Consider the following 55,056-nt stretch of genomic DNA (forward strand, 5'->3'; position numbering starts at 1 on the left):
CAGCCAACGAGCGAACATACGTGCCAAACTCGGACTGAAAAAAAGCGACAATTTAAAAGAAGCATTACAAGAACGCATGAGGCTGTATGAAGAAGAACACCGGCAAGAGGACTTTTCAGCCATGCGTTAGGGATTGCAGAGTAAAGCCCACAGCCTTTAGGCGAGGACTTGCAACGGAAAGCCTGACCGTCCCACAGGAACGCCCAAAAGAAAAAGAATCCCCCGAACATTCATCCGGGGGACATCCAAGCCGTCACATCAATTATAATACAGATTCAGATCATCCGTGCCAATCTCCTTTCCGTCCCGGAAAACAAGGCGTAAATCAATCCTCTCTCTGTTTTCATTGCCACAAAGATAGACATACCGGCCAACATACGCATCATACTTATCAATCAGTTCTAACGGTATGACCGGCATGGGAAAAGGATACACCTATATTGCATATAGCGGAAAATTTGTAAGATTACCCTGTACTTTATAAGGCAACATAGAAAATCTCTCCGCATGCAATTCCGGTCTTTTTCCCAGTAATGCTGTCAACGAATTGGCCCGGACATTCCCTTCGGCCTTCACTTCTATCGGCACCATTTGGGCATTACGTTGAATAACAAAATCCAACTCAAGACGCGAATTGTCTGTGTTATGGTAATAAATCGGTGACACGCCCTTACTTTTCATCTGCTGCAATACATACTGTTCAGTCATTCCTCCCTTGTATTCCTTAAATATGTCGTTTTTAATCAAGACTTGGGCCGGATCTGTCTTGACCATAGCACCCATAAGCCCCAAATCAACCATATAGAGTTTGAAAGCCGACAGGTCTTCATAAATATCAAGCGGAAGCTCCGGTTTGGTACATCGAGGCACTTTATACAACAACCCGGCATTTACAAGCCATTGAATGGCCATCTCAAAATCATTGGCTCTGGCACCTTTTCGCAAAGCTCCGTAAATGAATTTCTTGTTTTCTTTAAATAATTGGGAAGGAATGCTGTTCCATACCATTCGGACACGCGGAACCTGTTCTTTGGGCGCATGTTTTGAGAAGTCAAGATCATAGCCTTGCAAAATCTCCGACTGTATTCTTCTGACTTCCAGCAAGGAATCCGTTTCTACATATTTGAGTACAACTTCCGGCATACCACCTACATAATAATATTGCCGAAGGAGATCCGTATATTTGTCATGCAGGAGGCTTATCGTTTCAAAATCCCCACTCATAAGCAATTTACAAGCTTCTTCTTCTCCCTTGGCGACAAGAAACTCTTCAAAGTTCATAGGAAATATATTGATGACATTTACCTTCCCTACGGGATAAGACACATCCTGATGAAGGGATATCCCCAAAAGTGAACCTGCCACAGCTATATGATACTCCGGAACCTCCTCTTTAAAATACTTCAAAGATTCCAGTGCTTCCGGGATATCTTGTATCTCATCAAGGATAATAAGCGTATCACCCGGAGTAATGTCAACGGAAGTCATCGCACGCAGCCCCCGTAAAATTCTGTCAACATTGAAATCCTGAGAAAAAAGCTGGCGTGCAAGGTTATTCTTACGGCATACCACATAAGCCTCTTTTTTGTATTCAAGTTTGGCAAACTCATGGAGCAGCCATGTTTTCCCAACTTGTCGGGCACCATTTAAAATCAGAGGTTTTCTATCCTCACGGTTTTTCCATTCTATAAGTTGTTGCAAAACAAATCTTTTCATCTACAAACAGCATTTTTATACATGTAAAAACAGCGTATAATACATTTATCCGCACTTATTTAAAGCACAAATATACTAAAATAAGCAGATAATAGAAGCAATCTTATACATTTTTCCGCACTTTAATCAACTCCAATGGAAAGCAGTAGCCAATTTAGGATTGCCTTCTCCACGCTCGATGGCCACCAGCGTATTGATGCCCACGCCCGCCAGTTCGGAGAAGTTCCAGCTGATTGACCTTCAAACTCTTCCTGCACTCTTTAATCATCTTTCCTAGCTCTTTCATATTCACAACACATTGTGATTTTAGTCAGTTTTCATCCTAGTTCAAAGAAAAAAACAGCCGATAAAGCAACTATAATCATTGTATTCATATAGATTAACATCATATATTCAAGTTAATCTATATATTTACATGGATTATTTGTATATTTGCAAAAAAGGAACAACCATGTGGAATGAAATGAGCAATCCAGCTGTGCTGATGAGAATCGGCCAGCGCATCAAAGAGACACGTATCAGGCAGCATATCACGCAGGAAGAACTGGCAACGGCTTCCGGTGTAAGCCCCTTGACCGTTGCGAACATCGAGAAGGGCAAATCGGTATCGCTGCTGTTGTTCATCAGCGTACTCCGCTCGCTCGGCCTGCTGGAGAACCTGGAGCAACTGGTACCGGAAATCCGGGTCAGCCCGATAGAGCTCAAAAAACTGCAAGGAAAGAAACGCTACCGTGTACGCCATTTAAAACAAGATAACCATGAATGATTTGATAGTAGATGTAAAGCTATGGGGAGAAAGCGTAGGCTCTCTCTATTGGGAAAAGGAAAGCAATGCCGCCTTGTTCGACTATGAACGGAAGTTCATCCGCTCCGGTCTTGACATTTCTCCCATCATCATGCCCATCAGCCAGTACAGGAACACCCCCTACCGGTTCCTTGAAAACCGTACCGACTGTTTCAAGGGGTTGCCCGGCCTGTTTGCCGATTCACTGCCGGACACTTTCGGAAACCAGATCATCAATGAATGGTTTGCCAGCAAGGGATTGTCCGGAGAAGAGATTACCCCTTTAGACAGGCTTTGCTATGTAGGCAAACGTGGCATGGGCGCACTGGAGTTTGAGCCGTCCTCGCCAATCAACGGCATGAACGAATCATCAGTGCTCCATATCGAGGAACTGACGGAGCTTGCCAAATCCGTATTCACGGACAGAATGGCTTTTCAGGTCCAACTGCGCCAGGAAGGAAGAAACATTCTGGATATACTGAAAGTGGGAACATCTGCCGGAGGTGCCAAGCCCAAGGCCATCATCGCCTACAACGATATTACCGGAGAGGTACGCTCCGGACAGGTAAAAGCTCCTGAAGGATTCGGATATTGGCTGTTGAAATTTGATGGCGGCAAATACAGCGAACACACGCAGATAACGGACAATCCACAAGGAATAGGAAATATCGAATATGCCTATCACCGGATGGCAAAAGCCTGCGGTATCGATATGATGGAATGCCGGTTACTTCAGGAAAAAGAGTCATATCACTTTATGACACGCCGTTTTGACCGTATGAAAGACGGAGAGAAAATCCATGTACAGACATTGGCCGGGCTTGCCCACTATGACCGTGACCAACGCCATTCATACGAAGAGATATTCCGTATCATGCGGCAGATGAACCTCCCTTATCCAGATCAGGAGGAACTATACCGAAGAATGGTGTTCAACGTCATGAGCCGTAACCATGATGACCATAGCAAGAACTTCTCTTTCCTGATGGATAGACAAGGGAAATGGAAACTGGCCCCGGCATACGACCTCTGCTACTCATACACACCGGGCGGCAAATGGACGAACCGCCACCAACTGTCACTCAACGGCAAACAAGACAATTTCACGATGGAAGATCTGCAAAAGGTAGGTGAGAACATGGGCATCCGGGAACACAAACAGATTATCGAAAAGGTACAGGAAACCGTATCGTATTGGCATGAGACTGCCAAGGATTGCGGGGTCAAGCCGGAACACGCCGATTTTATCGGAAAAAACCTGCTCTTGTTCGGCAAGCAACTGCATACCATCCAAATGCCGGACATTGCCAACGAACAAGAGCAGGCTTTCATGAAGGCTATGCGAAATGATGACTTCAACGCCATCCTGGAACTGAAGATGAGAGGATATCAGCCATCGGAGAACGTACTGAAAAGCCTCCAGCCGGATATATCCGCCACCAACTTCATCGCTGCCGCCAAAATCTTCCAAATGGAAGGGATGCTAAAAAGCCTTCAGGACATAAAGCCTGTGCAAAGCCCGATTATAGGCGGCAATAAGCGTAGCATGGAATTGGGGGATTAACACACAAACGGCATCCTGTACCATTCAATATAATAGTAAATATATTAATTGTTATCTATCATATTTTGATTTAACAGTTAATATATTTACCTTTGCGATATGACAACGAATCACATCACCCAAGCCATGGCCAATCCGGAAATCATAGCGGAACTGGGCAGGCGATTTAAGGAATACAGGCTAACCTATAGGTTCACACGTGTCCACTAAAAATCATTAACACTTCCCTTAACTAATAGTTCTATAGCTATTTGCAGCTATTGCCCCATCTGAGTTTATGAGCCTTTTTTTACGGCACACAACAAGAAGGAAGGAGGGATTGAGAAAAGTTTTGGACGACAAAAAATGTTGGGGACAGTGAAGCCGTCCGGCGTTATTTTTTTCGGTACAAAGGGCGAAGACCGGAACTCTTTCATATCCATCCACCGAAATAAATTTGCCGTTCAAAAACAAAGGGTCTCAGATGGAGCTATGAAAAAGCACACAAGGGGAGGCAGAAAACAAGGAAAAGGGAAGAACGGAAATAAAAAAAAGTAAAATCCAACAGACAGAACAATAAACAAAAGCATAAATATTAGGCAAAATTGTCCCGATAAAAGAATTATAACATGACTATTGAAGATGAAATCCTCCAATACCTGCACTATCATCCTCTATCAAACAGGGTTGAGATAACGCTTGGGATAACCAATCCTCCCAGTGGCAGGATTGTAAAAAGACTACTGGCCGATGCCGTAACCAAAGGAATGATAGAAGTACTCTAACAATAGTAGTGCCACTATATTATAAGCAGCACTGCAATTGTTCCTTACCCCAGCAAATGCACCTCCTGTAACCTCACCAATCCCAAATACATCTTCAAGAACACCTCCTGATACACCTTCAGATCCGGGAAATAGACGAAAGACTTCCGGGAAAAAGAGAGACATGTGAATGGCCGTTCATTTGGAACCTCCATTTCCGGATAGCGTTTCTTCGCCTGGTCAACCGCCATCTTGTTAAGTGAAGCCACGAAGTTGGCCTGGCGTATCGGATTCCATTTCGGGGTTTCAAGAATCATCATCCCATCTTTCCGCTCAGGAATAACCAAATATTCATCCTGCACGTTACGGGCGTAATAGCACACAAAAGACAAGGCCTCATAGACATTATCCCCTACATGAATACCGATAACCCGTTCTTCAGCCGGTGTACCAGCAAAGCATTCCGCAATCTGCTTCATGGCATACCCATGCAACAAGGCAGCATTAGAAGCCAACAGATAAGCCGGTGCGGTACGCTCTCCTCCCCTATCGATGGCAGCAAAGAGAGAAGGACTCCAACAGAGATGGATGATCTTTCCTTTCTCTTTCTCACGAAGGGAAGCGACACATAACCGGTTGTCAAAGACCAAACGGGCTTTTTTCGTTTCCGGATGGAACTGGAACACGTTCCGTACCCTGTCCGGCTTATGGATATCCATCATCAGATAGCCTTGCCACCCGGACACATGTTTTGTCTTTAAAGTTGTTTCGCTTTCCTCCACATCAAAGAGATAAGACAAGAGCTTTTCCCGCTTGCAACATACGGAAAGAGAAAACTCATCCTGTTCTTTCATCTGCTGCATATCCAATGAAAGGAGAAAAGCCAATTGCCAAGGAGTAAGCTCGGAAAAGCCATGTAATTCGATACAAGAGAACGAACCTTTCTCCGGTGAATAAATGGCATACCCTCGGTCATCAATCTCATATTTCAACATGAAATCCCCTTGTTCGACGGGAAGATAATTCTGTAAAACGGTCTGATAATTCATAAAGAAATATATTATATTAAGTTAGTATTCATAAAGAGAAATCGGGGCCACTCTTGCGTTTCCGTTTCTTTTTGGACGGTATGAGATCATCCTCTTGCGACTTCTTCCCGCTGCCGGTAATGTCAAGATCCGGAATGGCCGTAACTCCCCTACCCTGCATATAGAAAGCCTCACGATCCACCCGCTCACGGAACTCCCCTACCCTATTAATATGTGACGAGAGACCGACTGCCACGCCATCGAAAAGCTTCTGTATATTCTGATAAGTGAGCTTACGGGAAAGATCCGCACCTTTAAAGAGATGAGCATTTTCCACGTTTTCCATATAGAGAGAAATCCCATATGCGCCTTTGCCGTTTACATGCTCCGTCACCCGAATCGATTCTTCCGCCAAGTTCTTCTTGAAATCCTCATATCCGGAAGAAGCGTTCAAAGCCTTAAACACGTGGTCATAGAGATAATGCTTCTGTTCATCGGCACTCATGCCATGCCCATCAAAACGGATATTACCGAAGCGATATTTCTGAGGAAGCGAAACGTCCTTCAGGTAAAAGCCTGAATCCTTGATGCCATAGACATAATAGGATTTGTCCTTCTTGGTGACCAGACGCATATACAATCCTTCTTGTTCCAGGTTCCTTCGGAAATCGGATGTACTTTCGGAAAAAGAGTAGATGCGGTCAAGCTGTTGTAACAGTTCATCCTTGAACAAGGGGTTGAAAAAACCTCCTTTTTCCAGCAATGCGAAAAGGTTGTCATAGCTTTCATCCCCCAACAGGACACGCCATTCTTCATTGGCCAGTTTTATTTCTTGCAAGGGTTTATCCAAAGACCAGTATGTATCGGATTGTTCTAGGACAGCCGATACCTTATCCTTGTAATTATAACTACGCATGGCTTTCTTCAAGGCCGCATCGAAATAATAGTTACGGTATTGCGCCTCTCCCAACGTGGTTCTCTTGCCTCCTTCCCTTTCCAAAGGCAACAGACCGTACTTCTGCTCCAGTTCCCTTGAGATCTTTTCGGAACGGCTGTAATTATTCCCGGAAGGAATGCTTTTGCCTTCTTCATCAATCGTGGTCAGCAGCACATGCACATGGCTGTGTGCCTTGTCGGTATTCAGGACAACGGCATAACAGGACTTTCCGTACCCCATCCTCTCGATATATTCCCCGGCAAGAGAAAGCCACTGTTCATCGGAAAGGCTTTCTCCCGGATAGAGGCTCAGAATAAATTCCGCATAAGGTAGTTTCACCCGGTCATTCAACTGGGAGATAAGTTCCATGTAGGCTGGCATGGCGGCCAGTTCGTCACCGGTGGAGGTGCAAAGCACTTTTCCGTTTCCTTCCTTGACCTTGGAAAGCTGGTATTCGATTTTCCGGCTCATGGACAGGTGGGATGAGAAAGAAGGCTGTATCTCGGCTATCATAACAATTTCCGGTTAATGGTTTCTACATCCGAAAGGTATTGGTTAATCCGATCCAATGAATACAATATATTTTCATCGGACGGAAGCGTATTGATATGTTTGGCAAGCTGGTTGATATTGGCTCCTATTTTACGAAGTTCATATATCATTTGCACATCGGTTTTCGACATGCTTCTGCCTTTCAAGGCAGACTCTCTGATAAAGGAAGAAAGGGATTTTCCCTCTTCCTTTGAACGTTGAAGAAGCTGTTCTTTCTCGGCTTCCGTCAAGCGGATCTTTATACTTATATCTCGATTCTCTTTCATATATACAGAGTATGTGAGTGTAACGAACATTGGTCGGCAGCTCGGCTGTCGCAAGGGTTTTTGTACCCACAAAAACATACCTTGCATTAGCAAAGATATACAATAATACTCAGCTGTGAAATAAAACCAAACAAAAGTCTTGATTTCTTAATCCTGATTAACCGCGCACTTTGTTACAAAGCAACTACGCACATTGTAACAAGCAAACGAAAAGCCATTAGTTACAAAATACATAATTACTAATTATATTATTACAAAGTATGAACATACATACTTAACTATAATATTAATTACATACATAATTATATTCATATTTATATGTGTAAATACTTATATAATTAAGTAAATAAGTGTGTAATAAATTAATTATAAAAGTATGCAATTATTTAATTTATTATTTATATATTTGCGCACATACTTAAAAACGTACATTATGGGACAAATATTACCAGGAGTAGTCGTAGCTTTTGAGAATCCCAAGGGCGGGGTAGGAAAGTCCACATTGACAGCTTTGTTTGCAGGTTATATTCATTCGCAGTCAAACGAAGAGGGTGGCTTATCCATTGCCGTGGTGGATATCGACGACATGCAGAACACTATCGGAAAATTACGTGAGGACGAAGCCGAGGACGGAATCATGAAAAAGGAAGAAGAATATGAGGTTATCAATATCTCTTCCTCAGAGTTCATCAACCAACTGGATTTCCTTCAGGACAATTACGACATTATACTTGTCGATTTTCCGGGTAACCTGAAACAAAACGGTGTAGTTGAAACGCTGCACTTCGTTGACGTGATCATCATTCCCTTCGAACCGAACCAGACCGATTTAAGACCTACATTGACCTTTTACTATAACATCTATGAAGGGATTATTGAAAGCCGTCGAAAGATTGGTAAAAAGACTACCATGCGTGGTGTTATGAACCGTGTTCTTCCGAATGTGCTGGAGTTCAAAGAAATTTTGAAAAATAAAAAAAACTTGCCTTTCGAGTTGATGCAAAACTACATCAAGGATTCAAGGGTTGACTATCAACGCAATTTAAGTACGCTGAGTAAAGCGTACCATCATCCCTGTGATGCGTTCTGTGAAGAGGTATTGGAATTAATCTGTAACCATATAGGAGAATAAAGCTATGGCAACCAACAAAGAAAGGACATCATCAGCCGCCATGAGAAAACTCTTGCTGCAAAGCGCCAGTAAGAAAGAGCAGGAAATCCAGCAGATCGGAAGTGTTGCGGAAAGCACCATTCCCCAACCTGCGATTGAGCAGCCCATCCATGAAGAGGTGAAAGAATCGGCTCCGGTCACAGAAACCGTCCAAGAACCTCAGCCGGAACAAATGGAAAAGCCGGAATCCAAACCTTCCGTGCAGTCTTCTCCAAAAACAGAAGAAAGCAAAGTCTGCGGAAAAAAATTCTCGGAATATCTGGAAGAGCGAAAATTAAAGAATACCGAAGTAATCCGGATATCCAGCGAAACCCACAGAAAGCTGAAGCAGATTGCTATGGCCACGGGATTAGGAATGCACAATATCGCCAACAACATTCTTGAAGACGTATTAACCAGCCATAACAAGGAGATTCAAGCGATACTGAAGAAGTATATGAGCATCTGATTCTACTTTCGGAAAAATATATATACGCCTGTTCGACTGCATTTGTCGGGCAGGCGTTATTTTTGCACGCCATTTTAGTGAAGGCCGGCATTGAACCGGGACACTTTTACACAACTGCGGAAAAATCCCTTAGCCTATTATCCTGGACAATATGTTAAAGAATTCAAACTTCTACTTGTTTCCACCTCAAAATTTTTTCCGAAAGTAAGAATACGGTAACAAAATCATTTCTTCGTTTTATTTAGGTTTTTAGGGATTTAAGTATTTGTGGGACACTTTTACACAACTAATAAGGGAGGTTTTCCGTATAATCAACTATATTATTGCAAGTTAGCACTTACTGGCATCTTCTCGTAACCGGGACACTTCTGCACAACTAACCGACTATTCGGGACACTTCTGCACAACTGAACAGGAAAGTCGGGATACTTTTACACAACTAGAATCTGCATTCGGGACACTTTTACACAACTAAATCAGGAATCCGGGACACTTCTGCACAACTAAACCGGCCATTCGGGACACTTTTACACAACTGGGGGATCGGAAACAGCCGTAGTCGGGACACTTTTACACAACTAAATCAAGAAACAGCACGAAAAAAATGCTTTGGAATCTTCATTTATAGGGAGTTAGATTCACTATCTCCGTAAAAAAACGTATCTTTGCATCAGTAAACAACAAGTGTCCGCCTATGAAGGAAAGTAATACACAAAAAGAGTTGAGCAGAGTCCCCAGGACTCTCAGCGAGTCTTCCAACACGAAAGTATTGGAAGTTCTATTTGATGCAGGCGGCACTGTCATGTCTGACATTATCATTTACGTGGCATCTTCACAAATGAAAGATCTGTTCGGCGACTGCTGGTTCTCCATCAACGATTTTTGTGAGGTCATGGGGTATGAACGAACCAAGTTGCAACGAAAACTGACCGAGAAGCAGCTTGATTTCCTGTTCAGCAACCAACGTCCGGTATATATCACCGAACAGAACGGCCAAAAGATAGAGCATCCGATAGAGAACACCTTTGAAGCGGCGTTATACCGTTTAGGGACATCCAACCTCAGTGTAGCATACGCCATGAACGGCAAGACGCAATATAAGTTCATTCAAATACTGGACCGCTTTGAGATAAAGGATAACTTCGGCACGAAAAAGCGCACCAAGCGGAATTACAACGTGCATCTGAGCAAAGATCTGATGAATACTTTGCTTACCGAATACAATCTGCTGGAACTGAAAGACTACCGTAACCTGCCCAACCGCAAAGGCTACCGCAAGTTTTATCTGAACCTGGCGAAAATGATTTACCTGATCAAGTATAAGATTGACCAAGGACAAGCACCTTATTTCACCGTTACGGTTGACCAACTTGCCAAGGAATTTGATGTAACGGTAAAGGACAACCATGACCGGAAGAAGAAGGTGACCAGCATCTTAAACGGTATCAACAAAAAGCTGGAGAGAACCAAATTCCAATACCAGTACATCAAAGGAAAAGGGGAGAAGTGGCCCTACACCGTACAGTTTTTCTTTGACCAGGAAACATTGGAATATTTCGACGAAAAGATAAAGGCGATACTGACCTCGCAATATCACGATGCGCTTAAATCATGCTTCTTGTTAAACAAGAAAGGCATTCCCGTGAGCAGACATTATCAATATAAGGATTTCTTTAAATTGGGAACCGGCGAATATTATCATGAATTTACCGCATGGCTTTATTCTGAAGAGGACAAGGAGATTAAGGAGAACATCTACCGGGATATCTATATAAAGGTAGTAGGCATTCGTCCAGAAGACCTTGCCGTCAACTTAAATCCCTAAAAGTTGGAACAAAAACCATAAAATAGTATCTTTGCAGCGGATTGTCAGAAAATTGGCAGCCCGCTTTTTACATACGTCCGTCTGTCTAACAAAAGAGTGGCATCTATCGTTAAGGAATTAACAACAACAGGCGCATGCCTGTACCAGTATGAAACTGGTACGGGGCGTGCCTTTGTTGTTGGAACGCCACGTCCATGTTAGAGGGTACGTTTCCGTACCCTTATATAAACATAAAACAAATTCAATGGTTCAAACAATTGCCACCCTGATAGATGAGACGCTCATGGTAATGGGCGCCCATCTTCACGTGCGGATGACAGACGAAGAAAAGGCGTATCTTGATGCTCATTTCGAGCTTATCCATATCAAAAAGGGAGAACACCTCGTCACCAGGGGCGAGGAAGTATGCTACCTCTATTATCTGGAATCCGGCATCGTCCGGTTATGGTTTCCGGACAAAGAGAATAGAGAGATTTCAGCACGGTTTATCCAAGCCAAAGAGTTCATCAATTTTTTCCTTTCACATGAAGAACACCATGCCCACTACAATATCAAGGCATTGGAGCCATGCAAGATCTGGAGATTGCCCAAAAAAGATCTTCATCAGCTATATGAGTTATCCATCAATTTCAACAAGCTGGCCAGAATACATTTGGTAAGATCCATCAACCGCAAAATAATAAGGGAAGAGGAGTTTTACACACTGGATGCCGAAGCGCGTTACAAAGCGCTTTTGGCCAATGAAAAATGGCTGTTACGTTCAATACCCTTAAAAGACATAGCAAGTTATATCGGCATCACGCCACAAGCATTGAGCAACATCCGAAAGCGCATATAAACCAAACCCTATAAGCCGGGCAGGACAGTTTTACACAACTAATCCTATCCGGCTTTTTTCTGTAGAATTATTCCACACCTGCCGGTTTACGGCACATGTATTTTTTAATGCACATTAAATAAACACGAAAGGCCCTTTAAAAGCCCTTCATAAAATTTGTCCTCCCGTATATAATCTATATGTTTGGAGCGAAAACAACGCGATAAGCACCTTGATTCGGTTCTGCCGACAGGAATCCGCGTAAATTGGAAACACCGTATGAGACAAATAGAAAAATATATAACATTAATAACCTAAAGAGTAATTCCCATGGAACACATCAGACTGACTGCTATCAGCCTTAGCCTGCTGTTATGCACCGTAAGCGCTTTTGCGCAACGCCATTATGAGAACATCCCGGCACTTGAATTGAACTACGGCACTAACCTGTTCGGCAATGCAGGCAACTATTACAACCTGTCCTTTTCCAGATACATCAACCGGACAAGCTATTGGAAAGCCGGGTTTAGCTATTTTGAGAAACCTTACGAATACACAGCCAACCTACCGCAAGTCTCTACCTTGAACCCGGAAGAAACGATTCCCGAAACGATACATGACAAGGGTAAGGACTTTTTTGTGGACGGCGGTTATTACAGAACCCTGGCCTGCAACCTGAAATCCGTTTACTGGGGCATCGGCCTGGGAGGATTCATCGGTACAGAATACGTCCGCCACCCCGATAAGGAATACAACTTCATCATCGGCCCGAAACTGGAAACGGAACTGGAAGTATTCATCCTGCCCCGAACGGCATTGCTTGCCCGCATACAACAACATTGGAATCCCCTATCCATTGACAAGTGGAACACTGTCTGGAACGTAGGAATAAAGATACTGCTCTACTAACCGACAAATCATATCACCATGCTTATTATCATATTGTTAGCCGATACAAATGTATCCGGCCTGATCTCCTTATACCGTGAAATAGGCGCCATGCTGATAGGGGTAGGCTTTCTATGTGCCGGACTAGCGGTACTTAAAAAGCTGATAAGCAACCACGAGCGCACCAAAGAGGCCATCATCACCTATATCACGGCATTGGTCACTTGGCTCATTATCTGGCAACTCTTATGAACGTAGTGGATTTGATACTGGTTGCCATACTCGCCTGTGTCACGCTTCACTTTTACTTTCGGAAAAAGAAGAAAGCACTTTCTTCCGGAAAGGAGAAAGAGAAGCCGATAAGGGAGGCGGTGCGCAAGGAAGGGCAGGAGAGAGCCTGTCCGGTCATCTGCGTGGTATTTCAGCCTGAGCTGGAAGAAGAGGAATTGGCTGCCGAGATAGCCGATATGTACCTGCATGGAAGAGCCTACTACTACTCAGGCAAACCACTGCCGGAACAGCCGAAAGAAGAGCCCATATCCATCAAGTATAAGGATGTGCAATGGGAGAGACTGAAAACGATTCATGTTTAATTAAAAAATAGGAACAAAATGAAAGCAATCGAAAATGTAAGAGAAAAAGCGAACCAAGTCATTAACCGCTATGGAAAGGTTATCTTCACCTTTCTCATATTCTTCACGCTGTTGGGAACGGCACAAGTGGCGGAGGCACAAAGCGGCCTGAAGATTAACAGCCTATCCGAAGTGACAGACAAAGCCAAAGAGGGTGCGGACACCATTCTGGACGTAGCCAAATACATTTTGGCGGCGGTACTCGGCATCGCCCTGGTCTTTGTCATCTATTCGCTTGCCACGAACAATCCCCATGCCAAGGAATACCTGCTCGGCTGGATCATCGCCGTGGTAGTCATCATGGTGGCCTTCCTGATTATCTAAAAACGAAGAGCCATGAGAACCATGCGTAAAATCAACAAGCCGATCAAGTTCTTCGGTCTGTCATCGGGACAGTTCGCCATCTTCATGCTGCTGACGGCCATCATCATCATCGTGAGCATATTTAAGCAGCTGCACCCGATACTCATCATCGGAATCATTTCCGCCATTCTGTTTCTATCCGGTCTGCTGTTCCAAACCTTGAAAAAGGAACACAAGGCCGGTAACCCGGACTACCTGACCGGCCTCCGGATCAAGAACGCCACCCCCCGGCAGATAACGGACAAACGGCAGATTTTCAAATTCATCCTAAAACAGCAACCATGATAGGAATCATCATACTCATATCACTGCTAATCTGTGCGCTGTGCCTGCTGATTGCTCTGCTGTATATCCGGCAGACAGAGATAGAGGTGAAGGACAAATCCGTGGATCTGGAAAGTGTCTTGCCTATCCAGACCATCACGGAGAACGCCGTCATCAACGGGAACGGTGACATCACCGTCGGCTACCGGCTGCTTCTGCCCGAAGTGTTCACCTTGTCGGAAAGCGAGGCGCAATACATCCACGAGCGGTTGGAGGCTCTTTTGAAGATGCTTCCGGCAGGCACGGTCATCCATCAGCAGAATTTCTACTATACGGGGCGATACCATCATGCAGAATACTCTTCCAATGCCCTGATAGCGGAGAACAACCGTCATTTCAACGGCAAGGAGATACTGAACAGCTACACCAACCTGTATGTGACGTTCACGAACGGCAGCCGAAACGGTAAGATACGCAAAAGCGCATCGGGCACCTCGCTGATGCGAAAGCTGCACTACCCGTTCAAGCAACCTTATAAGGAATATCAGCAACGGCTGACAGAAATGGAAGCCTTTCTGATGAACTTTGAGAACGGTTTGTCGTCCATCCAGCAGTTTGAGATACGCAAGATGGATGATACGGAACTGAACAACGCCATCTACGACTACGTCAACCTCTCTTACGAGACACCGGAAAACGATGCCACGCAGAAGAGCGTCAACCCTATGGCCGTCAGTGAAAGCGGAAGCATGAAAATAGGGCAGCAGCACGTTTCCATCCTTTCGCTGACCAACGAAGGCGAGCATCTTCAGGAACTGGCCGTGCCGCACACCGGCAAGTCGAAGGCATACGGGGGAAACATAGAGATACCGGACAGCATACGGAGCAAATGCTCGATGCTGTACCCCGTAGGACTTGGCCTGCCGTTCAACCACATCGTAAACATCGTGATAGAGATAACCGATCCAGATGCCACCGTAACGGCCATCGGTGCGGAGAAAGACGCGCTGAACTACATCACCAACTTCTACCCTCCGGCGGCAGAGAAGCAACGCGAGCAGGCAGCCTTCTGCGATGAGATTACCCAGTTCGACTACCAGACCGCCTATACCGCCTTCAATGTCGTGCTGAACGATACAGACCGCACCTCGCTCATGCGGAAAACCGCACTGGTACAGCAAGGCTTCAGCTTTATGAACCAAAGTTCGTGCTATGTGGAGAACGCCGAGCTGTGCAACCTGTTCTTCTGCAACATACCCGGCAATGCCAGGGCCAATTACCGGGGCTTCGTCAACACGACCAAGCAGGCCATCTGCTATCTGCAAAAAGAGGGGATGTACCTTTCGGACGAGAAAGGGCATATCTACCATGACCGTTTCGGTACTCCCGCCAAGATAAACCTCTGGGATTATCCGGCGCTGAACAACAAGAACCGCATCGTTATCGGCCCGTCCGGTTCCGGTAAGTCTTTCTGGCTGAACAATTACATCCTGCAAAGCTATGAGCTGGGCCGGGATATGATGATCATCGACATCGGCGGCTCTTACCGCTCGATGATAGCCTTGAACCGGGGCAAATACTTCGACTCTACCGAGCAGAAGAAATTTGCGTTCAACCCCTTCTTGTGTGACCGTGACAAGAACGGCAAATACCTGTACATCGACACCACGGATGCCGAGTCCGCCGATGACCAGATAAAAACCATCGTCGCCATTATCAGCTACATTTGGAAGGTACGTGAACCCATGCTGCCTGCCGAGAACGCCATTCTCAGGAAATCCGTCATCGGATTTTATGACTATGTGAACAACTCTTCAATAGGAGAGAAGCATGAGCGTATCTTCCCGACGCTGATAACTTACCGGGCTTATCTGAAGGAAGTGTTCAGCAAACGGATGACCGAGTTTGAGAAACAGAAATTCGAGATAGAGGAGCTGTTGCTTTTGCTGGAACCCTATACAGACGGAGAGCTGTCATTCCTGCTGAACGCCACCGAGAACGTGGATATCGTGCATGACCGGCTGATAGCCTTCGATATGGAAGATGCCTCTAAGAAAGAGTACTTTCCGCTCGTTGCCATCATCACCCTGCAAATGATCGTGGATAAAATCAAGAAACGCCAGGGATTTGCCAAAGAACTGATCATCGACGAAGCGCTCGACTTCCTGCAAGACGAGAAATTCGGAGACTTCATCGCCTACCTGTACCGTACCTTCCGTAAAAAGGAGGGAAGCATCACGCTGGCCGCACAGAACATCCTGTTTTTGAAAAACATGCCGTCCAGTATCAAGGACTCCATCATCATCAACTGCGCGACCAAGATTATCCTCGACCATTCGGAACACCGGCAGAACCTGCCGGAAGTGAAAGCCGTGCTTTCCATCACGGACGAAGAGGCCTATATGATCGAGTCGTTGCAACGCACGGAACGCTGGAGAGAGTTTTTCATCAAGATGTCGAACGATGCCTTCATCTTCCGCAACGAAGTGTCCGACTTCGCCGCCGTAGCCTTCGATTCGCGCCAGGCGACGGTAGTACGGCTGAAGCAGTTGTTCAACGAAAGCGGCTCGACCTATACGGCCATCAACCGCTATCTGGAGGAAAGGAGGAAAAAGTATGGATGACGCCACCCAAGGGCTGACCGCCCTTCTAAGCTGGTCAACCGACTTCAACGGCAGTGCATACAATCTTGCCGGAAGCATTGCCGCCGCACTTTTGGGCGTTGCGCTCATTTTCGTGGTATGGGCACTCGCCACGAAAAAGGAAAATGCCAAGAGCTATCTGACAGCCTGGCTGGTATGTGCCATATTCACCTTATTATTCATCACCAACAAATAACCGTCATGAAAAGAATCATTCTCATACTCGGACTTGCCGCCTCGATGGGGCTGACGGGAACCGGCAGTGTTCATGCCCAGTTCGTCGTGCATGATCCCGGCCACACCCTGCTGAACTCAACGGAATGGATCGCCAATGTCAAGAAATGGGTTACACAAATCAATGAAATGATCGATGCCCAGGAACTGCGGCTCGGCCTGCAAAAGATCGACCAGTTGAAGGAACTCAAATCACTGAAAGAGCTTGCCGACCTGCTGGACGACGTAGCCTGCCTGAGCAGCGACTACAGCTTTTACCTGAACGTAGGATCGAATTACCACTGCCTGAAATTTCTCAACTTTCAGCGTGTGACCGTCAATCTGAGCCTGAGTACCGACCTGCTGTTCAAGGTGGCCACCGTGACCAGTTACTTCTCAATGAACTCGGAAGGGCGCATGTCCTTTATCGAGCAGGTGAAGGAATCGGTGGAAAAAGCCGCCGAAGAGATGCGTGAGTTTAACGAATCCGTGCGTTCCACGGTCATTTACAAATCCATGAAGGGGCATAACCGGAAGACCTATTACCAGGGACGGTTGGCCGCTTTCACACGACACACCAATTAAACGTTATGAATCAAGATAATTTTCTCTGGGGACTTCAGATCACGGACGGTCTGACGATGGAACTCGTTTCGCAAATGACGGTCATCGCCTTCGGTGTTGGTGTCATCTGCTTTATCTGCAACCTGGCATACAACTATCTCTATCACGGAGCCAGCCAGCTGTTAAGCCCGAATGAGGACAAATTTCCCGACATGATGGAAATCGCCCGTTGCCTGGTACTGTTCTTCTGCCTAAGCATGTACACCCCCATCGCCCAAACCATCGTAGGCACGATGGAAGTAATCAACGAAGCCACCTCGCTGACCTCCGAGCGTGCGCAGGAATTTGCCCAGTTCATGGCACAATCAGCCACCGAACAAGGAGAGATGATTGTCGAATACGACAAACACAGCCTCCAGTCGGAGGTAGCAGCCGGAGAAGACAACACCGGCGCCATGCAGCACGAACTGGATAAAAAGATGGAAGAGGACGAAATGACCGGTGTACGCTCCAGCGTGGAGAAGATTGTGCAGCTGCTCAACCCCGCCAACCTCGCCACCCTTGTACTTCATGGCATTTCCGCCCTATTGGTAGGAATCATACAAGTAGTCATCTTGGGTATCGGCGTGGTCATTGTCAAGCTATTGGTCATTCTCGGCCCGTTTGTCTTTGCCGTAAGCATGCTGCCGGTCTTTCAGAAACAGTTGAGTATCTGGTTCGGTACGCTCTGCTCCGCCTGTATGGTATTCACCGTCATCAATATCCTGAATCAAATCATGTGGCAGACCTTCAAGGCCATCTATACGGAAAGTGCCGACATGGTAGACGCAGCTACGCAGCAGATACAATATTTAGGAATGGATCTCGCCTTAATCGGTGCTTATTGCAGCTGTTTCTGGCTATCCTCCAAAATCGTAGGACACAGCGATGCCGGGAAAATCATTTCGAAAACCGTGTCAATCGTCACCACGGCGGCCACCATCGCCCTGATGGGAGGCGCAGCGGCAGGCGGCAAGCTGACCAACGTAGGCGGTGCCGCCTCTATTGGGGCAAGTTTCATAAACGACAACAATAAAAAATAGAACTATGAATCTGATGAAATTCAAAGGAGCAGATGATGCGGTCAAGCTGACTATCCGGCTTTCAGCCGGGTACTGCATCATCCTGACTATCGCTTTTGCCAGCAGTATCATCTTCCTTATCAACAAAATAGAAAAAGCATACGGCCAGGCTCTCGTCATCGACAGGCAGGGAGAAGTCTATGAGGCAAGCAGCCTGTCTGCCAGCGATATGCGGCAATACGAATACATGAACCATGTAAAGACCTTCGTAACCCACTGGTATGCCTTTGACGAAAGCAGCTACGAGAAGAACATTTCGCTTGCGCTCAACCTCATAGGCAACAAGGGGAAGGAGCTGTTGAACGAGTACAACGATGTGAATATGCTGAACTCACTCATACAAAAGAATATCCGTTACGGGGTACGCATCAAGGATGTAGAGATTAACACCCAAACGATACCCGTTTCCGGAAAGATAATCTTCACGCAGACCGGGTACCGGGCACGGGGAAGCATCTCACGTAATATCGAAGCGGAGTTCACCATCTATGATATGCTGTCCCGCAGCGAGGAAAATGCGCACGGAGCCAAGATAGAAGATTGGATTGTCCGCTATTCCGAACCCGTGGAAAGCAACGGCGCCAACACATCGCAGGCAGCTTCTCCGGGCAAGAATGAAAACCAGTCAGAAACCTCTAAACCAACCGACCATGGAACCGAATAAACTTATCAAAGACAAGAACAAGCTGTTGATGGCCATCCCGGTAATCCTGGGCATCCTCTTCCTTTATGTATTCTTCATCCGTGAGGACGGGAACGTGCCGTCAGGGAGTGACAGACAGACCGCCTCGCAAGCCTTTCTGGAACCACAGTCGGAAATGGCCGACAAGGTGAACGACAAGATGGAAGCCTATAAGCAGGACAAACTGGAAGAGCAGGAGAAGGCACGCATCCTGAAAGAGTCTCAAGTCAAAGGATCTGATTTTTACTTCGAGCTGCAAAACCAGCAGGAACGGTATGACCGTGCCACACTGGAGCGCATCCGCCGTATGCAGAACGATCCGTACAGCGAAGTCATGGCAGAATACGGAGGTGGCCGGAACGGACGCTTCTCTCATCAGCTGGAAAGCCAACTGGACGGACTGGAGGACGAGCAGGCGCTCAACGAGATTATCCGGGAAGCCAAGAAGAACTCACGCATCCGCAAGGAACTGGAAGAATCCGACAAATACCGCAAGCGCATGTATGAACGGATTGTCAATTATGACCAAGAGGGAAAAACGGAGAAAGCCGCTGCCAACCCTTCCGGCCATCCATCCGCCGACAGCCTGATGCAAAAAGGCCCGATCTACCGTGCCGAAAACGGCAAGCGGGTACGCCGCCAACCGACCTCCACACCGGGAAACAGCAACCTCTTCAGGGCTTGCATCCACGGCGACCAGACCGTAGTCACGGGCAGTACGGTACGGATGCGGTTGCTTCAGGACGTAACCCTATCCGGCATGAAGATACCGGCCAACACGCTGTTTTACGGTGTCGCCACTTTGGGAGCCAACCGCCTCGATGTGGTGGTCAGCAACCTGAAGGTAGGAGACAACCTCAATCCCGTATCGGTGGTTGTCTTCGACAATGATGCCATGGAAGGTTTGAACCTGCCCAATAACCTGAAAGCCAGTGCAGCCAAGCGTATGGAACAAGGTCTTGTACAGAACATCGACATGCCGCTCTCTTCCATCGGCACGATGGCCAGCGAAGTGACCAGCGTAGTCAACGCCACCACCCAGGTAGCCAAGCAAATCTTGAACATGAGCCTCTCACAAGTGAAGGTACATCTCAAGTCCAACTACGAAATGTATATCCAGGAAGAGAGTCAGGAATCGAAGTTGCGCAGGCAAGCCGTGCAAGCGGAGTTACAGAAGCTCTATGAGCAAATGGAACAAGAGAAAACGAACAAGAAAAATCATCCCCTTCAAACATTGATAGACAAATTATGATAGACATTCTCAATTACCTGCTTGCGCTGTCAGCGGTCTTTTTCGGCTATCGGATCTACGTATCACGCCGGAACGGACGAGCCTTTAAAGAAATCCGTCCGCTGACCGTTTCTTTCGGCATTACCCTGCTTCTTCTATGGGGCATTACCGTATTCACCGCCTTTTTTTCAAGAACCGTTTAACATATCGACAACATGAAGAAATATATTTATCTACTGTTTTACTGCTTTGTGTGCAGTCTGCCGCTCTTCGCTCAGGAAAACGGCACTCCCCGGCAACAAGCCATCAGCCAAAAAGACATCTTTATCTCTTTCGACTGTGTGAAACACCTGGTATTCCCTGTGCAAGTATCTGATATCGCCATCGGCGAACAGGAGCTTGTCATGGCCAGCCGGGTAGAAGAGGCGCCCCATATCGTCAGGCTCTCGGCGCAAGCGGAAGGATTCACCGAAGAGACCAACCTGACCGTAGTCTGCATCGACGGAAGCGTTTACACCTATCACATCCGCTACCTTCCCGAAAGCGGCACGGATTCGCACCCGAACATTTACGAGGACAACGGGAAATGGCAGCACCATGACTATCAGGCAGAAGTCAGCGACCTCCATCTGGCCGAGTTCTTCTTTCCGGAGGACATCGCTTACGGAACGCCCGGCAACGAGGTGTCCTTCACTCTGGCCGCCTACAACAACCAGTTGAAAGTATCAACCGCCAAAGATGCCGTGGCATATTCCAACCTGTTTGTGGTGGATAAGGCCATGAACACTTACCACATCACCATCAAACGGGGCAATACCTCCGTATTCACCTACAATTTCGATGACCAGCGCAAATATACCGCCCATGTGGATGTGAACAGCGAGGAAATGGAAAGATGCATCCAAGAGCTGCGCACCAAGAAGCGCAACATCTACAGCCTGGGGGTCATCGAGAACAAGTTTGAGTTGTCAATGGCCAATCTGTATGTGCATGAGGACTTCATGTTTTTCATCTTTGACCTGAAAAACAAATCATACATCGACTACGACATCGAGTTTGTCAAATGTTTCCAGCGTGACCAGAAGAAGAGCAAGAACGCCATCCAGCAAGAAACGACCATCGAACCTATTTATCAGAAAGATTTTGATACGAAAATCAAGGGCAAGAGCCGGAACCGGCTGATACTTGGTTTCGACAAATTCACGATACCCGATGATAAGGTATTCGAGATCGAGATTTACGAGCGAAACGGCGGGCGGCACATCAAGCTGGCCGTGTTGAACGAATACATCCTTTCCGCAGAACCCTTATACAAGCCACAGCCATGAAACTGAGAGAAGCATTAGACACCTATATGTTCGACAACGTGGGACAGTTCGGCGGCATCGCCGAATCACTGGGCTATCAGACCGAATACCGGGACGGATATTTCCGGTTCCGCAAAGACGGGGAAGAGCTGAGCATGAGCGTAAGCGAAATCAGGGAAAAAGCCGGAGCAAAGTACGATGAAAGCCTTCGTGACCAATCAAAAGAACGTGTATCCGCCCTTTTTAACAAGGAACGTGCCAATGATCCTAAATATGTCGCCGAGCTGGAGAAGGAGGGCATCAGCATCAAGCGGTGGGAGAACCTGAAGGGACATGACAAGGACGGCTTTACCGTCATCGACCATCGCCTGAAGGTATGCTACACCGGACAGTCGCTCTATGAATACGCCTACAAGCAAGGGAACATCCTCGACGGGAAAGGCACCAAGCTGGAAAAGGGTATCATGTCTGATTTGATGGAGATACACGGCAAACCGGGGAAGCTCCGTTTAAACGATGACGGAATCTCCGTATTCTACCGCAAAGAGGCGTTGGTTATCCCGGACAAGGTGCTGGGAAAGAAGTTGGGCAAGAAAGAGAAAGAACAGCTGCTTGCCGGTGACATCGTACCCATCACCGTAAATAAGAAGGACATCCTGCTGCAAGTTGACCGGGATCTGAACTCCGTCATCCTGCGCACCAACCAGGAAATCAAGATTCCCGATATCATCGGGCAGACCAGCGAATATGGCGGCTACAAGTTAACCAAAGCCGACAAATACCTGCTCGCCAACGGCCATGCACTGGAGAACAAGCTGCTGCACAGTCCGGAAGGCTACTTCATTGCCGACATCCAACTGACGGATGACAGGAAAGGAGTCATGATACAGAACATACAGAGTATCACTCCCGGCAAGGCACAAGAGCTGATCAAGGCCATGACCCCCAAACTGGAAGCCCATGCGGCCAACATAGAGGCTGCAAAAGAGCAAAAACACGAAGAGGGGCGCAATATGGAAGCCGAGTTTAAGGAAGCGGTGGGCAAACATGACTTTGAAAAAATCGGGAAGCTCAAAGAGGAAGGATATAAACCCAGTGAAGAGTTTATCAAAGGAATCGGTAAGGAACACGGTCTGGATGAAAGGCAAACCCATGAAGTCATCCAGCTGTTCGGCACCAAGCCGGAAGAACAGGGCGAACATGAAAGGCAGGCCGCACGTCTGTTGGATGCCGCACAGACCGACAACTTTCATGTCATCCAAGAGATACAGAAAGAAGGGTACCGGCTCACCCAACAAGACCTTACCCGGATGCGTGAAACGGGTGTGCAAGCCAACACGCTGATAGCCGTACAAAAGATTTTCGGGATGGAAGGCAGCACAAAGACACTGGGAGATGTCAAACTGGCCAGCACACCCAAACCCGACAACAGCAAGGAAATGGCCCGTCCGATAGCCAGCACCATCAACCGGGCTTTCAATGACTTATAACCTAAAAAATCAGGAATTATGGATTACGATGAATTAGTACAGAAAAACATTGCAGGAGAAATCTGTGACTTAGAGTTTCTACTTGCACAGGAAGAGCTTGCACAAGCCTATCAAGAAGAGATGGCTGCCAAGCAGCAAGAGATAAACAACCAAACGGCCAGAGAATGGCTGCTTGATTACGAGAACAGAAATCTATACCAATAAATCATGGATACAGCAAGTGACAAAGCATTACAGCGTTTCGCCGAACTGATGATCGAAAAGATAAAGCAGGTGGAAGACAACTGGCAGAAGCCTTGGTTCGGGATAAAGGGTGGGGGACTTCCGCAAAATATCGAGGGAAGAACCTACAACGGAGTAAATTCCTTCATGTTGTTTCTACTTTCGGAAAAAGAGCAGTACAGCCTGCCGGTCTATATGACCTTCATGCAAGCCAAAGACAGCGGCCTTAACATACTGAAAGGAGAAAAGTCATTCCCGGTCATTTACTGGAATTTCTCAGTAAGAGACAAGAACGGAAAGAAAATACCTTTCGACGTATATAAGAACCTGGATAAAAACGAGCAGCAGGAATATAAGGTCACGCCGTTTCTGAAGACATACAATGTGTTCAACGTACAGCAGACCAATCTTCAGGAAACGAAACCGGAGAAATGGGAAGCATTGAAGGAGCAATTCAAGATACCGGCCATCAAGGACGAGCAAGGGATGCTCACCGTGCCTCTGATTGATGCGATGGTACGGGAACAGCAATGGATCTGCCCCATTTATTCCAAGGAAGGAAATAGTGCTTACCATGCAAGGGGAGAAGATAACCATATCGTCGTACCCCTGAAGGGGCAGTTTAAGGACGGAGAGAATTTCTACTCCACACTACTTCATGAGATGGCGCACTCGACTGGGGAGCCTGAGCATCTGAACCGGGAAAAAGGCGTGATTTTCGGAGACAAGCAATATGCCAAAGAGGAACTGGTTGCCGAACTCACCTCCGCTACCGTCGGGCAAAGCCTGGGCATATCCACCTATATCCGGGAAGAGAATGCCATGTATCTAAAGAACTGGCTGGGAGCCTTGAAAGAAGATCCCAAATTCATCTATAACATCCTTGCCGATGTAGGCAAAGCCAGTAATATGATTCAGGAACACGCCTCACGGATGGAACAGTACCTCACACCGGAGGAACGGTTTACGCTGGCCGTCCTGCAAGACAACCGTCCGGTATTGGAGCAGATGAAGAATGAAGGTTTTATTCCTTCATCCCGACAATTGGAAAACCTCGCCGCCAACCATCCCACGGCAAGCAACCTTGAAACACTATACGGCACTTTCGGCATTTCGCTGCCTGTCATGGAAGCGGAACCGGCCATGAAAAATACGAATGAGCCACAGCTCGGATTATAAACTTTTAAAAACCATCATTATGTTTACAGGACAAATTATCGGTTATGTCGGTGCGGATGCCCGGCAGAACAAGAACGGAAAAGGATTCAACTTCCATGTATCCACCAAGTACAAGAACGTGAACAACGAGGAACAGACCCTATGGGTATGCTGCTTCGTAAATTACGAGAGTAAGGTCTTTGAGTATCTGAAAAAAGGGACACAGGTATATGTCTGCGGCGATGTGTATGCCGATGTATTCCAGAAGGATGACGGTAGCCACATCCCATCCGTCAGCCTGACCGTCTCACGCATTGAGCTACTGGGAAAGGCTGAGAAAAAAGAGAACGGTGACGGAACGGCAACCGGACAACCCCAATAATTGCAACGGCCATGGAAAGAGAAAAGAAAGACCTGTCATTCATCCTGATCCTGCTATCCACGCTCATCGGGACAGCCGTACTGTTTCAGTGGGCTATCGTTACGGGATTATACGCTCCACTACGTAATCCGGCCATGTGGGAAAGGCTGATGGAAAAGGATGCCCTATTCCGGTTTCTCTACGTCATCCTGATCGGCGGTCTTGCTTTTCTCTTCCCGGTAGGCAAGGTGAAAGACGAAAACAAGAAATGGGTTTACACCAGTATGACATTGGTTTCGGCATCCATGCTGGTTATCGGATTCAGCCGGTTATCAGCGTGGTATAACCTATTTGTGTTTCCTACTGTGTTTGTGGCGTACACGCTGCTTGTCATCAAGACTCTGCCTTATTTCATCCGGCGCCATGCCCAATCCGATGACAGCATTTTCGGGTTAAGCCGGGAAGAATCAGCTTTCTACTTCCGCTTTGAGACCACCTCCGGGCCGTTGGTCATCCATAAGCCGCAGCAGAATGTCTATATTGACGGCGGTCCGGGAAGCGGTAAATCGGAAAGCTGGATCAAGGGAATCATCTACCAGTGCGCCGAGCGCAACTATGCCGGATTCGTGTACGACTGGGAGGGTGATCCCACCAAGGACAAGTCACCCATCCTCTCACGTATCGCCTACGGAAGCATTGAATACTTCCGGGCTAAAGGAGTGGAGACACCCCGTTTCGCCTATATCAATTTCGTGGATATGTCACGCACGGTCAGGGTAAACGTACTCTCTCCGAAATATATGTCAAAGGGCAACGAATCGCTATTCATCCGTAACATCATCATCACGCTGATGAAAAATCTGGAAGCCAGTTGGAAAGAAAAAACAGACTTTTGGGCCAACAATGCCATTAACTACGTCTATTCAATCGCCTACAAATGTTTCAAGGAGAGGGAGCTTGGCATCTGTACGTTGCCCCATGTGATAGCCCTTGCCCTTTCGGACAGCAACCTGGTATTCCATTGGCTGTCGGAAGATCCTGAAATCGCATTGAACATGTCCTCGATGCTGACTGCCTGGAAGTTGGGCGCACAACAGCAGACAGCCGGAGCCGTATCATCCGCACAGACTCCGCTGGTACTCCTGAACAACAAATACATCTTCTGGGTGTTGTCACCACTTCCCGAAGAAGAGTTCTCTTTGGATATAACCAACAAGGAACACCCAACGCTGTTATGCGTAGGCAATGCGCCCACCATCAAGGAGGCCGTATCTCCCGCCATTTCCTGCATCGGCAGCGTACTGATGTCGCAGATGAACAATCCCGGCAAAGCAACCAGCGTATTCATGGTAGATGAATTTCCGACCATCCTGTTACAAGGCATCGACACCTTCATCGGTACCGCCCGAAAACACAATGTCGCCACCATCCTTGCCGTCCAGGACTTCAACCAAGCGGTCAGGGACTATGGAGAGAAGAGTGCCAACATCCTGAAAGCCTCTTGCGGAACACAAGCCTACGGCATGACCGGAAACGAGAAGACGGCCAAGGACATTGAGAACCTGCTTGGCGAGAAAAAAGAGGCACAGGAATCCTATTCCCACCAGACAAGTGGAAGCGGCAGCGTAACGGAAAGCCTGCAAAAAGAAAAGGTCTTAAAGGCAAGGGACATTGCCGGGCAAGCAGCCGGGCACTTCATCGGCAAGATTGCCGGAGGCAAGCCGCCATTCTTCAACGTGCAGATGGATATGTGCCGTTTTGAAGAGAAGGAGATACCCCGTTTCTCCTTGCCGGTCAGACTAGGCAACGGCAAAGAAGAGATGGAACTGGAAATCCTGGAAGAGATTATCCAGCAGAACTACATTAAAATCATTGAAGATGTCAACGCTATCCTTAAAAAGATAGAGGACAAATTAAAAGAAAAGTCAGCAGTTCCGGCAGCCGGGACACATAAGACAGAACAAAAAATCATCCGATAACATTCAACAAAAGAATCCTACCATGAGAAAAATCCATTCATTATTAGTGGCAGCCTGCTTATTGGCGGCTTCATGCAACAGAGAGGAAATCCAACCGGAAACAGACAAAGCCGGTATGTATCACATCACCGTAGCCGTAACCGGCACCTCACCCAAAGGCAGTGTACATATATATAATCTTGACGGCGTGAAATTCAGGAACGAACGCACCGGCACCTCCGCATTTTCCGTAGATGAGACCTTCACCGATAAAGTGGAATACAGTACGGAAAAGCCGGTCAGCCAAATTACCGTGCAAGGCATCCTCTATTCAAAAGAGAACGCAACCATCACCCTGCAAATAAAGAAAGACGGTGAAAGCGTGTTCAACCAGAGTAAACAGTTAGAGGCCGTTCCCGGTATAGACACTACTGTTGATTTGGTTTACAGTACCATAAAATAAAAAGCAACCATATTCAAAAATCAGGTATTTTCTCTTTTACACTTGAACGGATTTTATTATCTTTGTGAAAGATAATCTTTCTCACTTATAATATAAAACTAACACAGATGAAGTTCAACCAATTTATAGACAGACAGGATTCTTTGAAGAGATTGCGCAATGCTCTTTTAAGAACAACACCCCAGTTTCTTGTCATATACGGCAGAAGACGTATCGGTAAATCCACGCTCATTAAAGAGATCATGCAAGACAAGGATGTATATTTTCTGAGTGACCAAACGAATGAGGCCAACCAACGAGCCTTGTTTGCCAAAGCTATCGCCTACAGCATACCTCGATTTGATAAGGTCGTTTATCCTGATTGGGAAACACTACTATTGGAACTAAACGACAGGCTATCTGAACGTATAACCGTTTGTCTGGACGAATTTCCTTATATGGTTAAAAGTTGTGCTTCATTACCTTCTGTTATCCAGAAGTTGCTTAATGGAAAGACGCTCAAATATGACCTGATTATTTGCGGATCATCGCAACAACTCATGCAAGGATATGTATTGGACAAAAGAGAGCCTCTATACGGATTGGCAGATGAAATTATCAAACTGCCTCCAATTCCTGTGTCCTACATCGGCCAAGCTTTAAATGTAAACACAATTGCCGCAGTAGAAGAATATTCCATCTGGGGTGGCATTCCTCGTTACTGGGAGTTACGTGCAGATTATCCAGATATGGACACTGCCATACGGGAATTGGCTTTAGATACCAAAGGCATATTGGCCGAAGAACCGCAACGACTTCTTCGGGACGATTTACGAGATACAATACAAACCTCCACCATCCTTTCCATCATCGGAAATGGGGTCAACCGCATAACTGAAATTGCATCAAGAGCGGGAAAAGAAGCAACTCAGATATCCGAGCCTCTGAGTAAACTACGAGAATTAGGTTATATAAGACGTGAGATACCTTTCGGCGAAAGTGAGAAAAAGAGTAAAAAAGGTATCTATCGCATCAATGACAATATGTTACAGTTCTATTATCGTTTCATCGCTCCACACCGTTCTATCTTGGAATTAAGGCGTATCGATACCGTCATGCACCTCATTAACGCACAATTTACCCAACATGTAGGTGACTGTTGGGAGCATCTTTGCCGACAATATATAAGTGGCAACGAGATTGACGGTATTGTCTATAATATCGCCTCCAGATGGTGGGGAAAAATATTTCCTGAAGGCAACAAAGAGGGGACAATGATAGAATTGGATGTTGTTGCAGAATCATTCGACAAGAAACATATACTCATTGGAGAATGTAAATGGACGAACAAAGAAGATGCTCAACGATTAGCCCGGACTCTATCAGAAAAAGCTGCCCATCTTCCGTTTATCAAAGACGGTCAAGAAGTACATCTCGTCCTTTTTCTAAAGCAAGAACCAGAACATCAGGAATCAATCCGGTACTTTCTTCCAGAAGATATTATAGAAACCATCTAACCATCAATCGTATGAAAGTCGATTTCAATCAGATAAAAACAACCATTTCTCTGCCCGATTTCCTGCTGGAGCTGGGATGGAAAATCGTGGAAGGCTCTTCCAACTCCTGTCCCAAAATGAGCAACGGAACGCATACCATCGTCATCAAGCGGAACTCGCAGAACCAATATACTTATTGGGACGTGCATAGCGACAGCGTGCGTGGCCGCAGTATCATGGATCTGATGCAGGAACATCTATTTGAAACAACCGGAAAAATGCCGACCTTGCGCGAGGTGGGGGAGATCCTTCAGAACTACATCAACACCAACCGCATCACGACACCCGAAAAAAGCCGATATGAAGTAGGTAACACAAGCATGAGAGCGGACGAACTTCAATTCTACTTGAGCCAGCTACAACCCTACAAGGGCAATTATCTCCAAAAAAGAGGTATCCTGAAAGAAAGCATTGAAAGCCGGTTCTTCAAAGACACTTTATTTATTCGTGAGGTAAAGAACAAAGGGAGTGTTTACCGCAACGTGTGCATCAAGATGTACAATGAAAACGGTGTGCAAGCCATTTCTCAACGAAATGAAACATTCAAAGGGATTATCGGTGGCAAGTTCGACTGTCTGGCAACCAGCAACCATGACAAAAGCCGCCCGATAGACATCCTCTACATCGGGGAGTCATTTATAGACTGTATCTCCCACTATCAATTACGCCATTCCGGGAGCGACCTCAATCTTGTATATGTATCTACGGAAGGGACATTCACGGAAGGACAAATGAGGCTATTACGCCTGATTCTTGACAAGAACCAGGTAAAGGAGCTCCGGAGCATCTTTGACAACGACAAACAAGGGCACAAGTACACCCTATGGCTGCATCGTTACTTTCATGGCGATACGACTGATGTCGAGAGCCTGAGTAACGATGAACTCCGCAACAAGGTACGGGAACTGAAGAACGTCGAACTTTCGGAAAACAAGGATTGGAACGATGATCTGAAAATCTCGTGTGGCATCTGTTCCTCCACGGAGGACGGCCAGTAACCTCATAGATTTGCTCCATCACATAATACGACAACCTATAAAATCAGATCAATATGAATATCAAGCATTTATTTTTTTGTATGCTGCTCATTACCTTTTCCTCATGCAGCAAACCCGGCTATGAGAAGGCCATTGCGGAATGGGTTCAGACAGATTCTCACGGCACCTGGACGGATTTAAAGTTCGAACTACTGGAAGTGTTGGAAACAGAAGACGTCACCGTATCGGACAGCCTGCGCTACCTGAACAACAAAAGCGCACAATTATCCGCTGTCATACAGAAAGCGGAAAGCCCCCGTGCCTTATTCAAACCGTCCTTTTCCGCCTATATGGAAGCCGAAAAAAGCCTGAAAGCAACGGATGCCATGAAAGCCATGTACCTGCACCGTGACAGTACGGAAGTTATCGGCAAGATATTAAAATGCAGGTATGCCATCGTCCAGCCACACTCAGGGGTGCAGCAGAAAAAGACGGCTTCTTTCCTATTGTCTCCCGACATGGAAAAATGTATCGGCAAACTAAAGCCGGCAAGCAAATAATCCGAGCGTAACGATGTGTAGCGACAACGTTTTTTGGGGTTCTTTTTTGGGCGTATTCCAAAAAAGAACTCCCACACATTTAGATGTGTGGGCTATTCATTACACTACCATCCTTTCCCTTATCAATGGTATATTATCCCGTACCAAATTCAGAATCCGGTCATGATAGGCTGATAATTGGTTAGACTTTCCACGACACTGGCACACCTCCATCCTGCTAAGTGAAAACTCCACCGTTTCCATGCGCCTTCCATCCACCGTTGCCGACATTATCAACGAATCTTCTCTCTTATAATAGGCGTTGCTGAATACACAATGATGCAACAACTTTCCCTCTTTGTAAAAGTCCGAAAGGCTTTCCAATACCCGAACCATAATATTTCCATCCGCAAACGAAAGATTAAAGAAACGTGATTTGGCAGCAATATAGTCTTTTTCATCCTTTTCAGAATATTTCTTCTTACATTTCCCCATCACCCAATCATGCGCTTCTTCTACATTCAACGGACACAAATAATGAGGATTTCTCGCATCCAATTTATTTTCTATCAGCATATCCACATAGTCCAGCCACAAGTCCGCATCATGTATCACATAGTCATGTCTTAAACAGATTTTTACATACGTCCAATACTTATCCATACCGTATTTTCTCTCTAAAAATCTCAAGAACAAATTCATTTGCCCTGCCTTATATAATATCTCCATCCGATTATCAGTTAATAATGTCATAAAGAAGGAACTCGGACAAATATCATAAAAGACACCCTTAAATCCATTCCTCGTAAGTTCGGGTATCACTTTCATTCTCGGATAGATAACTGCCGGACAAATATCATAAATACGGTCATGATGCACATTCCGCTTACGCAATTCCAAAGAACTTCCATATATCCATGCATCGTAATAAAATATAGACATGCCCCGCAGCAAAGACAGCGTTTCTGTCTTGCCCTCTTTATTCATCCAACACTGTACCGCCTCAATTATAAAGTAATTAGCCGGAGACCCTTTTTTCAGTCGGCAGTCCACCATAAAAAAACGGATAACTTGATATTGCTTGTATGTAGTAATCACACAAAAATATTCTTTATATATAGCCGTCCTTTTCCTGCTATTCTCCAATTTCAGATTCATACCGCAATGAGGACATTTACAGTTTTTCTTATCTTCCTTATCCCGCCATGTATGCCCACAATCCAAACAAAAGCAATTCCCCTTTGCATCACGCTTGAAATAATGCACAAAGCAATGTTTATAGGCATAACGCTTTTGGGCCTCTGAAACGGGAGCTAACTTCCTGCTCCCATTCACGATTTCCATTTGTAATTTTGTCTTGGGTTTCATATCAAAAAAGAGTTAACTGGGTTTGTACTTCGGTGTTGTTCTCACGTTTGGCTTGTTGACGCTTCTTCAACTTTGCCAATTCTTCCTCCTGCAATTTTTTGATAGCAGCCTCACGAGCCGCTTTCTTTTCTTCCTCTGACAATTCAACATGATGATTTACGACTACATTACATTTCAATGGGCTACCCACCTCAATATTATCTTCCTGATAATAGTGCAACGCCATACCAAAAATTTCATCATCACTAAAACCACAGCAACCGCTTTTCTTCACTTGGTTTAAAATATAGGTAATGCAATTATCTATATTCTTTGTAGGTTTTTGATAGACTGGAGCAAACAGACTATCCACCGCTGCCATATTATCAAGGTATGCCTTGATGGTACTTTTAAATTGTTCTGACACTTTCATAGTATATCATTTTTAGATTTCATTTCACAATAAGCCAATTTCACGAGAAACAAGGAGAATAGGCAAATAAGAGCCAACAACGTAACCGACACAACCTTTATCGGACTTAGCGTTATTACCGCTCCGACAAACATAGCCACTGCACAAAGAGCGATGATGACCGAAAAAACAAATTGAATGATTTGCATATACTTCTGTTAATTAGTTTGTTAAACTTCTAATTTTATGCTTCAGCTAGATTTAAAGACCTTTTTTTAAAACCCCTTTCTGGGATGGCCTTTTCTTTCTGCCGACTTTTTTTTGAGCTTTCATGCCCCATCTGAGTTTATGAGCCTTTTTTTTACGGCACGCATCAATAAGGAAGGAGGGATTTAGAAAAGTTTTGGACGACAAAAAATGTTGGGGACAGCGAAGCCGTCCGGCGTTATTTTTTTCGGTACAAAGGGCGAAGACCGGAACTCTTTCGTATCCATCCACCGAAATAAATTTGCCGTTCAAAAACAAAGGGTCTCAGATGGAGCTATGAAAAATGCACATTAGGGGAGGCAGAAAACAAGGAAAAGGGCAGTACGGAAAGTAAAACAAACCATACGGTTTTGCTTGCAAAATCGTATTCCTATCTCCCTGCCACCTGTGACAGGGGGGAACGGGTTAGCAACGGACTGCCGGGACAAACGGTAAAAGGAAGGGACTGCAATACGGAAGAAGGAGGTTGTTTCGGCAATGCCGAAGCTCCGGATGATGACCATTGCAATCCCGCCCACGTTTGGAACTTCTCTTTTCTGGTTTACCCATAATCAGCCGCATAGCGGATGACTACGGGTAAACCAGAAAAGAGAACAGTCATTCAAATAAAGGGGAGGGTGGGAAAGAATACTGCGTGAACGCAAAAACGCTCTCGGATATATAGCAAAAAAAAGCGGCACAAGGCCGCTTCAATTATTTGCTTGCTTTTTTCTTTTTAGAGACAGCCTTCTGTTTAGGCTGATCCGGTTTTTCTTCTTCTTTTTCCGGAGCCGGATAAAACTTGGTGGCTACCATCACAATGCGGTTACGCTTCTCTCCACTTTTAGAATCCGTCCATTCTTCCGGCTTAAAGTAGCCTTCAACGGTTATCAGCTCACCTTTTTTCAATACATCGAAGGAATCCAGTGCTTCATTCTTTCTCCAGGCTTCAATCCCCATGAAAGCGGAAACATAAGAGGTTTCTTCACCTGTCTTGTCTGCACGGCTGACCGCGATAGAAAAGCGTGCTACGCTTGCTGTTTCAAAACTACGGATTTCTGCATCCTTACCGATAAAACCTGTTACTGCGAATGAATTTTCAATCTTTTTCATATCTCTGATTTTTTAGAAGTTAATTAATCAATTTTACAGTGCAATAACTGATTGTTGGCTTTGGGGGACACCATGAAAAAAGATATAAATACGCTTTTTATGCTAGCCGGAAAAAGGAAGATTTGTAACTTTTTTATTGGTGAAGATGGCAGCAAATAATTCGGGTTAAATACGCTTTTTGTGCAGGGCAAAAAAAGGAAGATTTCAGCCGAATAACAACGTGGTGTTTGTGAATCGCCCCCTTATCCCCGTAACCGGGGTTAGCAACAATCTATATTTGCAACGGAAAATGATTTGACTTCACTAAAAAATGATATGAAAAAGACAAAACTTGAAAATCAGCAACAGGTTTGGAAAGGATGCAAAAAAACAACCGGTCAGACAGAAAGCATGGCACATTCCGAAAATATGGTCTGCCGCCTATCGACACACCGGAAGAAACCTCTGCAATTCCTTTTAAAAAAATGAAGCCGAAGAATGAAGCATACAATATTCCACGTATCGGAAGAAGTGGCTCCTCGATAAAACAAAAACCTACTACGGAAGAACAGACTTACGGATTCTGTGGGGAGAACATAACCATACAGGCACACAGCCACTACAACTGTTTCCGGAAAAAGAAGATTATACTACCGGAAAAACAGAAAGGCATCCACTCGGAGAAAAGCAAACGATTGAAGCGGACTGCCAATCTGGTGGCGAAATATCCGACTACCTATCTACAGCCCTAAAAGGCTAGGGCATATGGGTAAGCAACAGACTGCCGGGCAAATAAAAGGAGAGTGGCATAGCCGCCGGAAAGAAGTTGTTTCGGCGTGGCCGAAACTCCGAAAGCAGACCGGATATGCCTCTCTCCTTTGCCTTCCCCATTTCTGGATTTCACACAATCACATTAAGTAAAATTCATCTATCACTGCTTTTCATATTTATTGTGTCTCTCTCTTTTGCACCGGAAATATTAACACTTACAGCAACCAGACGGTATGACATCGCCACGTTTGATCATACCGCTGGAGAACAGTGATATACAATCTGAATCAAAACAGATTGTGTATCACCAATTTCTTTTTTTGTGCCTTGTTAAACGTATAAGAAGTTCCTCCGGCAGATTTTCCATCCCAATAAGCAATCAGCCTACAGGCGTGTGAAATCATGTAATCATTACGGTGGGCATAGCATTGAGCATAATAATATTCGGATAGAACTACCACCTTGTCGGCTTGGCGCAAAATATCAGCATACCTCTGTTTGTCCTCTTTGTTGAAATACACATCTTGCCCGACATAAGGAACAACCGCCACCAAAACCATATCGGGATATTGTTTCCTTTGTTCAAGTATGGTATGAGCAGCCATCATGTCAAATCCAACCGCACAACCAATATAGAAAAAACGGATTCCATTCTCATAGCAGAAACGTACCTCTTCATTCAACGATACGGACAAAGCATATTTATTTGTTCGTATCGTTCTATGACCGGTAAAAGCAACGGACATCATTTTCATCCATTTATCACGTGCCTTTCTACATATATCCAACGAACCTGCCGAAGTTTCATACACCATTCCATTCACCTCATAACGATAAGTGAACCAAGTAGTATCTCCAAAGATACCCTTCTGCTTCTCTATATAACTCTCTTTTTCTTTCATCTTATAACATACGGACAACTGTTTTACCTAAAAAGAAACCTCCCAAAACCTCACCTCCTATTTTTTCCAACTGACATGCGAAACGAGCATACGAAAACCCTTTCGTTAAAATATCGTCAAATACCAAGATTTTCTTACCCCGAAAAAAGTCCTTGTCAAATTCTATCACTTGTACTTTTTGAAGCGACTTGCTATCAAATTTCTCATGAATAGCCAAACGATCTCCACTGGCACGTATATGTTCATACGCATTGATAGCACCTGAAAACTTACACACAGCCGAAGCAAACCCCTTATAACGAAGTTCATTCTTATCAGCGGAAGAAGCCGGGACACAAGCAAAAACAATATTCTTAACATCATCACCAAAAACTTGATGTAACTTATTCGCTATCATCCAAGCTACATTCAAATAAGATTTTCCATCCTTAAAACTCCATATCATCTTACGAATTTGCCATTCTCTTTCCGTTGCCTGCCGATATTGCATAGGAAGATATTCAAAAAAAGAAAACATCATCTTATGTCATTGTCTGTCTAAACTAGGATATTTACTCTGATGTGCCATAGTCTTTTATCTATTAAAATTAAACTTATGCTTCAGCTAGATTTAAAGACCTTTTTTTAAAACCCCTTTCCGGGATGGCCTTTTCTTTCTGCCGACTTTTTTTTTGAGCTTTCATGCCCCATCTGAGTTTATGAGCCTTTTTTTACGGCACACAACAAGAAGGAAGGAGGGATTGAGAAAAGTTTTGGACGACAAAAAATGTTGGGGACAGCGAAGCCGTCCGGCGTTATTTTTTCAGGACAAAGGGCGAAGACCAGAACTCTTTCGTATCCATCCACCGACATAAATTTGCCGTTCAAAAACAAAGGGTCCCAGATGGAGCTATGAAAAACGCACATTAGGGGAGGCAGAAAACAAGGAAAAGGGCAGTACGGAAAGTAAAACAAACCATACGGTTTTGCCTGCAAAACCGTATTCCTATCTCCCTGTCACAGGTGGCAGGGGGGAACGGGTTAGCAACGGACTGCCGGGACAAACGGTAAAAGGAAGGGACTGCAATACGGAAGAAGGAGGTTGTTTCGGCAATGCCGAAGCTCCGGATGATGACCATTGCAATCCCGCCCACGTTTGGAACTTCTCTTTTCTGGTTTACCCATAATCAGCCGCATAGCGGATGACTACGGGCAAGCCGGGAATGAGGACAGCCATTCCGATGAAGGGGAGGGTGGGAAAAAATCTGCGTGAACGCAAATTAATGGGATTACCAGTAACTCCAAGCGTTTTTTGCTACTTTTTTTGGGGCGCTTGCCAAAAAGTAGCGGACAGCGAAATGCTCTCCCTTCCCTAATCCAAAAGAAGGGAGAATGTATTTCATTGAAGGTATATAGGTTCCGTTCCCTGATTATAACAATACATAGTGTTATTTCTGAAACCATCAAAGCATATATGAAAATCATCGAAATCCTGTTCCGTGGCCAAACGAACCTTATCACTCAACAAAACCATGCATTGTTTATTGACAGATGTGGCCAAAGAGGTAGTACGTCCCGGCTTTATCTCCAATGCCACCACATAAGAAGTCCTTCGTGGATAGATATACCCTATAATTTCCTCATTGAGTACAACCAAACGAATAACATCTTCATTCAAAACGGGAATATTATTAATTTTGCCCATCATTGTTATAATATAAATCAGTTTATAATCATTAAAATACAATATCATCACAAATGATACCTATAATTTTTATAGGTAAACTTTTCCACCGAGACCACCTCATAAAGATAGTCTTCATGGCAAGAAGCCATTATACAGTTCTCACATTCAAGAATAGGATTTATAACTACACGGAATTTAATAGTGCCGTCCACCAGAACAAACTCCACCCGATTAAAGAACCCTTGTAGAGAATGCCCTTCCTTATCTATCAGACGCACTACTTCACCTGTAAAAACAGCCAATTCCTTAGCCTGCCGTTTCGCTTTACGCAAACAACTGTTCGCCGCTTTGACGTTCTCATTCACCTCTTTTGTTCTTATTGCTTTCATACCAAAATCCTTTTTACATATTTATCTTGTCAAAAATCAAAAGTCAGCTGCGTAGCCCTTGCGTTGCTCTGAATCGACCTCTTCAATTCAGAATTATCCTCCATTGCATTTTCAAGTTTCCTAACAAAAGAAGTATCACCTGCTTCCGTTATCTTTAAAATAGGTAACCATACTCCGGCTATCAACTGTAAATCTATATGATAACTTCTCCAATGCTGCATTGTCAATGTATTCATCCATGCGACTTCACCGGGTACGCTATTCATCATCAGATTGACAACAGTCATCTTTACACAAATCAAATCTATGTCCGAGCCATAACAAAAAAGCCTTCCTCCATCATTCTCTTCCGCACATTTTTTTACAGCGGAAAGTAGCATCCTGCCGGAACCACAGCACGAATCACAGACCGACTGTTTAGGTTTCAGCCTATTTTCCCCCATACATGCCATCAAATCAGCAACGTGTATCGGGGTAAAGAACTGTCCGTTATTCCCATGACTGACACACTCCATGAACATATCTCCCAAGACATCGCAAAATCCTTCCGAATATTCAGACACCCTATAAAACATTTGAACAAAAAGTTCCATTTCATATGGCTTATATCTTTTTTCCACTCTACGGTAATCCTCTGCCAACATCCCGACAGACAAATAGTAAAGACAAACATCCAAAAAATCCCGAAAGGCTTCTTCATATCCCCGACTGAAAGCAAGCTTTTCATAAAGTTTCATTATCTCCTTTGGTATCATACTATTCTGATTTCATTATTCACAACATTCTATATTCCTTGTGCCATAGATTTTATCAAAAGCCGCTTTTATCTCCGAGCGATATTTACAGTCCTTCTCAAAACAAAGTTGTTTTGTCCAAAAATCGAAATCAAAACCATCGGTATTATCAATCGTTACAGAAACATAATCAGTCGTACCACTCTGACATACAACCGTATGCCGATTTACACAAAAGCGGTCATTTAAAGCTGTTTCTTTTCGGGTAATGCGTTCTACCATCTTATCTATCCATTTCATACTTATAATATTTTATGTAACTGCCCCATTCCAAGAGGCAGTTACGGTTATACTCATTAAAAATCGTTCTCGTTCAAAAACACCACATCGCCTTTCATCACCATCCAATTAATCTCACTCAGATGATAGCCACAATGCTCACTCAGAAAAATCTCAATCTCTTCAGCGGTCTGTAATCGCCTGTCTGGGCTTATCACAGCAACATTACCGGAATTACAATCCAATACAGCCAGTTTCTCATAAGCCCACTCGCCAAACTGGCAGAACTCGATAAAATTGGCATAAGTTATCCGTATGCTATTGTTCGCATCAAATTCAAGGGGTGACTTTGTTATGAACGAACCTGCATGATTCACCACCACAGAGGGGCAAATCTCTGCCAATGAAGATAAGCTGTCATCCCATCTAATCTCATAAAGGAAAAATCCTTTTGGCAATGAATTGCGGTCTATACGATAACTGGAAAAAAGACCGTCTATCGTTTCATTAATAACCAACTGTTCATAATCTCCTTCTAAATAGTGTACTCGTGACATAACTCGTTTTTTTTAGTTTGTTAAACTTTTAATTTTATGCTTCAGCTAGATTTAAAGACCTTTTTTTAAAACCCCTTTCTGGGATGGCCTTTTCTTTCTGCCGACTTTTTTTTGAGCTTTCATGCCCCATCTGAGTTTATGAGCCTTTTTTTTACGGCACGCATCAATAAGGAAGGAGGGATTTAGAAAAGTTTTGGACGACAAAAAATGTTGGGGACAGCGAAGCCGTCCGGCGTTATTTTTTTCGGTACAAAGGGCGAAGACCGGAACTCTTTCGTATCCATCCACCGAAATAAATTTGCCGTTCAAAAACAAAGGGTCTCAGATGGAGCTATGAAAAATGCACATTAGGGGAGGCAGAAAACAAGGAAAAGGGCAGTACGGAAAGTAAAACAAACCATACGGTTTTGCTTGCAAAATCGTATTCCTATCTCCCTGCCACCTGTGACAGGGGGGAACGGGTTAGCAACGGACTGCCGGGACAAACGGTAAAAGGAAGGGACTGCAATACGGAAGAAGGAGGTTGTTTCGGCAATGCCGAAGCTCCGGATGATGACCATTGCAATCCCGCCCACGTTTGGAACTTCTCTTTTCTGGTTTACCCATAATCAGCCGCATAGCGGATGACTACGGGAAAGCCGGGAATGAGAACAGCCATTCCGATGAAGGGGAGGGTGGGAAAGAATACTGCGTGAACGCAAAAACACAGTATGCCATCTTAAAACAATATCTTTAAAAAGTTTTTCAGAAGAAATGCTTACCAATATCCTAATAATTATTACTTTTGATAACATAATACAACGATATGGAAAAGAAAAAGATTACAATAGAGGTAGAACCAGCTACAGCCGTAGCTACCGTCGGTTTATTGCGTGGGATATTTCCCAGTATCATCGAACAACTGGAAAGGCAAGCCGCAACAAACGGCAGCCCCTTAAAATTCAATAAAGTAGAAAATATGCAAGAAGTATTGGATGAGATTTATGAAAAGTGCATTGCCGAAACGAACCTCCGGGAGTTTGCCCAGGCGCACTTAAATAGTGACGGATTACCTAACTGATACAGAAATACGGAATCTGCCAGCCATCCTTATTCCAAATAACAAATGGTACAGAATTACACACCTGTCATGTGGGATGACAAAGCATTTGCCTTTGTCCCCTACGAAGCATTCGGTGATTTGCCACATTATCCCAAAGAAAAATGTGAGCAAATTTGCAAAGAGCTGAACAGCCTTATAAGACTATGTACTTATAGACCGAAAAAGGAAGATATTTATTTTCATCCGGTAAGTTATGTATGTCGTTCCGGAGGTTTCATAGTTACGGATAATCAGGCATCCTTTGAGGAATGCCCCTATCCTGCTTGCGCAGACCGTCATAGCTGCCAAAAAATATGTGATTTGATGAACCGTATCATTGAAGAGTCTTAATTATATAAGATACCATGGAACATCCAAACTCCAAATGCAGAATAGCGCAAGCTGAATATTTAAGTCGGCTACCTGAAGAAGAACGGGAAAATAAGGCCAGAGATATTAGAATCGGAAACGCCAGCTATATTTATCACCAACAAGCGGTTCCAATCCAAGAAAACAGATTGATAATGTATTATAAAGAGTGGTTGGAAGATCTTCCTCCCAATATTTCACGCCATATGAGAATGCTCGGATTTGAAGCATGTAAGACAATGATTCCGTTTACGAGATATGTGAACGAAAGAAACGATATTGGTATGCGTGACTGGATGCAAGAGCATCTTTCACCGGGTGACTTCAACTATTGGCAGGAACTTTCGAAAAAAGCAGGTTCGCCAACATTTTAATCCCATCCCGTTCAATACGCTGCCTGAAGAATAAAAGGTGCGTATTAAACGAGAATATTTTTTAGCGTTTAGTCATCTCTTCCCGCACCAGTTCCGTTTCTGTTGGGGAGAGTTTCGGCAATTTGACAGTTGCCGGACTTTCTAACTGGTAAGCCTTCACCTCATTGATAAGCAGCTGCCAGTCAAAAAGAAATTCTTCGGAACAACCATGTTTACGATAAATTTCTTTTGCTGCCTCCAAGATCTCAGGAGCGCAAAAATCGTCTCCCTGAAAGACAACTGCCGGACGATCATTATTGATACAGTCTCTCAATAATCGTAACTGATCTTTCATTGTTTACCCATTTTTACCATTGTCAAAAATTCGTCAGACGGTTTAAATGCCGGTATGTTATGAGCCGGAATAATCATAGTAGTATTCTTAGAGATATTCCGGGCTGTCTTTTGCGCTCTCTTCTTCACTATGAAACTACCGAATCCACGAAGATAGACATTTTCCTCCTTGCCCAACGAAGTCTTTACCTCGTTCATGAATCCTTCCACAACAGCAAGCACCGCTTTGCCGTCGATGCCGGTTCTGGCAGATATTTCCTTTACGATTTCCGATTTAGTCATTTCTTTATAATTTGAAAATTAGCGTGCAAAGATAATTAATCCAATGGATTATTTAAAGTCTGGCATCCGCAGCAAGCCCTGCCCTCGCCCAATGGAGTGTTACTTTACATTAAAGTATTCTATAAACATATCCTTTAAAGAGATGATTCGGTTTGCTCCATGGTCAAAATCTCCATGAAGCTGGCACAGATCATCAAAGATATCCTGGTACTCTCCATCACTGTTAGTCAGTTCCTGGCTCCCATGCTTGGCATAGGCTTCGGCACATTTTTTAAGATACTCCGCAAAATCCTTACAAGTAGGTTTATTCTCTTTCTCTTCCATCATTCACAAAACATTTGTCGAAACACTTCTTTCAGTTCCTCTATTTCCCTGTTGTTAAGTTCTCCAATTTTTCGTTTTATACGGCTTTTATCCACCGTGCGAATTTGATCAGTGGCTATCTCTCCTTCACGCCCGGCTACAGAACACAGAACCCGGTAAGGATAGTTCCTTATCGTGGAGGTTATCGGAACAATGACTACTGTTGTAAGGTACATATTCAAATCTGAAGGAGTGACAACAACACATGGCCGTGTCTTTGCCATTTCACCCCCACGGGTAGGGTCTAACTCTACCCAATACACTCCATACTGTTCTACCATGTCCAATCCTCAAACTTTTCATCCTCAAACACATCAGGGATAAGCAACTCATCATCCCCATTCTCATGGGCACGTTTGGCAGCTTCCGCCCATCCCTGCCGTGGTTGTGCCTTTATCACAATATTGTTCCCGTCCAAAGAAACGCTCACAGTCGATTTCAAGGACAAACGCAACTGTTTCAATATTTCGGAAGGAAGTATTATCCCCTTGCTGTTTCCAATCTGAATAATATTCGTTACCATAATGTTATAACTTTATAAGTTGATTATCACGATACAAATATAGATAAAGTTATAACAACACCAAAAGAAAAACTAACTTTTTCCCATTTTCACCGATAACCCGGCCAACGGCTTCACTCGTCGAGAGTGCTGGTGTATCCCCTTGCCGTACGGCGCTCCCCGACATATGATTCTTATCATGTCTTGTGTCCTTTTCTCCGGCTTCTAACAAACAAACGTGCATTAAAATGTTTCCATTTGAATTTTAGTTATTTGATACCCCAACTATGAACAACAAGACAGCAGAATGTTTCTGTTTTATTAAAATAAAAAGGGAACAAATTTTTAAGGTAATACTTACGGAAAAAACAGACTTTATAACGTTTCTTTTTCGTACATTTGCAACAATATAATAAAAGCGAAACATATAATGGAGAAGCAAGGAGAAATCATACTATACCAACCGGATGAAGCTGTAAGGTTGGAAGTACGTTTAGAAGATGAAACCGTTTGGCTCACACAAGCGCAGATAGCAGAACTTTTTCAACGTGACAGAACCGTTATTACCAAACATATAAATAATGTTTTTAAGGAAAAGGAATTGGAAGAGAAAAGCAATGTGCATTTTTTGCACATTGCTAATTCCGATAAGCCTGTCAAGTTCTTTAGTCTAGACGTAATAATTTCAGTTGGATACAGAGTTAAAAGCGTAAGAGGTACGCAATTCAGGCAATGGGCAAATAAAATTTTAAAAGAATATTTATTGAAAGGTTATTCTATAAACCAACGGCTCAATGACATGGAATATAGAATGAACAATAGATTCTTCCAAATAGAGAAAACCATTGCTGAACATGATGCAAAGATAGACTTCTTTGTACGCACCTCATTGCCTCCGGTGGAAGGTATATTCTTTGACGGTCAGATATTCGATGCGTATAAGTTTGCTACAGATTTAATAAAGTCTGCCAAATGCTCACTTGTGCTTATCGACAACTATGTAGATGAATCCGTGTTACTCATGTTGAGCAAACGAAACAGTGGAGTATCAGCTACTATTTATACACAAAATAAACGCACAGCTCCAACTTGATTTAAACAAACACAATGACCAATATCCTCCCATTGAAGCTAGAACCTACAAAAGTAGTCATGACCGCTTCTTAATCATTGATAATACGGAAGTATATCATATTGGGGCATCGCTAAAGGATTTGGGCAAGAAAATGTTTGCTTTCTCCAAACTGGAACTTCCTGCCCATACGATAATTGATGTATTATGAAATAAGCTAATCACCCATGCGAGAAGCGGAAGAGAATATAAAATTCAAGATGGAAATTGACGTATTGGTTCCCATTCCACGTACTGTCACCCGTGATTTCACCAGTTTGAAGCACCTGCGTCAATGGCAGAAACGGAATGACATCGATGGTTCTCTTTACTGTTTTGCACACCGGGAATACCTGCTCAACGAAAAGGGAGAATGGGAACAATTTACCGTTATCGGCAAACAGGTAGTGACTATCGGAGAACTGGAAAGGCTTCTTTTGGCAATGAAGCAAAAGGGGTTCAACCAATACAGCCGTGAGGAATATGAAGAATTAATGTCTTCATATTTGAAAAAGTGAAGAATTAAAACCTTCATTACACATTTAAATACGAAAACAGGATGAAAATAGGATATGCCCGTGTTTCCACCAAGGAACAACATCTGGATATGCAACTGGAAGCGTTGAAGGCTGCCGGATGCGAGAAAATCTTCTCTGAGAAAATGACCGGACGTCAACAAAACCGCCCGGAACTGGATGCCTGCCTGAGCTTTCTCCGGGAAGGCGACACACTTGTCGTATATAAGCTGGACCGGCTTGGCCGTTCGCTGAAGAATATCCTTACGCTATTGGAAGATTTCAAGAATAGGGGCATCCAATTCACCTCACTGCAAGACAACATCAGTACGGAAGGCGCAATCGGCCAACTGATGAACAACATTCTCGGTGCTTTCGCTCAGTTTGAAAGAGACCTTATCTATGAGAGAACCCAAGAAGGCAGAAGAATCGCCAAGGAAAAAGGTGTCAAATTCGGCAGAAAGACACTTATCAACAAAAACAACATCGCCAAGCAGAAAAGCTGCATCCAACTCTATGAATCCGGAACGCCGGTAAGGGAGATACAGAAAATATTAAACATAGGCAGTAGCGGAACAGTATATCGCCTATTAAGAAGGAATGGAATTGCGCTGAAATCCGAGAACAAAAATAACAAATAACGAATAAACCTCTGCCCATCCTTCAAAGATGATTCTCAAAGATCGTCTGCAATTCCACCTCTCAGCAAGATTATAGGAAAGTCCCCTTCACGGGGACTGATTTTTTTTAATTTTAATACAATAACTCCATGCACTCCTGTACCGCTTTTTCCAATGCTTCTTCCAAACAACAAAAAGCGTCCGCATTACTTTCGGAGTCATACAACACATAATCTCCAGCCCTCACAACCACATGCCAGACCGCCACGTTTTGTTCTGTTTGAAACGTATATTCACGAGTCTGTATCATCCATTGGATACATGCTGCCAGTGTCGGGCACTCGCACATATACATCGGGGTATTCCTTCCCTCAATATCGGTGCGTAGCCTATCCTGTTTGTCATACCAATACTCACAAGGCACGTAATAGTATAATTCCTTCATCATAAGAGCTGTGTCGCTATTAACCAATCTCTCTTTGTTGATTTGTGTAATCAAATTTTCCATATTAGCATTATTTAAGTTGAACATCTGATTTATTCTTCAGCTAGATTCAAGACCTTTTCATTTTTTGTATCGGGAAGGTCTTTGGTCAGCCGACCTTTTTTTTGATGTCATTCCCCATCTGAGTTCTGAGCCTTTTTTCGGCATATCAAGGTCTGGATTGCAAGCAATAAGCCAAGTTTCACTTATGGAAAATGTCGGGAAGACACTTCTTCATCGTTATTTTCCATACAGTAAAGGCGCATGGCCGTAACTTGCCATTTGCGGAATCCCGAAACCTTTGCCGAGCAAAAAGCCGGACTCGGATCGGAGGAAAGAAGCCGGGGGAGGCAGCCCACAGAAAGGGCAATCCGATACAATCAAGAAATTAACCTGCTATACCCTTGTGCGAGTGAAATAATCCATCATAGACACTACATACCTAAGTAGTGGTATCAATACACCGATCACATATATCATAGCGTAGCCCAAAAGGACAAAAGGTAATGTTTTACGATAAAGACATGCAACAGCGAGCAATATAAACGAAAAAGAAAAGCCATAAACCCCATATTGAAAACCGGGTATCAACTCATAAACAGGTACGGGTTCCGGATGAAGCATGGCTCCGGCCACAATAGAATAAAGGCTGGTCAATAATATAAGCAGCGTATATAAGCAACTCTTAAGAATCCTGGGATCATTCCTTTTACAATAGAGAATCGTTCGGATATCACTTCTAAGAAACTCAATGCCCAGTAAGAGAGCCACCATAACGCCTGTATCAAAAGTAGAAAATACATTCATTCCGATCACCTTTGGCGCGAAGATATGTATTTATTCTGAAAAGCCACGTCTTTGCGTATTTTACGATGTCGCATCCGATAGTCCGGGAAGCATTTTTTTGGTTCTTTTTTGGGGTGACTGCCAAAAAAGAACCCCGAAGCCGAAATCCCGGGCAGACGGGATTTCTCCCGTCCACCTTACCTATTTTGCAATCTTCCCTCGTCCGCATAGCTATAATAGTTATTGCCTGCCACAATCACATGGTCAACCAAACGGATGTCTAATGTTTCAGCGGCTTTTTTAACTGCTTCCGTCAAGCGGTCATCCGCACTGCTGGGCTTGCGTGCTCCTGATGGGTGGTTATGTACCATGATAAAAGATACGGCGTTATAATACAATGCCTGCTTCATGATAACCCGTATATCCACAGGGGCGGTATTTATCCCGCCGCATGAGATACGGACTTTACGGATGAGTTTGGACGAACTGTTCAGCAACAGCACCCACATCTCTTCAGTAGCTATATCGCACAAAACAGGATGCATCATTTTATAAACATTATTGCTGGATAAAAGCGCAGGACTTTCAACTTGCCCTTCTTTCAGCCGTTTATATAGCTCAATCGCCGCATAAGCGACTTTTTTACGGCTGGGTGTTAGTGTTTCCAGTACATCAGACAAGCACAATCCTTCTATTTCCATCTGTTCATACTTATATTCTTCACGTTTCAGTTTCTCACTGTTCGTCAAGGTATAAATCAACTCGCTGTTTTCCATCACCCGATAAACGTCATTCACTTCAAATACGGTTCTCTTCGTTTTCATACTGCCAAAAATTAAAAGATTAATACTCGCAAACATCGCTTGTCGCCCCAACCATAAATTTTTCCTCAACTGATTGGGAACAGTGCATTGAAGAGAAAGCGGGAAAGACGGATCAGAACGGGATTGAACTGGTAAATACTACCTCCCGGAATGGGAGGATGGAGATTTGGCTTTTCAATATCGGGCGTTCCGGCCACGCCTACCTTCGCAATGTTCCTATCAGTTCAGGAAAAAATCATCATACCTCTCTTCCGGCATAGCCGGAGCGTAGAGCGTTAGGGATAGCAGGGAAAAGCCTGGAGGGTAACGAGGACTTGCAACGAATAGCCCGGTCAGAAGGGAACGCCCTGAAAAACTAATTCGGATACAGAAGATGAACAGAACCGCCTTCCAATCATATAAAAAAACGTGAAAATCAACACATACTTCCGAAAAATCTTTTTCCGAAAGTACGTATAGGGCATGTGAAGGGAAAATTTATTTTCCCAGTCATTTCTATGTTATCGCTTTGGGGATATTTAAAGGGGTTAGGAGTTTAGGTCTTTATTATGTATTTTGGTGGATGGTTTTACACAGCCGATACCTTTTATTTAAAAATTTCTCTCTTTTATTTCACTGATATACCGACATATAAAAAAAACAGGGATTACCTATTCCCTTCATTAACGGGTGGACGGTTTTACACAGCTGACAAGTGAAACCGGACGCTTTTACACAACTAAAGCAAAAGGAGTGGACGGTTCTACACAACTAGAAGCAACAAACGGGACACTTCTACACAACTAAAACAGGCAAAGCGGATGACTCCACACATCTAATCACCCCAATAGGGACACTTCTACACAACTAATTCTATAAAAAACCGTGAAACGTGGACGGTTCTACACAGCTGGATCGTCCATGTTCACCGCCCCGTCCGTCTCCGGAGATATGAACTCTTCAGGAGCAGGAGCAACTTCCGTTCCATTGGCACTCTCCAACTCTTCCTGTGCCCATCCTTCCGGAAACCTGCCGAATACAGCCACGAAATCACTGATATATATCTGTTTTTTCTTTTCTACGCTTTCCGGGGAGTTTGCCCATAAAAGGAACTCTTTATACAGTCCGGCATCTTCCTCCACCTCTTTGATCTTCTTCCTCCTGACAGCCATATCCGTGTCCGGGTAGGCAATCTCGACATACAGCCCAAGCAGGTTCTTATAGAATTTCTTCACCACGACAGCATATTGTCCTTCATCAAAATAGTGCAGCGTATGCCTAGGAAACGAGAACAACACGGTATATGCCCATCTCTCATGATCGCCTTTCACAAAAGAGAAATTGAAATTGGTATATTTCAGGTAAGTATTCATCTTTTTCAGTATCGAGGCGACCTTCTTTTTCCGGTCTTTGGGTTCGGCAATCTCTATGCCGAGCTTTTTAGCCAGCTGATCGACTGTCAGCACATAAAAAGGAGCCTCATTCTTGGTGGTCTTATACTTGATCAGGTAAACCATCTTGGAAAGTTCCAGATAGAAATAGCGGTAACGGCTGGGCAGGCTACGGTAATCCTGAAGTTCCAAGAGGTTATAGAGCGAGAACATGAAATTCTTTATCTCCGGGCTTACCACTGCCGAGTACAGCCTTTTCGTTGACTTCTTCGTCTTGAAATCGGTCATTATGTCGAAACGTTTCAAGATCTGCACGAAATTATAGGATGTACGGCCATCCTCGCCAATGGTCGGATAGCAGAGGTTCTCCAATCCCAGTTTATAGAGAGCCGCCTCAAAAACCGTCTCGATAGGATGGCTGATTCTCTGTCCTGCCGTGTCGGTACATACATATTCCGGCTGCATATTCTTTCCGAACATGGCCGCGAGCTGCCGGCTATCCAGCTTGCGCTGCAAGTTGGTACGGTCATACCCCATCTTACGGCAGAAGTCTTCTACGGAGAACCAGGAAGTCCCGAACAAGTCTTTGAGGTGATAGCTGCCCAGGTATATGATCAGATCGAGCATGACATTTCCACCTGCCTCATACAACCGTTCAATCAGCACGGAATTATAGCTTTCCCCAAGCACCCTAGGGACACGAATCAGTTCTTTTGCCATGATAATACTTACAAAATCAATCCTTTCTCTGTTTTCATTGCCACAAAGATAGGCATACCGGCCAACATACGCGTCATAATTATCAATCAGTTTTAACGGTATGACCGGTATGGGAAAAGGAGAAGTACTTTCCTGAAGAATGCTTTATCCGCCCTTCATCAGAAAGAAAGCATCTTACACCTGTACCCCATAGACATCCTATATTACTTTTTCAGTTCTTCCGATAAAAAGGAACGGTCTATCAATACTTGCACCAATGGTTTCTCTTTGACAAACTCATCAAGCTCACGCTTTATCAATTTATTGCCCAACCCTATGCGTCGTCCAAATTCCTCGAAATCCTTCCGCCCTACCTGATGAGCAATTTGACTCCACATTGTCATCTGTAATCGACTCAACCCTCGGTCTAAGGTGTAGATCGTTAGGTTATCAGTACAGCGAAATCATCCGTTCTCTCATGAGTATCTACTTCTGTGGTGGCTCATGTATTGAGGATGTCACTACTCATTTGATGAACCATCTCTCGCTTCATCCGACACTTCATACTTGTAGTTCTGATACTATCCTCAGAGCGATAAAGGAACTGACGCAAGAAAACATCTCATACACATCAGATACGGGTAAGAACTACGATTTCAACACGGCTGACACTCTCAATACTTTACTGCTCAATTGTATGTTTGCATCTGACCAACTGAAAGAGGGTGAGAAGTATGATGCAAAGCCTACATACAAGAAGTTCTCTGGTTATCGCCCTGGCGTGGCGGTTATTGGTGACTTGATTGTTGGCATTGAGAATAGCGATGGTAACACAAAAGTTCCATTTCATGGCACGTTTTCTCGCCATGGCAGAGCTTAAGTAAACTTAGCTCTGCTCATCTGGCTTAACGAAAACCTTCGTTTTCATCAGAAGGACACGCTGAAGAGGTTCTTTGAGAGATTTGAACAGAACAGGCTCACTATCAATCGTTTCAGAGCTGATTGCGGATCATGTTCCGAGGAAATCGTGGAGGAAATAGAGAAACACTGCAAGTCCTTCTATATCCGCACTAACCGCTGCAGTTCGCTCTACAATGACATATTTGCTCTCAGAGGCTGGAAGACTGAGGAAATCAATGGCATTGAGTTTGAATTGAACTCTATCCTTGTTGAGAAGTGGAAGGGTAAAGCATACCGACTTGTGATTCAAAGACAGAAACGGATGGATGGTGTGCAGGATCTTTGGGAAGGAGAATACACATACCGTTGTATCCTGACTAACGACTATGAATCTTCCGTAAGAGAAATTGTCGAGTTCTATAACCTTCGTGGAGGAAAGGAACGTATCTTTGATGATATGAACAATGGTTTCGGGTGGGACAGATTGCCCAAATCCTTCATGGCCGAGAACACTGTGTTCCTTCTTCTTACAGCACTTATCCGTAACTTCTACAAGGCCATTATCCAAAGACTTGACGTAAAGAGGTTCGGACTCAATGCAACAAGTCGCATAAAAGCGTTTGTCTTCAGGTTTATCTCTGTACCAGCCAAGTGGATCAGGACATCAAGGCGGTATGTGCTGAATATCTATACCTGTAACAATGCTTACGCAGATATTTTTCAGACTGATTTTGGATAACGCCTACAACTTATGGGTATGATACTGCGTATTGTCTCAAGTCGCATTGTGGGGTAAGGGGATGTTGTAGGCAGAAGTGGGTGTTTCTGCCTCAATTTATCTGATAATTCAGTAATGAGAGGACGTGTACACGCAAGAAGGACGTTGAAGGGCTTAGTTGCGGATTTGAGGCAGGTAAGAAAATACAAAGAATTAACAGTAAACGTAAGATGGTATGAAGAAAGAGCCAATTATAGTGAATGTATATCTGTGGGGAACTTGTATTGGCAAATTGAATTGGGACTTTGAAAAGCATTGTTCTGTATTCCAATTTACGGATGAGTATAGGAAACAAGATTATGATATATGTCCTTCCACACATCCTAAGAGAACCCCTTTGTTTGCGTCTTTCTATGGGAATAAAGATAAATTATATCAAGGGCTTCCGGAATTTCTTGCAGATGCGCTTCCTGACAAATGGGGGGCTTCCCTATTTGACCAATGGCTCACGGATAACAATATAAAGGTTACGGAATCATTGCCCCTATTGAAGCTCTCTTATATTGGCAAGAGGGCTATGGGAGCATTGGAATTTGAACCGGAATTTAATGATGATGCCATCCATGAATCAGTAAACATGTCATCATTGGCAACTTTGGCTTCTAAAATATATAATGATCGAGATGCTGCTGTCATATCACCGGAGGATAGCCTCACGATGAAGAAGTTAATATATCTCGGAACTTCTGCCGGTGGCATGCGCCCGAAGGCGGTGGTTGCCTATAACCTCGAAACGGAAGAGTTCCGTTCCGGTCAGGAGGATTTGCCTGAAAATTTTAAGCAGTATATCATAAAATTTAAAGAAGCAGATGACTCTCCTACCACAGAGATAGAAATGGTATATAGCGAAATGGCAAAGGCGGCAGGAATCAACATGGTGTCATGCTTTCTGAAAGAGATTGATGGAAGAAATCATTTCGTAACGGAAAGATTTGATCGCAAGGATGGAGACAAGATTCTTAGCCAGCCCCTTGCGGCCATTATGCCAGGTGCAGATGATTATATGAAGCTATGTTGGCTGGCAGAGACTCTGAAACTTCCCCAGGAAGACAAAGATCAGATATTTATCAGAATGGTATTTAATTATGTCGCAGGTATATCTGATGACTATAATAAGAACATATCGTTTATCATGGATAAGACAGGGAGGTGGCGTTTATCACCTGCATATGATGTAATGTTCACGGCAAATACATGGGAAAATTCTTCTGCACATATTCATTCTATGGGTGTGATGGGCAAGAGATCGGCCTTGACCACAAGTGATTTTGTCAATTTCGCCGAGGATTTTGTGGAAAATCCTGAAAAGAAGATATTACAGGTGTTCGATGCTGTAAGCAAATTTCAATCATTGTGCGTCACGTATGGCATAGATAAGGCCATATCTGATAAAATTCAACATGTATTGGATGGATTGGTTACTGATGATTTGAACTTGTTGCAATTAACTTAAAGAACAGCAGATGGTGAAAGTCGTTCCAGTCTTTTCTTGAGCCACTTGTAAGCATGATATTCTGCCAGTTCGTCGACTACGTGCCATTGCGTGAAATCAGCAACGGCCTGCATTCAGCCAACGGCAACTTGAACCACTTGGGCATCCCATGTGCTCCCTCCAAGTCGAACCTCTCGTACCAAAACGAGAAACGCTCCTGTGAGTTCTTCTGCGACTGTTATTATGCACTGCTGAATTATTTCGGACAGCTTCCTTTATGAACGTATAGAAGAACGTAAGCGGTTGAGCAAATACATCTTGTACATTTGATTTTTCCCAAGAGAAATCACTCTGCTTGAGTTATGTATATGTGCAGTGGTAAGACTTATCGGTTCGTCAGAGTTTCAGGTTGCGTGTACAGTTTGTCTATGGACAGTCCTGGGATTGTCCATAGACATTCCCGTGACTGTCGGGAGAGTGTCGTGGCTTTGTCGGTATCCACCCCATCTGTCAGGAAGGAGCTCGGTGAGTTTTTTCTCTGACTTGGGAGTAAGATAATAGGGAAGTTTGCTGATTACATCATTCAGCCACTCACGTGGATTGACTCCACATTCCTTACAGGAACCGAGTAACGAGCAGATGACAGCCGTGTTTTCAGCCGCTTGCTGATTTCCACAGAACAGCATATTCTTTCTGGTCAAAACCATAGGTCTAAGTGCGTTCTCCGCCCTGTTGTTATCTATAAAAATTCTTCCATCGTACAGATAATGCCTCATTCTTGGTATGAGAGGATAAGCGTAGGCTATAGCCTTCCCCATCAGACTGCGCTTAAGCACTTTGGGGTATGTGTTTTGAAGCCAGAGCTCGAAGGCGTCAAGTAGCGGACCGGCCAGACGTTGCCGTAGCGCTGCACGTTCCTCATAGGAGAGTTGCCGCTCATCAGCCATATACTCCACGTTATACAGATCTTGTATAAATTTAAGTCCTTGCATGGCATATTCCCGGTTCTCTTCCCTGCATGACTCTATGTGGCGTCTGATATGTGCGAGACATCCGCACAGGCGCACGTCCTTCCGGTTCTCAAAAGCGTCATAAGCGGAGTAGCCGTCACACTGGAGGTATCCTTTGAACGTTTTCAAAAGATCGACCGCCACCTTTTGAGAACGCGATCCGTTGGCATAATGGAAGAAGAGCAGGCGCGGCACCGCCGCTCGTACTATCCAGATATACTCCTTTGCCGCCTTATGCCTGTCATGGTCTATGACCGGGAGAGTGGTTTCATCCACCTGTATGTAGTCAGAGGAGAGGACTTTCTTTTTGAGTTCAAGGTAAAGAGGTCTTAAAAGTTCACAGACCGGCTTGAACCAGCCATTCAACGTGTTTCTCGACAGTTTCACTCCCAGGTGTTCCGGTTGCTTGACCTGCCGGTAAAACGGAACGTGATACTCGTATTTCTGTAAAAGTATCTCCGCGAGCATGGAAGCCCCGGGCATACCTTTATATATGGGCATCAACGGCAAAGGAGCGGTAACTACCATCCGCTTCCCGTTTTCAACTGCCTCCGTTTCGTCTTTGATTGCATACGTGGGGCGTACCGTGTCTTTTACATAGAGATACCCGGGTTTCATCTCAAGGGTTCTGGTGTGTTCCTCGCCTATCTTGACGTATTTGCCAAGGTCGAGGTCTTCCGGCTCGATGACAACCGTCACGACCGGAAGGTCGTCCATGATGATCCGGTTGCGGCGTGGAGTTTTACCGGCGACTTGGGGTTTGGGGGTGATAATCTGCGCCGCCTTGTTTCTGGCCGCTTCGATTTCCGCCTCTATCTGTCCCAAGTCGCCGTAATCAAAAGGGAGCATGGGGTCCCCGTTGTTTATAGGATTGCATTTCTCACTCATCTTCCCGAACACTTTCCTTTTCAACCATGCAAGGGAAGCGTTCAGTTCAACTATCGTGGCACGGAGCTCCTCTATGGTCTTGGCCTGGGACTCGATGATCTCACTTTGCTTCCGGTTTGTCTCCATCAGCAAGGCAAGCTGTTCCAGCATGGGGTCCGTCACCCGCTTCGGCATATCTTCTTTCGTTGTCATTCAATATCCTGTTTGATTGTATAAAGGTAGTGAAAAACAACCGGAAAAGCAAGCCGGCAAGCTATTTGTTTACAGATATTTGCCAGTGTCTTTTCTGATCGGAGAGCCGTCTTTGCCTTCCCTTTCGTTTGTCCTCGTTGATGCCTTCCACCATGATGACAAGATCACTCCATGTCATGGGGTACGAGTGGGTTTCAGGATCATAAGCGGGGATTTTAAAAGTTCCTTCCTCAAGCAGTTTCTCGTACATCACCAGACCTCCCGTTTCTGCGTGCAGAAGCTTTATACGGTTTTTCAGCCTGTTGATAAAAATGTACACATCTCCATTCCGGACATCCCCGTTCATTTTTTCCCGGATCAGACCGCTCAAGCTGAACATGCCCTTACGCATGTCGGTACTGCCGGGGCATAAAAAGTAACGCGTGGAGTCGTTCAGGCAAAACATGTTCCACACAGTTTAGTGAGCAGGCTCAAAGCGGCTTTACAGCCACCCGTGCCCTTAAATTTCATTTTAATCCCGTTGGGAAGCTCCAGGGATATTTCCGAGTTGTCAGTACATTTACCGGAAGTTTTCTCTGTCTTTTGCGGACACAAGGCAGGTTGGGACTGAAACGTTGGTGCAGATACATTGTTGTTGTCTATGCTTATCGGAACAAAACCATCCATGCCAGCTGTGGGAACACTTCCGGATTTAAGCTCCTCGTCCGAGATATTGAAACGTGAGCGCCAGTCGTAAAACTGGGAACGGTTATATCCTTCATTCGCACAAAAGTCCTTTACCGTTAAGTTGCTTTGGCGTTGTCGAAGAAGAATATGGAAAAACTCCTCCCTTGTCATATATTTTGCCATAAATCCTTTTTGCACACAAAGATAAGCGGGAAAGGATATTATGACAAGATGTATTTGCTCAACCGCTTACATTGGTTTGAACACTGTCCGGCTCATCGTCATTATTTTTCTTGTCTCTGTGAAAAAGTCCCATGTTTTTAATTTAATTACTTGATTTGTTGCCTTTAATGAGCACCAATCTTGGCAATGTCCGGCTTACAGCTTCCATATTTACACTGGAGTCTATATTATTATTAACAATGCCTTGATGCCAAAACCTATATGGTGGATTCTCCGTGTGTTCCATCACGTCCTCCTTTTTTTATTGGGGTTATACTTCGGTTAATGTTCGTTGCGGGCGGAACATTTCCGCCCGCAACGGCTTACTGTTTCCTCAAGGTAGGCAATGCTCCGTTAAGTTCGTAACGCCACTCTGAGCCTGCGTTCTGCAAGGCGGTG

General features: G+C 44.5%; 67 protein-coding genes and 6 pseudogenes (1 of these 73 only partly in view). 44 read left to right on the forward strand and 29 right to left on the reverse strand.

The window, feature by feature from the left end; all coding sequences use genetic code 11:
* Positions 1-130 (forward strand): annotated as a pseudogene (locus ACZM60_RS04035) (helix-turn-helix domain-containing protein); the annotation flags it as partial.
* A gap of 305 nt (positions 131-435) precedes the next feature.
* Here ACZM60_RS04035 and ACZM60_RS04040 read toward each other — a convergent pair.
* The gene (locus ACZM60_RS04040) at positions 436-1,716 is read right to left on the reverse strand and encodes an ATP-binding protein (protein ID WP_005868811.1); all 1,281 of its coding nucleotides are present in this window, start codon (positions 1,714-1,716) and stop codon (positions 436-438) included.
* Positions 1,717-1,842: 126 nt separating this feature from the next.
* Positions 1,843-2,002 (reverse strand): annotated as a pseudogene (locus ACZM60_RS04045) (helix-turn-helix domain-containing protein).
* A 129-nt stretch (positions 2,003-2,131) separates the two neighbouring features.
* Here ACZM60_RS04045 and ACZM60_RS04050 point away from each other — a divergent pair.
* The 3 genes from ACZM60_RS04050 to ACZM60_RS04060 all read left to right on the forward strand — a co-directional run bounded on the left by ACZM60_RS04050 (position 2,132) and on the right by ACZM60_RS04060 (position 4,828).
* Entirely contained in the window at positions 2,132-2,482 is a 351-nt protein-coding gene (locus tag ACZM60_RS04050) for a helix-turn-helix transcriptional regulator (protein WP_005868812.1), read from the forward strand.
* Positions 2,475-4,064 (forward strand): type II toxin-antitoxin system HipA family toxin, encoded by a 1,590-nt coding sequence (locus ACZM60_RS04055; RefSeq protein ID WP_008771412.1) that lies wholly within the window; start codon positions 2,475-2,477, stop codon positions 4,062-4,064. The genes ACZM60_RS04050 and ACZM60_RS04055 overlap by 8 nt, the downstream gene beginning before the upstream one ends.
* A 608-nt stretch (positions 4,065-4,672) precedes the next feature.
* Positions 4,673-4,828 carry a hypothetical protein gene (locus ACZM60_RS04060; protein WP_005868867.1) on the forward strand — a complete coding sequence of 52 codons (156 nt, stop codon included), beginning with the start codon at positions 4,673-4,675 and terminating at the stop codon, positions 4,826-4,828.
* 44 nt (positions 4,829-4,872) lie between these two features.
* Here the strand turns inward: ACZM60_RS04060 and ACZM60_RS04065 are convergent, their stop codons facing one another.
* From ACZM60_RS04065 to ACZM60_RS04075, 3 genes are read right to left on the reverse strand one after another with little or no spacing between them, the layout of a single operon-like run.
* Complete coding sequence (locus tag ACZM60_RS04065; RefSeq protein WP_008771414.1) at positions 4,873-5,856, reverse strand: hypothetical protein; 984 nt, start codon at positions 5,854-5,856, stop codon at positions 4,873-4,875.
* A gap of 28 nt (positions 5,857-5,884) precedes the next feature.
* Positions 5,885-7,285 (reverse strand): relaxase/mobilization nuclease domain-containing protein, encoded by a 1,401-nt coding sequence (locus tag ACZM60_RS04070; protein WP_008771415.1) that lies wholly within the window; start codon positions 7,283-7,285, stop codon positions 5,885-5,887.
* Positions 7,282-7,620, reverse strand: coding sequence for a plasmid mobilization protein (locus ACZM60_RS04075; RefSeq protein ID WP_008771416.1), 339 nt, complete (start codon positions 7,618-7,620; stop codon positions 7,282-7,284). Before ACZM60_RS04075 ends, ACZM60_RS04070 begins: the two co-directional genes overlap by 4 nt.
* Positions 7,621-8,023: 403 nt before the next feature.
* On the opposite strand from ACZM60_RS04075, the gene ACZM60_RS04080 reads away from it, so the two are divergent.
* The 26 genes from ACZM60_RS04080 (at position 8,024) to ACZM60_RS04205 (ending at position 30,482) form a co-directional block, all read left to right on the forward strand.
* Entirely contained in the window at positions 8,024-8,722 is a 699-nt protein-coding gene (locus ACZM60_RS04080; protein WP_132141086.1) for a ParA family protein, read from the forward strand.
* A 4-nt stretch (positions 8,723-8,726) separates the two neighbouring features.
* Positions 8,727-9,209: a DUF3408 domain-containing protein gene (locus ACZM60_RS04085; protein WP_008771418.1), complete on the forward strand. Its 483-nt coding sequence runs from the start codon at positions 8,727-8,729 to the stop codon at positions 9,207-9,209.
* Between the two features lie 694 nt (positions 9,210-9,903).
* Positions 9,904-11,034 (forward strand): hypothetical protein, encoded by a 1,131-nt coding sequence (locus tag ACZM60_RS04090; protein WP_005868874.1) that lies wholly within the window; start codon positions 9,904-9,906, stop codon positions 11,032-11,034.
* A gap of 244 nt (positions 11,035-11,278) precedes the next feature.
* Positions 11,279-11,872: a Crp/Fnr family transcriptional regulator gene (locus tag ACZM60_RS04095; protein WP_005868875.1), complete on the forward strand. Its 594-nt coding sequence runs from the start codon at positions 11,279-11,281 to the stop codon at positions 11,870-11,872.
* A gap of 309 nt (positions 11,873-12,181) precedes the next feature.
* Positions 12,182-12,760, forward strand: coding sequence for a conjugal transfer protein TraO (locus tag ACZM60_RS04100; RefSeq protein WP_005868877.1), 579 nt, complete (start codon positions 12,182-12,184; stop codon positions 12,758-12,760).
* 18 nt (positions 12,761-12,778) lie between these two features.
* Complete coding sequence (locus ACZM60_RS04105) at positions 12,779-12,991, forward strand: hypothetical protein (RefSeq protein ID WP_005868879.1); 213 nt, start codon at positions 12,779-12,781, stop codon at positions 12,989-12,991.
* Positions 12,988-13,332 carry a hypothetical protein gene (locus ACZM60_RS04110; protein ID WP_005868881.1) on the forward strand — a complete coding sequence of 115 codons (345 nt, stop codon included), beginning with the start codon at positions 12,988-12,990 and terminating at the stop codon, positions 13,330-13,332. Before ACZM60_RS04105 ends, ACZM60_RS04110 begins: the two co-directional genes overlap by 4 nt.
* Positions 13,333-13,350: 18 nt before the next feature.
* Positions 13,351-13,695: a hypothetical protein gene (locus tag ACZM60_RS04115; protein ID WP_005868883.1), complete on the forward strand. Its 345-nt coding sequence runs from the start codon at positions 13,351-13,353 to the stop codon at positions 13,693-13,695.
* Between the two features lie 12 nt (positions 13,696-13,707).
* The gene (locus ACZM60_RS04120) at positions 13,708-14,019 is read left to right on the forward strand and encodes a hypothetical protein (RefSeq protein WP_005868885.1); all 312 of its coding nucleotides are present in this window, start codon (positions 13,708-13,710) and stop codon (positions 14,017-14,019) included.
* Positions 14,016-16,622, forward strand: a complete 2,607-nt coding sequence (locus ACZM60_RS04125; RefSeq protein WP_008771419.1) for a TraG family conjugative transposon ATPase — start codon at positions 14,016-14,018, stop codon at positions 16,620-16,622. The genes ACZM60_RS04120 and ACZM60_RS04125 overlap by 4 nt, the downstream gene beginning before the upstream one ends.
* Complete coding sequence (locus ACZM60_RS04130; protein ID WP_008771420.1) at positions 16,615-16,836, forward strand: hypothetical protein; 222 nt, start codon at positions 16,615-16,617, stop codon at positions 16,834-16,836. The genes ACZM60_RS04125 and ACZM60_RS04130 overlap by 8 nt, the downstream gene beginning before the upstream one ends.
* Positions 16,837-16,841: 5 nt before the next feature.
* The gene (locus ACZM60_RS04135) at positions 16,842-17,438 is read left to right on the forward strand and encodes a TrbJ/VirB5 family protein (RefSeq protein ID WP_008771421.1); all 597 of its coding nucleotides are present in this window, start codon (positions 16,842-16,844) and stop codon (positions 17,436-17,438) included.
* A 5-nt stretch (positions 17,439-17,443) separates the two neighbouring features.
* Entirely contained in the window at positions 17,444-18,499 is a 1,056-nt protein-coding gene (locus ACZM60_RS04140; RefSeq protein WP_008771422.1) for a TraJ family protein, read from the forward strand.
* 4 nt (positions 18,500-18,503) lie between these two features.
* Positions 18,504-19,202 (forward strand): hypothetical protein, encoded by a 699-nt coding sequence (locus tag ACZM60_RS04145; protein ID WP_008771423.1) that lies wholly within the window; start codon positions 18,504-18,506, stop codon positions 19,200-19,202.
* Positions 19,189-20,472 (forward strand): conjugative transposon protein TraM, encoded by a 1,284-nt coding sequence (gene traM / locus ACZM60_RS04150; RefSeq protein WP_008771424.1) that lies wholly within the window; start codon positions 19,189-19,191, stop codon positions 20,470-20,472. Before ACZM60_RS04145 ends, traM begins: the two co-directional genes overlap by 14 nt.
* Entirely contained in the window at positions 20,469-20,654 is a 186-nt protein-coding gene (locus tag ACZM60_RS04155; RefSeq protein WP_007564699.1) for a hypothetical protein, read from the forward strand. The genes traM and ACZM60_RS04155 overlap by 4 nt, the downstream gene beginning before the upstream one ends.
* A 12-nt stretch (positions 20,655-20,666) precedes the next feature.
* A complete protein-coding gene (locus ACZM60_RS04160; protein WP_008771425.1) occupies positions 20,667-21,779 on the forward strand; it encodes a DUF4138 domain-containing protein in 1,113 nt (370 codons plus the stop codon).
* On the forward strand, positions 21,776-23,248 hold the full coding sequence (locus tag ACZM60_RS04165; protein ID WP_008771426.1) for a DUF3945 domain-containing protein: 1,473 nt from the start codon (positions 21,776-21,778) through the stop codon (positions 23,246-23,248). The genes ACZM60_RS04160 and ACZM60_RS04165 overlap by 4 nt, the downstream gene beginning before the upstream one ends.
* Positions 23,249-23,266: 18 nt before the next feature.
* Positions 23,267-23,452: a hypothetical protein gene (locus ACZM60_RS04170; RefSeq protein WP_008771427.1), complete on the forward strand. Its 186-nt coding sequence runs from the start codon at positions 23,267-23,269 to the stop codon at positions 23,450-23,452.
* A gap of 3 nt (positions 23,453-23,455) precedes the next feature.
* The gene (locus tag ACZM60_RS04175) at positions 23,456-24,649 is read left to right on the forward strand and encodes an ArdC family protein (protein WP_008771428.1); all 1,194 of its coding nucleotides are present in this window, start codon (positions 23,456-23,458) and stop codon (positions 24,647-24,649) included.
* Positions 24,627-25,010 carry a single-stranded DNA-binding protein gene (locus ACZM60_RS04180; protein WP_008771429.1) on the forward strand — a complete coding sequence of 128 codons (384 nt, stop codon included), beginning with the start codon at positions 24,627-24,629 and terminating at the stop codon, positions 25,008-25,010. The genes ACZM60_RS04175 and ACZM60_RS04180 overlap by 23 nt, the downstream gene beginning before the upstream one ends.
* A gap of 11 nt (positions 25,011-25,021) precedes the next feature.
* Positions 25,022-26,968 (forward strand): type IV secretory system conjugative DNA transfer family protein, encoded by a 1,947-nt coding sequence (locus tag ACZM60_RS04185; RefSeq protein ID WP_008771430.1) that lies wholly within the window; start codon positions 25,022-25,024, stop codon positions 26,966-26,968.
* 22 nt (positions 26,969-26,990) lie between these two features.
* Entirely contained in the window at positions 26,991-27,410 is a 420-nt protein-coding gene (locus ACZM60_RS04190) for a hypothetical protein (protein WP_008771431.1), read from the forward strand.
* A gap of 107 nt (positions 27,411-27,517) precedes the next feature.
* Complete coding sequence (locus ACZM60_RS04195) at positions 27,518-28,906, forward strand: ATP-binding protein (protein WP_008771432.1); 1,389 nt, start codon at positions 27,518-27,520, stop codon at positions 28,904-28,906.
* Between the two features lie 11 nt (positions 28,907-28,917).
* Positions 28,918-29,943 (forward strand): toprim domain-containing protein, encoded by a 1,026-nt coding sequence (locus ACZM60_RS04200; protein WP_008771433.1) that lies wholly within the window; start codon positions 28,918-28,920, stop codon positions 29,941-29,943.
* Between the two features lie 53 nt (positions 29,944-29,996).
* A complete protein-coding gene (locus ACZM60_RS04205; RefSeq protein ID WP_008771434.1) occupies positions 29,997-30,482 on the forward strand; it encodes a hypothetical protein in 486 nt (161 codons plus the stop codon).
* A 99-nt stretch (positions 30,483-30,581) separates the two neighbouring features.
* On the opposite strand, the gene ACZM60_RS04210 is transcribed toward ACZM60_RS04205, so the two are convergent.
* Positions 30,582-31,559, reverse strand: coding sequence for a PcfJ domain-containing protein (locus ACZM60_RS04210; protein ID WP_259340452.1), 978 nt, complete (start codon positions 31,557-31,559; stop codon positions 30,582-30,584).
* Positions 31,560-31,830: 271 nt separating this feature from the next.
* Positions 31,831-32,241: a PcfK-like family protein gene (locus ACZM60_RS04215; RefSeq protein WP_005868911.1), complete on the reverse strand. Its 411-nt coding sequence runs from the start codon at positions 32,239-32,241 to the stop codon at positions 31,831-31,833.
* A 596-nt stretch (positions 32,242-32,837) separates the two neighbouring features.
* Here ACZM60_RS04215 and ACZM60_RS04220 point away from each other — a divergent pair.
* Positions 32,838-33,038, forward strand: a complete 201-nt coding sequence (locus ACZM60_RS04220) for a hypothetical protein (RefSeq protein ID WP_008771449.1) — start codon at positions 32,838-32,840, stop codon at positions 33,036-33,038.
* A gap of 142 nt (positions 33,039-33,180) precedes the next feature.
* Here ACZM60_RS04220 and ACZM60_RS04225 read toward each other — a convergent pair whose 3' ends face one another.
* Entirely contained in the window at positions 33,181-33,579 is a 399-nt protein-coding gene (locus ACZM60_RS04225) for a single-stranded DNA-binding protein (protein ID WP_005868746.1), read from the reverse strand.
* Positions 33,580-34,043: 464 nt separating this feature from the next.
* On the opposite strand from ACZM60_RS04225, the gene ACZM60_RS04230 reads away from it, so the two are divergent.
* Positions 34,044-34,310: a hypothetical protein gene (locus tag ACZM60_RS04230; RefSeq protein WP_229035966.1), complete on the forward strand. Its 267-nt coding sequence runs from the start codon at positions 34,044-34,046 to the stop codon at positions 34,308-34,310.
* 13 nt (positions 34,311-34,323) lie between these two features.
* The gene (locus ACZM60_RS04235; protein WP_008777452.1) at positions 34,324-34,479 is read left to right on the forward strand and encodes a hypothetical protein; all 156 of its coding nucleotides are present in this window, start codon (positions 34,324-34,326) and stop codon (positions 34,477-34,479) included.
* Positions 34,480-34,616: 137 nt separating this feature from the next.
* Here ACZM60_RS04235 and ACZM60_RS04240 read toward each other — a convergent pair whose 3' ends face one another.
* Both ACZM60_RS04240 and ACZM60_RS04245 read right to left on the reverse strand, forming a co-directional pair.
* Positions 34,617-35,231 (reverse strand): SLOG family protein, encoded by a 615-nt coding sequence (locus ACZM60_RS04240; RefSeq protein ID WP_008771441.1) that lies wholly within the window; start codon positions 35,229-35,231, stop codon positions 34,617-34,619.
* A 1-nt stretch (position 35,232) separates the two neighbouring features.
* Positions 35,233-35,751, reverse strand: a complete 519-nt coding sequence (locus ACZM60_RS04245) for a phosphoribosyltransferase (protein ID WP_008771442.1) — start codon at positions 35,749-35,751, stop codon at positions 35,233-35,235.
* 445 nt (positions 35,752-36,196) lie between these two features.
* On the opposite strand from ACZM60_RS04245, the gene ACZM60_RS04250 reads away from it, so the two are divergent.
* Complete coding sequence (locus ACZM60_RS04250) at positions 36,197-36,397, forward strand: hypothetical protein (RefSeq protein ID WP_008771444.1); 201 nt, start codon at positions 36,197-36,199, stop codon at positions 36,395-36,397.
* A gap of 212 nt (positions 36,398-36,609) precedes the next feature.
* On the opposite strand, the gene ACZM60_RS04255 is transcribed toward ACZM60_RS04250, so the two are convergent.
* Genes ACZM60_RS04255 through ACZM60_RS04275 form a run of 5 tightly spaced genes read right to left on the reverse strand, consistent with a single transcriptional unit; the run spans position 36,610 to position 38,856 of the window.
* Positions 36,610-36,918, reverse strand: coding sequence for a hypothetical protein (locus ACZM60_RS04255; protein WP_224263218.1), 309 nt, complete (start codon positions 36,916-36,918; stop codon positions 36,610-36,612).
* Between the two features lie 44 nt (positions 36,919-36,962).
* A complete protein-coding gene (locus ACZM60_RS04260; RefSeq protein ID WP_008771445.1) occupies positions 36,963-37,286 on the reverse strand; it encodes a hypothetical protein in 324 nt (107 codons plus the stop codon).
* A gap of 29 nt (positions 37,287-37,315) precedes the next feature.
* Positions 37,316-38,041, reverse strand: a complete 726-nt coding sequence (locus ACZM60_RS04265) for an N-6 DNA methylase (RefSeq protein WP_008771446.1) — start codon at positions 38,039-38,041, stop codon at positions 37,316-37,318.
* A 15-nt stretch (positions 38,042-38,056) separates the two neighbouring features.
* Positions 38,057-38,320, reverse strand: coding sequence for a hypothetical protein (locus ACZM60_RS04270; RefSeq protein WP_008771447.1), 264 nt, complete (start codon positions 38,318-38,320; stop codon positions 38,057-38,059).
* Positions 38,321-38,376: 56 nt separating this feature from the next.
* Complete coding sequence (locus tag ACZM60_RS04275) at positions 38,377-38,856, reverse strand: LPD28 domain-containing protein (protein ID WP_008771448.1); 480 nt, start codon at positions 38,854-38,856, stop codon at positions 38,377-38,379.
* Positions 38,857-39,263: 407 nt separating this feature from the next.
* Here ACZM60_RS04275 and ACZM60_RS04280 point away from each other — a divergent pair, with 407 nt between their 5' ends.
* The 4 genes from ACZM60_RS04280 (at position 39,264) to ACZM60_RS04295 (ending at position 40,680) form a co-directional block, all read left to right on the forward strand.
* Entirely contained in the window at positions 39,264-39,464 is a 201-nt protein-coding gene (locus ACZM60_RS04280) for a hypothetical protein (protein WP_008771449.1), read from the forward strand.
* A gap of 197 nt (positions 39,465-39,661) precedes the next feature.
* Entirely contained in the window at positions 39,662-39,916 is a 255-nt protein-coding gene (locus tag ACZM60_RS04285) for a hypothetical protein (protein ID WP_005868768.1), read from the forward strand.
* A 45-nt stretch (positions 39,917-39,961) separates the two neighbouring features.
* Positions 39,962-40,288 (forward strand): hypothetical protein, encoded by a 327-nt coding sequence (locus ACZM60_RS04290; RefSeq protein ID WP_008771452.1) that lies wholly within the window; start codon positions 39,962-39,964, stop codon positions 40,286-40,288.
* A 14-nt stretch (positions 40,289-40,302) separates the two neighbouring features.
* Positions 40,303-40,680, forward strand: a complete 378-nt coding sequence (locus ACZM60_RS04295) for a hypothetical protein (protein ID WP_008771453.1) — start codon at positions 40,303-40,305, stop codon at positions 40,678-40,680.
* Between the two features lie 61 nt (positions 40,681-40,741).
* Here ACZM60_RS04295 and ACZM60_RS04300 read toward each other — a convergent pair whose 3' ends face one another.
* The 5 genes from ACZM60_RS04300 to ACZM60_RS04320 form a co-directional block, all read right to left on the reverse strand.
* Positions 40,742-41,014, reverse strand: coding sequence for a hypothetical protein (locus tag ACZM60_RS04300; RefSeq protein ID WP_005868772.1), 273 nt, complete (start codon positions 41,012-41,014; stop codon positions 40,742-40,744).
* A complete protein-coding gene (locus ACZM60_RS04305; RefSeq protein WP_008771454.1) occupies positions 41,011-41,295 on the reverse strand; it encodes an HU family DNA-binding protein in 285 nt (94 codons plus the stop codon). The genes ACZM60_RS04300 and ACZM60_RS04305 overlap by 4 nt, the downstream gene beginning before the upstream one ends.
* 99 nt (positions 41,296-41,394) lie before the next feature.
* The gene (locus ACZM60_RS04310; RefSeq protein ID WP_008771455.1) at positions 41,395-41,622 is read right to left on the reverse strand and encodes a hypothetical protein; all 228 of its coding nucleotides are present in this window, start codon (positions 41,620-41,622) and stop codon (positions 41,395-41,397) included.
* Positions 41,619-41,939 (reverse strand): type II toxin-antitoxin system PemK/MazF family toxin, encoded by a 321-nt coding sequence (locus ACZM60_RS04315; RefSeq protein WP_008771456.1) that lies wholly within the window; start codon positions 41,937-41,939, stop codon positions 41,619-41,621. The genes ACZM60_RS04310 and ACZM60_RS04315 overlap by 4 nt, the downstream gene beginning before the upstream one ends.
* Complete coding sequence (locus ACZM60_RS04320; protein WP_008771457.1) at positions 41,933-42,181, reverse strand: AbrB/MazE/SpoVT family DNA-binding domain-containing protein; 249 nt, start codon at positions 42,179-42,181, stop codon at positions 41,933-41,935. Before ACZM60_RS04320 ends, ACZM60_RS04315 begins: the two co-directional genes overlap by 7 nt.
* 409 nt (positions 42,182-42,590) lie before the next feature.
* Between ACZM60_RS04320 and ACZM60_RS04325 the strand changes: the two are divergent.
* From ACZM60_RS04325 to ACZM60_RS04335, 3 genes and pseudogenes are all read left to right on the forward strand, one after another.
* Positions 42,591-43,443, forward strand: a pseudogene (locus ACZM60_RS04325) (virulence RhuM family protein).
* 16 nt (positions 43,444-43,459) lie between these two features.
* Positions 43,460-43,789: a hypothetical protein gene (locus ACZM60_RS04330; RefSeq protein ID WP_005868780.1), complete on the forward strand. Its 330-nt coding sequence runs from the start codon at positions 43,460-43,462 to the stop codon at positions 43,787-43,789.
* Between the two features lie 41 nt (positions 43,790-43,830).
* Positions 43,831-44,427 (forward strand): recombinase family protein, encoded by a 597-nt coding sequence (locus ACZM60_RS04335; protein ID WP_005868781.1) that lies wholly within the window; start codon positions 43,831-43,833, stop codon positions 44,425-44,427.
* A gap of 112 nt (positions 44,428-44,539) precedes the next feature.
* Here the strand turns inward: ACZM60_RS04335 and ACZM60_RS04340 are convergent, their stop codons facing one another.
* The 5 genes from ACZM60_RS04340 to ACZM60_RS04360 all read right to left on the reverse strand — a co-directional run bounded on the left by ACZM60_RS04340 (position 44,540) and on the right by ACZM60_RS04360 (position 48,967).
* Positions 44,540-44,938, reverse strand: a complete 399-nt coding sequence (locus tag ACZM60_RS04340) for a hypothetical protein (protein ID WP_005868782.1) — start codon at positions 44,936-44,938, stop codon at positions 44,540-44,542.
* Positions 44,939-45,286: 348 nt separating this feature from the next.
* Positions 45,287-45,697, reverse strand: coding sequence for a hypothetical protein (locus tag ACZM60_RS04345; protein WP_005868783.1), 411 nt, complete (start codon positions 45,695-45,697; stop codon positions 45,287-45,289).
* 176 nt (positions 45,698-45,873) lie between these two features.
* The gene (locus ACZM60_RS04350; protein WP_005868785.1) at positions 45,874-46,500 is read right to left on the reverse strand and encodes a JAB domain-containing protein; all 627 of its coding nucleotides are present in this window, start codon (positions 46,498-46,500) and stop codon (positions 45,874-45,876) included.
* Positions 46,501-47,381: 881 nt separating this feature from the next.
* Positions 47,382-48,590: a hypothetical protein gene (locus ACZM60_RS04355; RefSeq protein ID WP_005868786.1), complete on the reverse strand. Its 1,209-nt coding sequence runs from the start codon at positions 48,588-48,590 to the stop codon at positions 47,382-47,384.
* Positions 48,591-48,793: 203 nt separating this feature from the next.
* The gene (locus tag ACZM60_RS04360) at positions 48,794-48,967 is read right to left on the reverse strand and encodes a hypothetical protein (RefSeq protein WP_224201638.1); all 174 of its coding nucleotides are present in this window, start codon (positions 48,965-48,967) and stop codon (positions 48,794-48,796) included.
* On the opposite strand from ACZM60_RS04360, the pseudogene ACZM60_RS04365 reads away from it, so the two are divergent.
* The 3 genes and pseudogenes from ACZM60_RS04365 to ACZM60_RS04375 form a co-directional block, all read left to right on the forward strand.
* A pseudogene (locus ACZM60_RS04365) lies at positions 48,949-50,208 on the forward strand (IS1380 family transposase); the annotation flags it as partial. The gene ACZM60_RS04360 and the pseudogene ACZM60_RS04365 sit on opposite strands and share 19 nt — an antisense overlap.
* A 214-nt stretch (positions 50,209-50,422) precedes the next feature.
* On the forward strand, positions 50,423-51,700 hold the full coding sequence (locus ACZM60_RS04370) for a type II toxin-antitoxin system HipA family toxin (RefSeq protein WP_008771460.1): 1,278 nt from the start codon (positions 50,423-50,425) through the stop codon (positions 51,698-51,700).
* Positions 51,701-51,717: 17 nt separating this feature from the next.
* Positions 51,718-51,948, forward strand: a pseudogene (locus ACZM60_RS04375) (DUF4372 domain-containing protein); the annotation flags it as partial.
* A 234-nt stretch (positions 51,949-52,182) separates the two neighbouring features.
* Here ACZM60_RS04375 and tnpC read toward each other — a convergent pair.
* The 4 genes and pseudogenes from tnpC to ACZM60_RS04395 all read right to left on the reverse strand — a co-directional run.
* A pseudogene (gene tnpC, locus ACZM60_RS04380) lies at positions 52,183-53,727 on the reverse strand (IS66 family transposase); the annotation flags it as partial.
* A gap of 103 nt (positions 53,728-53,830) precedes the next feature.
* The gene (gene tnpB, locus ACZM60_RS04385; protein ID WP_008771462.1) at positions 53,831-54,214 is read right to left on the reverse strand and encodes an IS66 family insertion sequence element accessory protein TnpB; all 384 of its coding nucleotides are present in this window, start codon (positions 54,212-54,214) and stop codon (positions 53,831-53,833) included.
* Positions 54,202-54,618: an IS66 family insertion sequence element accessory protein TnpA gene (tnpA, locus tag ACZM60_RS04390; protein WP_008997427.1), complete on the reverse strand. Its 417-nt coding sequence runs from the start codon at positions 54,616-54,618 to the stop codon at positions 54,202-54,204. The genes tnpB and tnpA overlap by 13 nt, the downstream gene beginning before the upstream one ends.
* Positions 54,619-54,980: 362 nt before the next feature.
* On the reverse strand, positions 54,981-55,056 hold the 3' end of the coding sequence (locus tag ACZM60_RS04395) for a fimbrillin family protein (RefSeq protein WP_489520887.1). It continues 1,631 nt past the right edge of the window; only the last 76 of its 1,707 coding nucleotides appear in the window; the start codon falls outside the window, past its right edge; the stop codon is at positions 54,981-54,983.

It is taken from the genome of Phocaeicola sp., from assembly GCF_057861905.1.

What these genes read in the sequence shown, in the direction of transcription:
- tnpA (WP_008997427.1), bottom strand. Translation starts at nt 54,618, where the DNA reads ATGGCAAAATATATGACAAGGGAGGAGTTTTTCCATATTCTTCTTCGA.
- ACZM60_RS04345 (WP_005868783.1), bottom strand. Translation starts at nt 45,697, where the DNA reads ATGAATGTATTTTCTACTTTTGATACAGGCGTTATGGTGGCTCTCTTA.
- ACZM60_RS04145 (WP_008771423.1), top strand. Translation starts at nt 18,504, where the DNA reads ATGAATCTGATGAAATTCAAAGGAGCAGATGATGCGGTCAAGCTGACT.
- ACZM60_RS04320 (WP_008771457.1), bottom strand. Translation starts at nt 42,181, where the DNA reads ATGGTAACGAATATTATTCAGATTGGAAACAGCAAGGGGATAATACTT.
- ACZM60_RS04055 (WP_008771412.1), top strand. Translation starts at nt 2,475, where the DNA reads ATGAATGATTTGATAGTAGATGTAAAGCTATGGGGAGAAAGCGTAGGC.
- ACZM60_RS04355 (WP_005868786.1), bottom strand. Translation starts at nt 48,590, where the DNA reads ATGGCAAAAGAACTGATTCGTGTCCCTAGGGTGCTTGGGGAAAGCTAT.
- traM (WP_008771424.1), top strand. Translation starts at nt 19,189, where the DNA reads ATGGAACCGAATAAACTTATCAAAGACAAGAACAAGCTGTTGATGGCC.
- ACZM60_RS04225 (WP_005868746.1), bottom strand. Translation starts at nt 33,579, where the DNA reads ATGAAAAAGATTGAAAATTCATTCGCAGTAACAGGTTTTATCGGTAAG.
- ACZM60_RS04270 (WP_008771447.1), bottom strand. Translation starts at nt 38,320, where the DNA reads ATGAAATGGATAGATAAGATGGTAGAACGCATTACCCGAAAAGAAACA.
- ACZM60_RS04140 (WP_008771422.1), top strand. Translation starts at nt 17,444, where the DNA reads ATGAATCAAGATAATTTTCTCTGGGGACTTCAGATCACGGACGGTCTG.
- ACZM60_RS04040 (WP_005868811.1), bottom strand. Translation starts at nt 1,716, where the DNA reads ATGAAAAGATTTGTTTTGCAACAACTTATAGAATGGAAAAACCGTGAG.
- ACZM60_RS04095 (WP_005868875.1), top strand. Translation starts at nt 11,279, where the DNA reads ATGGTTCAAACAATTGCCACCCTGATAGATGAGACGCTCATGGTAATG.
- ACZM60_RS04080 (WP_132141086.1), top strand. Translation starts at nt 8,024, where the DNA reads ATGGGACAAATATTACCAGGAGTAGTCGTAGCTTTTGAGAATCCCAAG.
- ACZM60_RS04245 (WP_008771442.1), bottom strand. Translation starts at nt 35,751, where the DNA reads ATGATGTTTTCTTTTTTTGAATATCTTCCTATGCAATATCGGCAGGCA.
- ACZM60_RS04370 (WP_008771460.1), top strand. Translation starts at nt 50,423, where the DNA reads ATGAAGAAAGAGCCAATTATAGTGAATGTATATCTGTGGGGAACTTGT.
- ACZM60_RS04120 (WP_005868885.1), top strand. Translation starts at nt 13,708, where the DNA reads ATGAGAACCATGCGTAAAATCAACAAGCCGATCAAGTTCTTCGGTCTG.
- ACZM60_RS04235 (WP_008777452.1), top strand. Translation starts at nt 34,324, where the DNA reads ATGGGTAAGCAACAGACTGCCGGGCAAATAAAAGGAGAGTGGCATAGC.
- ACZM60_RS04110 (WP_005868881.1), top strand. Translation starts at nt 12,988, where the DNA reads ATGAACGTAGTGGATTTGATACTGGTTGCCATACTCGCCTGTGTCACG.
- ACZM60_RS04060 (WP_005868867.1), top strand. Translation starts at nt 4,673, where the DNA reads ATGACTATTGAAGATGAAATCCTCCAATACCTGCACTATCATCCTCTA.
- tnpB (WP_008771462.1), bottom strand. Translation starts at nt 54,214, where the DNA reads ATGTTTTGCCTGAACGACTCCACGCGTTACTTTTTATGCCCCGGCAGT.
- ACZM60_RS04315 (WP_008771456.1), bottom strand. Translation starts at nt 41,939, where the DNA reads ATGGTAGAACAGTATGGAGTGTATTGGGTAGAGTTAGACCCTACCCGT.
- ACZM60_RS04090 (WP_005868874.1), top strand. Translation starts at nt 9,904, where the DNA reads ATGAAGGAAAGTAATACACAAAAAGAGTTGAGCAGAGTCCCCAGGACT.
- ACZM60_RS04215 (WP_005868911.1), bottom strand. Translation starts at nt 32,241, where the DNA reads ATGAAAGTGTCAGAACAATTTAAAAGTACCATCAAGGCATACCTTGAT.
- ACZM60_RS04185 (WP_008771430.1), top strand. Translation starts at nt 25,022, where the DNA reads ATGGAAAGAGAAAAGAAAGACCTGTCATTCATCCTGATCCTGCTATCC.
- ACZM60_RS04155 (WP_007564699.1), top strand. Translation starts at nt 20,469, where the DNA reads ATGATAGACATTCTCAATTACCTGCTTGCGCTGTCAGCGGTCTTTTTC.
- ACZM60_RS04105 (WP_005868879.1), top strand. Translation starts at nt 12,779, where the DNA reads ATGCTTATTATCATATTGTTAGCCGATACAAATGTATCCGGCCTGATC.
- ACZM60_RS04160 (WP_008771425.1), top strand. Translation starts at nt 20,667, where the DNA reads ATGAAGAAATATATTTATCTACTGTTTTACTGCTTTGTGTGCAGTCTG.
- ACZM60_RS04340 (WP_005868782.1), bottom strand. Translation starts at nt 44,938, where the DNA reads ATGTTCAACTTAAATAATGCTAATATGGAAAATTTGATTACACAAATC.
- ACZM60_RS04255 (WP_224263218.1), bottom strand. Translation starts at nt 36,918, where the DNA reads ATGATGGGCAAAATTAATAATATTCCCGTTTTGAATGAAGATGTTATT.
- ACZM60_RS04100 (WP_005868877.1), top strand. Translation starts at nt 12,182, where the DNA reads ATGGAACACATCAGACTGACTGCTATCAGCCTTAGCCTGCTGTTATGC.
- ACZM60_RS04330 (WP_005868780.1), top strand. Translation starts at nt 43,460, where the DNA reads ATGCGAGAAGCGGAAGAGAATATAAAATTCAAGATGGAAATTGACGTA.
- ACZM60_RS04275 (WP_008771448.1), bottom strand. Translation starts at nt 38,856, where the DNA reads ATGTCACGAGTACACTATTTAGAAGGAGATTATGAACAGTTGGTTATT.
- ACZM60_RS04285 (WP_005868768.1), top strand. Translation starts at nt 39,662, where the DNA reads ATGGAAAAGAAAAAGATTACAATAGAGGTAGAACCAGCTACAGCCGTA.
- ACZM60_RS04180 (WP_008771429.1), top strand. Translation starts at nt 24,627, where the DNA reads ATGAGCCACAGCTCGGATTATAAACTTTTAAAAACCATCATTATGTTT.
- ACZM60_RS04295 (WP_008771453.1), top strand. Translation starts at nt 40,303, where the DNA reads ATGGAACATCCAAACTCCAAATGCAGAATAGCGCAAGCTGAATATTTA.
- ACZM60_RS04205 (WP_008771434.1), top strand. Translation starts at nt 29,997, where the DNA reads ATGAATATCAAGCATTTATTTTTTTGTATGCTGCTCATTACCTTTTCC.
- ACZM60_RS04195 (WP_008771432.1), top strand. Translation starts at nt 27,518, where the DNA reads ATGAAGTTCAACCAATTTATAGACAGACAGGATTCTTTGAAGAGATTG.
- ACZM60_RS04170 (WP_008771427.1), top strand. Translation starts at nt 23,267, where the DNA reads ATGGATTACGATGAATTAGTACAGAAAAACATTGCAGGAGAAATCTGT.
- ACZM60_RS04065 (WP_008771414.1), bottom strand. Translation starts at nt 5,856, where the DNA reads ATGAATTATCAGACCGTTTTACAGAATTATCTTCCCGTCGAACAAGGG.
- ACZM60_RS04290 (WP_008771452.1), top strand. Translation starts at nt 39,962, where the DNA reads ATGGTACAGAATTACACACCTGTCATGTGGGATGACAAAGCATTTGCC.
- ACZM60_RS04125 (WP_008771419.1), top strand. Translation starts at nt 14,016, where the DNA reads ATGATAGGAATCATCATACTCATATCACTGCTAATCTGTGCGCTGTGC.
- ACZM60_RS04165 (WP_008771426.1), top strand. Translation starts at nt 21,776, where the DNA reads ATGAAACTGAGAGAAGCATTAGACACCTATATGTTCGACAACGTGGGA.
- ACZM60_RS04265 (WP_008771446.1), bottom strand. Translation starts at nt 38,041, where the DNA reads ATGATACCAAAGGAGATAATGAAACTTTATGAAAAGCTTGCTTTCAGT.
- ACZM60_RS04360 (WP_224201638.1), bottom strand. Translation starts at nt 48,967, where the DNA reads ATGTGGAGTCAAATTGCTCATCAGGTAGGGCGGAAGGATTTCGAGGAA.
- ACZM60_RS04310 (WP_008771455.1), bottom strand. Translation starts at nt 41,622, where the DNA reads ATGATGGAAGAGAAAGAGAATAAACCTACTTGTAAGGATTTTGCGGAG.
- ACZM60_RS04130 (WP_008771420.1), top strand. Translation starts at nt 16,615, where the DNA reads ATGGATGACGCCACCCAAGGGCTGACCGCCCTTCTAAGCTGGTCAACC.
- ACZM60_RS04050 (WP_005868812.1), top strand. Translation starts at nt 2,132, where the DNA reads ATGGATTATTTGTATATTTGCAAAAAAGGAACAACCATGTGGAATGAA.
- ACZM60_RS04085 (WP_008771418.1), top strand. Translation starts at nt 8,727, where the DNA reads ATGGCAACCAACAAAGAAAGGACATCATCAGCCGCCATGAGAAAACTC.
- ACZM60_RS04200 (WP_008771433.1), top strand. Translation starts at nt 28,918, where the DNA reads ATGAAAGTCGATTTCAATCAGATAAAAACAACCATTTCTCTGCCCGAT.
- ACZM60_RS04175 (WP_008771428.1), top strand. Translation starts at nt 23,456, where the DNA reads ATGGATACAGCAAGTGACAAAGCATTACAGCGTTTCGCCGAACTGATG.
- ACZM60_RS04135 (WP_008771421.1), top strand. Translation starts at nt 16,842, where the DNA reads ATGAAAAGAATCATTCTCATACTCGGACTTGCCGCCTCGATGGGGCTG.
- ACZM60_RS04075 (WP_008771416.1), bottom strand. Translation starts at nt 7,620, where the DNA reads ATGTTCGTTACACTCACATACTCTGTATATATGAAAGAGAATCGAGAT.
- ACZM60_RS04240 (WP_008771441.1), bottom strand. Translation starts at nt 35,231, where the DNA reads ATGAAAGAAAAAGAGAGTTATATAGAGAAGCAGAAGGGTATCTTTGGA.
- ACZM60_RS04350 (WP_005868785.1), bottom strand. Translation starts at nt 46,500, where the DNA reads ATGAAAACGAAGAGAACCGTATTTGAAGTGAATGACGTTTATCGGGTG.
- ACZM60_RS04190 (WP_008771431.1), top strand. Translation starts at nt 26,991, where the DNA reads ATGAGAAAAATCCATTCATTATTAGTGGCAGCCTGCTTATTGGCGGCT.
- ACZM60_RS04070 (WP_008771415.1), bottom strand. Translation starts at nt 7,285, where the DNA reads ATGATAGCCGAGATACAGCCTTCTTTCTCATCCCACCTGTCCATGAGC.
- ACZM60_RS04230 (WP_229035966.1), top strand. Translation starts at nt 34,044, where the DNA reads ATGAAGCCGAAGAATGAAGCATACAATATTCCACGTATCGGAAGAAGT.
- ACZM60_RS04305 (WP_008771454.1), bottom strand. Translation starts at nt 41,295, where the DNA reads ATGACTAAATCGGAAATCGTAAAGGAAATATCTGCCAGAACCGGCATC.
- ACZM60_RS04335 (WP_005868781.1), top strand. Translation starts at nt 43,831, where the DNA reads ATGAAAATAGGATATGCCCGTGTTTCCACCAAGGAACAACATCTGGAT.
- ACZM60_RS04300 (WP_005868772.1), bottom strand. Translation starts at nt 41,014, where the DNA reads ATGAAAGATCAGTTACGATTATTGAGAGACTGTATCAATAATGATCGT.
- ACZM60_RS04260 (WP_008771445.1), bottom strand. Translation starts at nt 37,286, where the DNA reads ATGAAAGCAATAAGAACAAAAGAGGTGAATGAGAACGTCAAAGCGGCG.
- ACZM60_RS04115 (WP_005868883.1), top strand. Translation starts at nt 13,351, where the DNA reads ATGAAAGCAATCGAAAATGTAAGAGAAAAAGCGAACCAAGTCATTAAC.